At 64.4% G+C, this 54077-nt stretch carries 61 protein-coding genes and 2 pseudogenes (2 of these 63 running past the window's edge); 40 read left to right on the top strand and 23 right to left on the bottom strand.

Annotation, left to right across the window (positions count from 1 at the left end):
• Positions 1-71: the final stretch of a TonB-dependent receptor gene (locus AC07Y0_RS16205; protein ID WP_498678763.1), read on the top strand. 1999 nt of this gene lie to the left of the window's left edge; 71 of the gene's 2070 nt are visible here — the last part of the coding sequence; its start codon lies beyond the left edge, outside the window; its stop codon occupies positions 69-71.
• 78 nt (positions 72-149) lie between these two features.
• Here the strand turns inward: AC07Y0_RS16205 and AC07Y0_RS16200 are convergent, their stop codons facing one another.
• From AC07Y0_RS16200 to AC07Y0_RS16185, 4 genes are read right to left on the bottom strand one after another with little or no spacing between them, the layout of a single operon-like run.
• Positions 150-1097 (bottom strand): ABC transporter substrate-binding protein, encoded by a 948-nt coding sequence (locus tag AC07Y0_RS16200; protein WP_498678762.1) that lies wholly within the window; start codon positions 1095-1097, stop codon positions 150-152.
• Between the two features lie 12 nt (positions 1098-1109).
• Positions 1110-2174, bottom strand: a complete 1065-nt coding sequence (locus AC07Y0_RS16195) for a FecCD family ABC transporter permease (protein WP_498678761.1) — start codon at positions 2172-2174, stop codon at positions 1110-1112.
• Positions 2171-3184, bottom strand: coding sequence for a FecCD family ABC transporter permease (locus tag AC07Y0_RS16190; protein WP_498678760.1), 1014 nt, complete (start codon positions 3182-3184; stop codon positions 2171-2173). Before AC07Y0_RS16190 ends, AC07Y0_RS16195 begins: the two co-directional genes overlap by 4 nt.
• Positions 3181-3969, bottom strand: coding sequence for an ABC transporter ATP-binding protein (locus tag AC07Y0_RS16185; protein WP_498678759.1), 789 nt, complete (start codon positions 3967-3969; stop codon positions 3181-3183). The genes AC07Y0_RS16190 and AC07Y0_RS16185 overlap by 4 nt, the downstream gene beginning before the upstream one ends.
• Before the next feature lie 122 nt (positions 3970-4091).
• On the opposite strand from AC07Y0_RS16185, the gene AC07Y0_RS16180 reads away from it, so the two are divergent.
• The gene (locus AC07Y0_RS16180; RefSeq protein WP_498678758.1) at positions 4092-5396 is read left to right on the top strand and encodes an NtaA/DmoA family FMN-dependent monooxygenase; all 1305 of its coding nucleotides are present in this window, start codon (positions 4092-4094) and stop codon (positions 5394-5396) included.
• Positions 5397-5525: 129 nt separating this feature from the next.
• Here the strand turns inward: AC07Y0_RS16180 and AC07Y0_RS16175 are convergent, their stop codons facing one another.
• Positions 5526-6281, bottom strand: a complete 756-nt coding sequence (locus tag AC07Y0_RS16175; protein WP_498678757.1) for a DeoR/GlpR family DNA-binding transcription regulator — start codon at positions 6279-6281, stop codon at positions 5526-5528.
• A gap of 234 nt (positions 6282-6515) precedes the next feature.
• On the opposite strand from AC07Y0_RS16175, the gene AC07Y0_RS16170 reads away from it, so the two are divergent.
• The 5 genes and pseudogenes from AC07Y0_RS16170 to AC07Y0_RS16150 all read left to right on the top strand — a co-directional run.
• Entirely contained in the window at positions 6516-6818 is a 303-nt protein-coding gene (locus AC07Y0_RS16170; protein ID WP_498678756.1) for a glycine betaine ABC transporter substrate-binding protein, read from the top strand.
• On the top strand, positions 6815-7717 hold the full coding sequence (locus AC07Y0_RS16165) for a phosphotransferase (RefSeq protein ID WP_498678755.1): 903 nt from the start codon (positions 6815-6817) through the stop codon (positions 7715-7717). Before AC07Y0_RS16170 ends, AC07Y0_RS16165 begins: the two co-directional genes overlap by 4 nt.
• Entirely contained in the window at positions 7714-10155 is a 2442-nt protein-coding gene (locus AC07Y0_RS16160) for a GcvT family protein (RefSeq protein WP_498678754.1), read from the top strand. Before AC07Y0_RS16165 ends, AC07Y0_RS16160 begins: the two co-directional genes overlap by 4 nt.
• A gap of 32 nt (positions 10156-10187) precedes the next feature.
• On the top strand, positions 10188-10292 hold the full coding sequence (locus AC07Y0_RS16155; RefSeq protein WP_498678753.1) for an FAD-dependent oxidoreductase: 105 nt from the start codon (positions 10188-10190) through the stop codon (positions 10290-10292).
• Between the two features lie 33 nt (positions 10293-10325).
• A pseudogene (locus tag AC07Y0_RS16150) lies at positions 10326-10514 on the top strand (hypothetical protein); the annotation flags it as partial.
• A 10-nt stretch (positions 10515-10524) separates the two neighbouring features.
• Here the strand turns inward: AC07Y0_RS16150 and AC07Y0_RS16145 are convergent.
• Positions 10525-11442, bottom strand: coding sequence for a helix-turn-helix domain-containing protein (locus AC07Y0_RS16145; RefSeq protein WP_498678752.1), 918 nt, complete (start codon positions 11440-11442; stop codon positions 10525-10527).
• A 203-nt stretch (positions 11443-11645) separates the two neighbouring features.
• Here AC07Y0_RS16145 and AC07Y0_RS16140 point away from each other — a divergent pair, with 203 nt between their 5' ends.
• Genes AC07Y0_RS16140 through AC07Y0_RS16115 form a run of 6 tightly spaced genes read left to right on the top strand, consistent with a single transcriptional unit; the run spans position 11646 to position 15430 of the window.
• Entirely contained in the window at positions 11646-12794 is a 1149-nt protein-coding gene (locus AC07Y0_RS16140) for an amine dehydrogenase large subunit (protein WP_498678751.1), read from the top strand.
• Positions 12791-13324, top strand: a complete 534-nt coding sequence (locus AC07Y0_RS16135) for a MauE/DoxX family redox-associated membrane protein (RefSeq protein WP_498678750.1) — start codon at positions 12791-12793, stop codon at positions 13322-13324. The genes AC07Y0_RS16140 and AC07Y0_RS16135 overlap by 4 nt, the downstream gene beginning before the upstream one ends.
• Positions 13325-13371: 47 nt before the next feature.
• The gene (locus AC07Y0_RS16130; protein WP_498678749.1) at positions 13372-13971 is read left to right on the top strand and encodes a redoxin domain-containing protein; all 600 of its coding nucleotides are present in this window, start codon (positions 13372-13374) and stop codon (positions 13969-13971) included.
• Positions 13972-13997: 26 nt separating this feature from the next.
• On the top strand, positions 13998-14531 hold the full coding sequence (locus AC07Y0_RS16125; protein ID WP_498678748.1) for a methylamine dehydrogenase light chain: 534 nt from the start codon (positions 13998-14000) through the stop codon (positions 14529-14531).
• Positions 14524-14976, top strand: coding sequence for a c-type cytochrome (locus tag AC07Y0_RS16120; protein WP_498678747.1), 453 nt, complete (start codon positions 14524-14526; stop codon positions 14974-14976). Before AC07Y0_RS16125 ends, AC07Y0_RS16120 begins: the two co-directional genes overlap by 8 nt.
• Position 14977: 1 nt before the next feature.
• Complete coding sequence (locus AC07Y0_RS16115) at positions 14978-15430, top strand: c-type cytochrome (RefSeq protein ID WP_498678746.1); 453 nt, start codon at positions 14978-14980, stop codon at positions 15428-15430.
• Between the two features lie 113 nt (positions 15431-15543).
• Here AC07Y0_RS16115 and AC07Y0_RS16110 read toward each other — a convergent pair whose 3' ends face one another.
• Entirely contained in the window at positions 15544-16545 is a 1002-nt protein-coding gene (locus AC07Y0_RS16110) for a flavin-nucleotide-binding protein (protein ID WP_498678745.1), read from the bottom strand.
• 51 nt (positions 16546-16596) lie between these two features.
• A complete protein-coding gene (locus tag AC07Y0_RS16105; protein WP_498678744.1) occupies positions 16597-17208 on the bottom strand; it encodes a glutathione S-transferase family protein in 612 nt (203 codons plus the stop codon).
• Positions 17209-17330: 122 nt separating this feature from the next.
• On the opposite strand from AC07Y0_RS16105, the gene AC07Y0_RS16100 reads away from it, so the two are divergent.
• On the top strand, positions 17331-18227 hold the full coding sequence (locus AC07Y0_RS16100) for a LysR family transcriptional regulator (protein WP_498678743.1): 897 nt from the start codon (positions 17331-17333) through the stop codon (positions 18225-18227).
• Positions 18228-18350: 123 nt separating this feature from the next.
• Complete coding sequence (locus AC07Y0_RS16095) at positions 18351-18602, top strand: hypothetical protein (protein WP_498678742.1); 252 nt, start codon at positions 18351-18353, stop codon at positions 18600-18602.
• A gap of 107 nt (positions 18603-18709) precedes the next feature.
• On the opposite strand, the gene AC07Y0_RS16090 is transcribed toward AC07Y0_RS16095, so the two are convergent.
• Positions 18710-18976, bottom strand: coding sequence for a BON domain-containing protein (locus tag AC07Y0_RS16090; protein WP_498678741.1), 267 nt, complete (start codon positions 18974-18976; stop codon positions 18710-18712).
• Positions 18977-19376: 400 nt separating this feature from the next.
• Between AC07Y0_RS16090 and AC07Y0_RS16085 the strand changes: the two genes are divergently transcribed.
• Positions 19377-21065, top strand: a complete 1689-nt coding sequence (locus AC07Y0_RS16085) for a sensor histidine kinase (RefSeq protein ID WP_498678740.1) — start codon at positions 19377-19379, stop codon at positions 21063-21065.
• A gap of 122 nt (positions 21066-21187) precedes the next feature.
• Positions 21188-21421 carry a hypothetical protein gene (locus AC07Y0_RS16080; RefSeq protein WP_498678739.1) on the top strand — a complete coding sequence of 78 codons (234 nt, stop codon included), beginning with the start codon at positions 21188-21190 and terminating at the stop codon, positions 21419-21421.
• A gap of 4 nt (positions 21422-21425) precedes the next feature.
• Here the strand turns inward: AC07Y0_RS16080 and AC07Y0_RS16075 are convergent, their stop codons facing one another.
• Positions 21426-21725 carry a hypothetical protein gene (locus AC07Y0_RS16075; RefSeq protein ID WP_498678738.1) on the bottom strand — a complete coding sequence of 100 codons (300 nt, stop codon included), beginning with the start codon at positions 21723-21725 and terminating at the stop codon, positions 21426-21428.
• Positions 21726-21844: 119 nt separating this feature from the next.
• Between AC07Y0_RS16075 and AC07Y0_RS16070 the strand changes: the two are divergent.
• Together AC07Y0_RS16070 and AC07Y0_RS16065 are read left to right on the top strand one after the other, a co-directional pair.
• Positions 21845-22119, top strand: a pseudogene (locus AC07Y0_RS16070) (hypothetical protein).
• Entirely contained in the window at positions 22116-22313 is a 198-nt protein-coding gene (locus AC07Y0_RS16065) for a hypothetical protein (RefSeq protein WP_498678737.1), read from the top strand. Before AC07Y0_RS16070 ends, AC07Y0_RS16065 begins: the two are co-directional and overlap by 4 nt.
• 84 nt (positions 22314-22397) lie before the next feature.
• Here the strand turns inward: AC07Y0_RS16065 and glgA are convergent, their stop codons facing one another.
• Both glgA and AC07Y0_RS16055 read right to left on the bottom strand, forming a co-directional pair.
• A complete protein-coding gene (gene glgA / locus AC07Y0_RS16060) occupies positions 22398-23966 on the bottom strand; it encodes a glycogen synthase GlgA (RefSeq protein ID WP_498678736.1) in 1569 nt (522 codons plus the stop codon).
• 5 nt (positions 23967-23971) lie between these two features.
• Positions 23972-24229: a DUF2934 domain-containing protein gene (locus tag AC07Y0_RS16055; protein ID WP_498678735.1), complete on the bottom strand. Its 258-nt coding sequence runs from the start codon at positions 24227-24229 to the stop codon at positions 23972-23974.
• Positions 24230-24395: 166 nt separating this feature from the next.
• On the opposite strand from AC07Y0_RS16055, the gene ku (AC07Y0_RS16050) reads away from it, so the two are divergent.
• A complete protein-coding gene (gene ku / locus AC07Y0_RS16050; protein WP_498678734.1) occupies positions 24396-25205 on the top strand; it encodes a non-homologous end joining protein Ku in 810 nt (269 codons plus the stop codon).
• Here the strand turns inward: ku (AC07Y0_RS16050) and ligD are convergent.
• The 4 genes from ligD to AC07Y0_RS16030 form a co-directional block, all read right to left on the bottom strand.
• Positions 25202-27736 (bottom strand): DNA ligase D, encoded by a 2535-nt coding sequence (gene ligD / locus AC07Y0_RS16045; protein ID WP_498678733.1) that lies wholly within the window; start codon positions 27734-27736, stop codon positions 25202-25204. The two genes, ku (AC07Y0_RS16050) and ligD, sit on opposite strands and share 4 nt — an antisense overlap.
• Before the next feature lie 3 nt (positions 27737-27739).
• Entirely contained in the window at positions 27740-28606 is an 867-nt protein-coding gene (ku, locus tag AC07Y0_RS16040) for a non-homologous end joining protein Ku (RefSeq protein WP_498678732.1), read from the bottom strand.
• An 84-nt stretch (positions 28607-28690) separates the two neighbouring features.
• A complete protein-coding gene (locus AC07Y0_RS16035; RefSeq protein ID WP_498678731.1) occupies positions 28691-28960 on the bottom strand; it encodes a cysteine rich repeat-containing protein in 270 nt (89 codons plus the stop codon).
• 105 nt (positions 28961-29065) lie between these two features.
• A complete protein-coding gene (locus tag AC07Y0_RS16030; protein ID WP_498678730.1) occupies positions 29066-29215 on the bottom strand; it encodes a hypothetical protein in 150 nt (49 codons plus the stop codon).
• A 188-nt stretch (positions 29216-29403) separates the two neighbouring features.
• Between AC07Y0_RS16030 and AC07Y0_RS16025 the strand changes: the two genes are divergently transcribed.
• The 15 genes from AC07Y0_RS16025 (at position 29404) to visR (ending at position 44040) form a co-directional block, all read left to right on the top strand.
• Complete coding sequence (locus AC07Y0_RS16025; RefSeq protein WP_498678729.1) at positions 29404-30132, top strand: response regulator; 729 nt, start codon at positions 29404-29406, stop codon at positions 30130-30132.
• Positions 30129-31499: a sensor histidine kinase gene (locus tag AC07Y0_RS16020; RefSeq protein WP_498678728.1), complete on the top strand. Its 1371-nt coding sequence runs from the start codon at positions 30129-30131 to the stop codon at positions 31497-31499. Before AC07Y0_RS16025 ends, AC07Y0_RS16020 begins: the two co-directional genes overlap by 4 nt.
• A gap of 381 nt (positions 31500-31880) precedes the next feature.
• Positions 31881-33521, top strand: a complete 1641-nt coding sequence (locus AC07Y0_RS16015; RefSeq protein WP_498678727.1) for a globin-coupled sensor protein — start codon at positions 31881-31883, stop codon at positions 33519-33521.
• A gap of 136 nt (positions 33522-33657) precedes the next feature.
• Positions 33658-33957 carry an STAS domain-containing protein gene (locus AC07Y0_RS16010; protein ID WP_498678726.1) on the top strand — a complete coding sequence of 100 codons (300 nt, stop codon included), beginning with the start codon at positions 33658-33660 and terminating at the stop codon, positions 33955-33957.
• Positions 33954-34319 (top strand): chemotaxis response regulator CheY1, encoded by a 366-nt coding sequence (gene cheY1 / locus AC07Y0_RS16005; RefSeq protein ID WP_006726298.1) that lies wholly within the window; start codon positions 33954-33956, stop codon positions 34317-34319. Before AC07Y0_RS16010 ends, cheY1 begins: the two co-directional genes overlap by 4 nt.
• 16 nt (positions 34320-34335) lie before the next feature.
• Positions 34336-36567 carry a chemotaxis protein CheA gene (locus tag AC07Y0_RS16000; protein ID WP_498678725.1) on the top strand — a complete coding sequence of 744 codons (2232 nt, stop codon included), beginning with the start codon at positions 34336-34338 and terminating at the stop codon, positions 36565-36567.
• A 4-nt stretch (positions 36568-36571) separates the two neighbouring features.
• Positions 36572-37039: a chemotaxis protein CheW gene (locus AC07Y0_RS15995; RefSeq protein ID WP_498678724.1), complete on the top strand. Its 468-nt coding sequence runs from the start codon at positions 36572-36574 to the stop codon at positions 37037-37039.
• Positions 37036-37944, top strand: a complete 909-nt coding sequence (gene cheR, locus AC07Y0_RS15990) for a protein-glutamate O-methyltransferase CheR (RefSeq protein WP_498678723.1) — start codon at positions 37036-37038, stop codon at positions 37942-37944. The genes AC07Y0_RS15995 and cheR overlap by 4 nt, the downstream gene beginning before the upstream one ends.
• Positions 37941-38987 (top strand): protein-glutamate O-methylesterase CheB, encoded by a 1047-nt coding sequence (gene cheB / locus AC07Y0_RS15985; RefSeq protein WP_498678722.1) that lies wholly within the window; start codon positions 37941-37943, stop codon positions 38985-38987. Before cheR ends, cheB begins: the two co-directional genes overlap by 4 nt.
• Complete coding sequence (locus AC07Y0_RS15980) at positions 38988-39377, top strand: response regulator (protein WP_115668464.1); 390 nt, start codon at positions 38988-38990, stop codon at positions 39375-39377.
• Positions 39374-39928, top strand: a complete 555-nt coding sequence (gene cheD, locus AC07Y0_RS15975; RefSeq protein WP_498678721.1) for a chemoreceptor glutamine deamidase CheD — start codon at positions 39374-39376, stop codon at positions 39926-39928. Before AC07Y0_RS15980 ends, cheD begins: the two co-directional genes overlap by 4 nt.
• Before the next feature lie 14 nt (positions 39929-39942).
• Complete coding sequence (gene cheT / locus AC07Y0_RS15970) at positions 39943-40332, top strand: chemotaxis protein CheT (protein WP_498678720.1); 390 nt, start codon at positions 39943-39945, stop codon at positions 40330-40332.
• A gap of 161 nt (positions 40333-40493) precedes the next feature.
• Positions 40494-42185 (top strand): flagellar basal-body MS-ring/collar protein FliF, encoded by a 1692-nt coding sequence (gene fliF, locus AC07Y0_RS15965; protein WP_498678719.1) that lies wholly within the window; start codon positions 40494-40496, stop codon positions 42183-42185.
• Between the two features lie 338 nt (positions 42186-42523).
• Positions 42524-43270, top strand: coding sequence for a transcriptional regulator VisN (gene visN / locus AC07Y0_RS15960; RefSeq protein WP_498678718.1), 747 nt, complete (start codon positions 42524-42526; stop codon positions 43268-43270).
• A 20-nt stretch (positions 43271-43290) separates the two neighbouring features.
• Positions 43291-44040: a transcriptional regulator VisR gene (gene visR, locus AC07Y0_RS15955; RefSeq protein WP_498678717.1), complete on the top strand. Its 750-nt coding sequence runs from the start codon at positions 43291-43293 to the stop codon at positions 44038-44040.
• 15 nt (positions 44041-44055) lie between these two features.
• On the opposite strand, the gene AC07Y0_RS15950 is transcribed toward visR, so the two are convergent.
• From AC07Y0_RS15950 to motA, 6 genes are all read right to left on the bottom strand, one after another.
• Positions 44056-44496, bottom strand: a complete 441-nt coding sequence (locus tag AC07Y0_RS15950) for a BspJ family T4SS effector nucleomodulin (RefSeq protein ID WP_028738997.1) — start codon at positions 44494-44496, stop codon at positions 44056-44058.
• 5 nt (positions 44497-44501) lie between these two features.
• On the bottom strand, positions 44502-45584 hold the full coding sequence (gene flhB / locus AC07Y0_RS15945) for a flagellar biosynthesis protein FlhB (protein WP_498678716.1): 1083 nt from the start codon (positions 45582-45584) through the stop codon (positions 44502-44504).
• A 209-nt stretch (positions 45585-45793) separates the two neighbouring features.
• On the bottom strand, positions 45794-46831 hold the full coding sequence (gene fliG, locus AC07Y0_RS15940) for a flagellar motor switch protein FliG (protein WP_498678715.1): 1038 nt from the start codon (positions 46829-46831) through the stop codon (positions 45794-45796).
• 28 nt (positions 46832-46859) lie between these two features.
• Entirely contained in the window at positions 46860-47477 is a 618-nt protein-coding gene (fliN, locus tag AC07Y0_RS15935; protein ID WP_498678714.1) for a flagellar motor switch protein FliN, read from the bottom strand.
• A 64-nt stretch (positions 47478-47541) separates the two neighbouring features.
• Positions 47542-48495 carry a FliM/FliN family flagellar motor switch protein gene (locus AC07Y0_RS15930; protein ID WP_498678713.1) on the bottom strand — a complete coding sequence of 318 codons (954 nt, stop codon included), beginning with the start codon at positions 48493-48495 and terminating at the stop codon, positions 47542-47544.
• On the bottom strand, positions 48492-49364 hold the full coding sequence (gene motA, locus AC07Y0_RS15925) for a flagellar motor stator protein MotA (protein WP_498678712.1): 873 nt from the start codon (positions 49362-49364) through the stop codon (positions 48492-48494). The genes AC07Y0_RS15930 and motA overlap by 4 nt, the downstream gene beginning before the upstream one ends.
• A 182-nt stretch (positions 49365-49546) precedes the next feature.
• On the opposite strand from motA, the gene AC07Y0_RS15920 reads away from it, so the two are divergent.
• The 4 genes from AC07Y0_RS15920 to AC07Y0_RS15905 are packed head-to-tail and all read left to right on the top strand — an operon-like array spanning position 49547 to position 53046.
• Entirely contained in the window at positions 49547-50326 is a 780-nt protein-coding gene (locus AC07Y0_RS15920) for a DUF1217 domain-containing protein (RefSeq protein WP_498678711.1), read from the top strand.
• Positions 50327-51061, top strand: coding sequence for a flagellar basal-body rod protein FlgF (flgF, locus tag AC07Y0_RS15915; protein ID WP_498678710.1), 735 nt, complete (start codon positions 50327-50329; stop codon positions 51059-51061). It begins immediately after the preceding gene.
• 39 nt (positions 51062-51100) lie between these two features.
• Positions 51101-52480, top strand: coding sequence for a flagellar protein export ATPase FliI (fliI, locus tag AC07Y0_RS15910; protein WP_498678709.1), 1380 nt, complete (start codon positions 51101-51103; stop codon positions 52478-52480).
• Positions 52481-52482: 2 nt separating this feature from the next.
• A complete protein-coding gene (locus AC07Y0_RS15905; RefSeq protein ID WP_498678708.1) occupies positions 52483-53046 on the top strand; it encodes a flagellar protein in 564 nt (187 codons plus the stop codon).
• 27 nt (positions 53047-53073) lie between these two features.
• On the opposite strand, the gene AC07Y0_RS15900 is transcribed toward AC07Y0_RS15905, so the two are convergent.
• Positions 53074-53730: a phosphoribosyltransferase gene (locus tag AC07Y0_RS15900; RefSeq protein ID WP_498678707.1), complete on the bottom strand. Its 657-nt coding sequence runs from the start codon at positions 53728-53730 to the stop codon at positions 53074-53076.
• A 116-nt stretch (positions 53731-53846) separates the two neighbouring features.
• Here AC07Y0_RS15900 and flgB point away from each other — a divergent pair, with 116 nt between their 5' ends.
• Positions 53847-54077 carry the 5' portion of a flagellar basal body rod protein FlgB gene (flgB, locus tag AC07Y0_RS15895; protein ID WP_498678706.1) on the top strand. 162 nt of this gene lie beyond the right edge of the window, so 231 of the gene's 393 nt are visible here — the first part of the coding sequence; the start codon lies at positions 53847-53849; the stop codon falls past the right edge of the window.

Raw genomic sequence — 54077 nt, 5'->3', positions numbered from 1 at the left:
GCACCGGCGGCATCGAGGCGAGCATCACGACGCCGCGCATGTTCGGTGTCGGCGTGAAGGGGACCTTCTGAGGTTTCTGCCATAGTCCGGAACGAAGGCTGCGGACCGGTCGGTCCGCAGCCTCTTCCTTGTTCAACCTCGTCGGCGCGTCAGCGTTTCGTTTGGGCCTCGAACGCGTCGAGCGTGTGCTCGGCACTTGCCACGGTCGGCGTCGCCACCGCGCCGGAATCGAGAAAGAGCACCCGGCCGTCGCGGACAGGCTTCAGGAAGCGGTCCCAACCCGGCAGCAGCTTGTCGAGACGGGCGCGGGTCGCCGCTTCCGAGCGATCCTTGCCGGCATAGCTGTTCATGATGACGAGAATGTCGGGGTCGAGCCGGCCGAAGCTCTCGGCATTGAGGGGCAAGGAGAAGGTCGAGCCGAGGCCCGCTCCGGGCGAAAGTCCGTCGAGGGGGAGGCGTCTGTAGCCGATGTCCTCGATGGCCTGGATAGCGCCCGACATGTCGCCAACCAGGTTGATCTGGTCGTGCACGATCAGCGCCAGATAGGTGGCGCCCTCCTTTGGCGCGGCAGTCTTGCGCAAGGTCGCGACCCGGCCGAGATAGGCTTGTCTGCGTTCCGCGAAGGCCTGCTCGGCGCCCACCACTTCGGCAAGCTCGGCCTCGACGCTGAAGCCGCGGGCCTTGCCGGTGCTGACCTTCTGAAGATAGACGGGGGCGAGCGCGGCGAGTTGCTCGACCTTGTCGATATCCCGTTCCGTGCCGATGATAAGGTCGGGGTCGAGCGCACGCAGCCTTTCCAGATCGATCTGCCCCACGGCGCCAATGCCCTTCGGCTTTTCGCGGCCCTCGCCGAGCACCGTGTCGATGAAATCGACGGCTGTCAGCGTCCGGCCGCGCTCGTCCCGGCCATAGCTGCCGACGGGCGACAGGCCGAGATCCATGAGGGGCAGGCCGAGCAGCGGTTCGTGCATCACGACGATCCGGTCGATCGTTTCCGGGATGGTGATCTTGCGCCCCGCATCGTCGGTCAGGACGCGCGCGCCGGCAAGACTGGTGCCGGCCGCGAGCAGGGCCGAGAAGAGGATCGTCAAACGCATGGTGTTTCCCTTTCAGTGTGACTGCATCTTGCGGAGCGCCTGCAGGCGGAGCGCGATGATGAAAAGGGGCACGCCGACCAGCGTCAGCGCCAGCCCGATCGGCATGGGGATGTCCGCGCCGATACCGCGGGTGAGGGCGTCTGCGGCAACAACCAGTATTCCGCCCATGGCCGCGGAGAGGAACAGGCGGGCGCGCCCGACCGCGGGTGAAACATAGCCGGCGAGATGCGGCGCGAGCACGCCGAGGAAGGTCAGGGGACCGACGGCGGTCACGGCAGCCGAACTCAGCACGACGGCAAAGCCGAGGATGAGCGGACGCGAGCGTCCGACGGGTTCGCCGAGCGCCATCGCCATTTCATTGCCCAGGTCATAGACGGAAAGCGCTCGGCCCATGAAGAAGATGCCGACCGGCGTGAGCAGGAAGAGCGGCGCGAAGGCAAGGATGCCGGGCCAGTCTGCATGGAAGAGCGATCCGGCCAGCCAGTCGGACAGGGCGTAGGAAGTTTCCGCCGGCGTGTAGAGCAGCAGGACCGAACTCAATGCGGAGAGCACCGTTTCGATCGCTATGCCCATCAGCAGGATCGCCAGCCCGCTCGATCGTTCGCTGCCGACGAGGCCGATGAGCAGAGTGGCGACCGCGAGGCCGCCGCCGATGGCGGAAAGCGCCACCAGGGCCTTGGGCGCGGCCGGAAACAGGACGAGAAGCACCATGATCGTGGTGATTGAGCCCTGGCTCAACCCGAACAGGCCGGGATCGGCAAGCGGATTGCGGGCGATGGATTGCAGCATGGCGCCGGCAAGCGCGACGCTCCAGCCGGCCATGAAGCCAAGAACGATGCGCGGCAACCGGACGCTCCACAGCGCATAGGCCTGGTCGTCGGCGAGCGGGTTGCCGGCCAGTGCGCCAAGAAGGTCGAGCATGCCGGCATCCGCGGTGCCGAGCCCCGTCGACAGGGCCGCGAGCAGAGCCGTGAAAAGGACGAGGCCAAGCCCGGCCCGGAGATTGCCCTCGCGCATCTGCAGGCCGCCGGAGAAGCGCAGGATCCGTCTGCCGTCGGTCGCCCGGTCGCGTCTCATGAAGGGCTCCTGCTCGAGGATGACAGATAGAAGCGCTTGACGATCCCCACGAAGACCAGTCCGCCGAACAGATCCATCAGGAGGCCGGTGTGCAGCGCATAGGGCTGAAAAGCCTCGCGGGCAGCGAGATCGGCCATCAGGCAGAGGCCGGCGCCGATCAGCGCCGAGGTGGGCAGGAGCACCGCGAAGCCGTTGCCGACGAGGGGCCGCAGCATATGCGGCACGACCAGTCCGACGAAGCCGATCGGGCCGCAAATCGCCACCGCCGATCCGCTGGCCAGCATGGCGGCGCCAAGCGCCAGCCGGGAGACCCATGTCACATGGACCCCGGCGGAGGCCGCCTTCTCGGTGCCGAGCAGGATCAGCGTCAGCGGCCGTGCAAGGACGAGGAGGACAAGCAGTGCCAGAGCGCCGATCCACCAGAAGGCGAAGAGACGCTCGGCATAGACGTGATTGATATTGCCGCTGACCCAACCAAGAAAATCGCCGCGGCGGGCCGGGTCGGAGAGAAGGAAGGCGTTGGTCAGCCCGAGGAACAGCATCGACACCAGCGCTCCGGACAATATCAGCGCGAGTCCGCGCGGGTCGCTGGTGCGGCCGGCGATGCGGGCGACGAAAACGCAGGCGAGGAAACCGGCAAAGGCACCGGCCAGCGCGGCGACGCCCTGGGCCTCCATGCCAAGGTCGAAGAGATAGGCACCGGCCACGACGAAGAGGGTCGAGCCGGCATTGACGCCGAGCGTCGAGGGCGAGGCCAGGGGATTGCGGGTCAGGCCCTGCAGGACCACTCCAGCCACGGCGGTCATCGCGCCGACATAGATCGCGATCAGCGCTCGCGGCAGGCGCTGGAAGAGGATGACCGACTGTTCATACGTTTCCGCCTGCGCATGAAGCAGCGCATGGACCGCTTCCTCCAGCGGTATTGCGGCTGCGCCGATCGTCAGATTGGCCAGCAGGGCGGCCAGCAGCACCAAGGGTGCGCCGGCAAGAGAAAGCTGGCGCCGGTTCATGCCGTAACGGTCCCTGTGGTCCTCATCCGCGGCAGGCAGATCAGCCTGCCGTCGCGGGTGAAGACCTCCGCCTCGAGATCGAAGACGCGTGCGACGGTGGACGCGGTGACGGTGGTCGCCACCGGTCCGGCGGCAACCACCTTGCCGGCCCGCAGCATGACGACATTGTCGGCGAAGGTGGCTGTCAGGTTGAGGTCGTGCAGCACGATGACGATCGTCTTGCCATGGCGCACCGACAGGTCGCGGACCAGGCCAAGCACGGCATACTGGTACTTCATGTCGAGATGGTTGACCGGCTCGTCCATCAGGATCACGTCGGTGTCCTGGGCCAGCACCATGGCGATCCAGGCGCGCTGGCGCTGGCCGCCGGACAGTGCGTTGACCTGGCAGCCGGCCCGGTCGGCTAGGCCGACGATCTCCAGGGCCTGGCGAAACAGCATGCGGTCACGCTCCGACGGACCGCCGGCGAGCGTGTATCGGGAATGGCCGGCAAGTTCGATGAGTTCACCGAGCGTCATGTAGTCCGGGCATTGGGATTCCTGCGGCAGATAAGCGATCCTGCGGGCCAGCGCGCGCCGGCCGATGGCTCGAACCGGTTCCCGCTCAAGCCGGATTTCCCCTGACGAAACGGGCACAAACCCCATGATCGCCTTCAGCAGCGTCGACTTGCCGCAGCCGTTTGGGCCCACCAGCGCGGTGACACGCCCCTTGGCAAACGCGGCCGACAAACCCTGCAAGACAGGCACTTCGCCATAGCTCGCGGCGATGTCACTGGCTTCGAGCACGAAAATGCAACTCCTGTTCGATCCTCTTGCGGTGACAGTAAACTATAGTAAAAAACTCCACAATTCGAAACTGGCACCTCCGCAGCGGTGTGCCGCAGATTTCCGAAAGGTGGATTTTCAACATGGGTATTTCCAGAAGGCTTCATATCGGCATGTCTCTGGCTCCCACATGGCTCAGCGGCGAGGGGTGGCGCCGGCCGGACAGCGATGTGGAACATCTCTTTTCCAGCGGGTTCTATCTCGACATCGCCAGGCGCGCCGAAGCGGCCCATCTCGATTTCGTCTTTCGGCCGGATACGCTTTTCCTGACTCGGGACGTCCTGGACAAGGGGCCGGGCTTTTCTAGCTTGGATCCGACGGTCCTCCTCGCCTCGATCGCGCGCGAGACGTCGCACATCGGCCTGTTGTCGACCGTCTCGACCACGTTTCTGCCGCCCTACGTGGTGGCCCGGCAGATCCAGACGCTGAACTGGCTCAGCAATGGCCGCGCCGGATGGAACATCGTCACGGCCCTGGAAGGGCACGAAAACTTCGGGCTCCAGGCCATGCCGACAGCCGAGGAGCGCTATGCGCGGGCGGCGGAATTCACCGCTGTTGTGCGGGAACTCTGGCAGAGCTATCCGCATGACGCTCTGGAAATGGACAAGGCGTCGGGCCGCTTCGCCGATCCTGCGCTCGTCCAGCCGATCGATCATGCCGGCCGGCATCTGAATGTCAAAGGACCGCTCAACATCCCGGCCTTCGGCAAGGGACGGATCCCGCTGGTGCAGGCCGGAGCCTCGCCGACAGGGCGCGATTTCGCCGCCTCGGTCGCCGACGCAGTCTTCGCCTCGACCCCAGACAAAGCCATGGCAATCGATCTCCGGCTCGACCTTCAGCGTCGCGCCGAAGGACACGGACGCCGGGCGGATGCAGTCAAGCTGATCCCCGGCCTCAGCCTCTATCTTGCCGACAGTCGAGCCGAGGCCAAGGAACTCTTTGCCGAAACCCATGCGCGTGCCGACAGGTCGCGCCGCCTGGCGGCGATTGGCGAGATGACCGGGCTCGAGCTTTCCGGCTGGCCCGAGGAGCGGCGCGTGACGGCAGGCGACCTGCCGGCGGCGCCCGAAAATCCGCGCAGCCGCACCCATGCCGAACTGCTGCGCCGGCTGATCGCGCGGGACGAGCCGACTGTCGGCGAACTCCTGCTGCGCCCAGAAGTGATCGGTTCGGCCCATTGGCAGGTGATCGGCACGGTCGACGATGCCTTCGCGGCGATCCGTGACTGGAGCGAAAGCGGTGCGATCGACGGCTTCATCGCAGTGCCGGGCGGCTCGGTCGCCTCGATGCGATTGATGTTTGACGGGCTGATGCCGCGCCTTGTCGATGCAGGCATGTTCCGCGAAGCCTATCGCGGAACGACCTTCGCCGAGCACTTGGCAGATTGATCCAGGAACCGGGTGTCATCGCGGAACGCACGTCCTGCGATGACGGCAGACAGATCCGCTTCAGGGGGAAGCGTCCTGATTGCAGAGGCGACGCCACCGGACCGGCCCGCCGACGGACGCCGCTGCGGTTCAGGCGAGCAGGAGGTCGGTGCCGGCGGCGTCCAGGGCTTCGGCAATGTCGCCCGGGGGCGGCTTGTCGGTTGCGATTTCGGTGACGGCGGCAAAGCCGCTGACAAGCACCAGGCCGTCGCGGCCGAACTTCGAGGAATCGGTCACGACGATGGCCCGCTTGCCCCGGCTCAGTACCATGCGGGCGAATTCGGCTTCCTCGAGATCGAAGTCCATGACGCCGCGGGTGTTGACGGCGCCGGCCGAAATTATCGCATGGGTCACGGAAAAACGGCTGGCGAATTCGATCGCCGTCGTTCCGAATGCCGCGCCATTATCGCTGCGCAGCTCGCCGCCGGCCATGTAGACCCTGTTGTCGTTGACGGTCGCGAGCGTCCGGGCGATGTCGGAGGAATTGGTCACGACGGTCAGCCGGCGGCGCGCCAGAAGCTCGCGGGCGAGAAAACTCGTCGTCGTGCCTGTGTCCATCATGAGGGAATCGCCGTCGCGGATCGTCGCGGCCACGACCGCGGCAATCGCTTTCTTGGCATTGCTGTTTTCCCGCATCCGTTTCTCGAAAGGGGCTTCTCCCGCCACAGACGGAAGACTGACCGCACCATGCATCTTGATGACAGAGCCGTTCCCGGCCAGCGGCTTCAGGTCGCGGCGTACGGTCTCGAGCGAGACGCCGAGCTTGCTTGCCAGTTCGGCGACGGTGATTGTCCCGTCCCGCTGGAGCAACCGGAAGATGTCGCGGTGTCGTCTCGATGGTGTCATGGTCCAGCCCCTCCATATGGCAAAGCTGATAGCGGAGGCGGTCGCATCCGGCAATCGCGGCATATTCGGTCATAAAAGCACAAAATACCACAAAGCAACATTGACATATGCCGGTGACTGACATGAGATTGCCGTGCGCACCGCCGTCACTAGATACGAAAAGTACAGGGAACGACGACCGGGTGCCCAGCCGGTTCCAATCATGTTTCAACCGGCTCTACTGGGAGAACTCGCATGCTCGATCCAACTCGCCTGCCGAGAATCGCCGCCATATGCCTCATGCTCGCGGGCGCCGGCCTGGCCGTGCCGGCAATCGCACAGGAATCCACAGATCCCATCAAGCTGCCCTTGCACGACTGGACCGGCCAGCTGATTACCACGCAGCTGATGGGCGAAGTGCTGAAGAAGGCCGGATATTCGGTGGAATATGTCCAGGCCGCCTACCTCACCCGGTTCGCCGGTCTCGAATCCGGTGATCGGCACGGCGCCATGGAAATCTGGGAGACGATCGACCGCGAGGCGCTGGACGCTGCATGACGCGCATGGACGCCAAGACAGAGGATCGTATTCACCGGCTGCCCTGCTGGAACGGCTCGATCTCGATCGAGCCGCTGCATGGCGGCTTGAGCAACGAAAGCTTCCTGGTCGCGGATGCCGCCGGTCGCCACGTGGTTCGCCTCGGCATCGACTATCCGTTTCACCATGTCTTTCGTGAACGCGAAGCGATGACGGCGCAGGCGGCCCATGCGGCGGGCTTCGCCCCGCGGGTCGAATTCGTGGCACCCGGCATCATGGTCACGCAGTTCCTGACGGCAAAGACATTGTCCGGCGAGGGTGTCGCCTCCCGACGCCGGGAGATCGCACGGCTGCTCAGGCGCTTCCACAGCGAGATGCCGCGCCACGTCTCCGGCCCGGGCTTCATGTTCTGGGCCTTCCACGTCATCCGCGACTATGCGCGCACGCTGGCGGCCGGCGGTAGCCGCATGACGGCGGAACTGCCCCGCTACCTGGCGCTGGCGCAGGAACTGGAGGCAGCGCAGATCCCGCTGCCGATCGTCTTCGGCCACAATGACCTTCTGCCGTCCAACATCCTCGACGACGGCGACCGTCTCTGGCTGATCGACTTCGAATATGCGGGTTTTTCCACCGCGATGTTCGATCTCGCCGGCGCCACCTCCAATGCGGGGCTGACGCCGGAGCAATCGGAAGAATTCCTCGAGAGCTATCTCAATGGCCCGCCATCGCCCGGCATGCGCCGCTCCATGGCCGCCATGCAGTGCGCCTCGCTGCTGCGTGAGGCCATGTGGAGCATGGTCTCCGAACTCTATCTCGATGCGCCCGGGGCCGACTATGTCGGATACACGGCGGACAATCTGAAGCGCCTTGAAGAAGCGCTCGATCACTATCACACGATCTATGGGAAACACGCATCATGACCCTGCCCACCCACGCCCAAATCGTTGTCATCGGCGGTGGCATCATCGGCTGCTCCACCGCCTATCATCTGGCTCGCGACCACAAGGCAGACGTGATCCTGCTGGAGCAGGGAGGCCTGACATCCGGCTCGACCTGGCATGCGGCGGGGCTGGTTGGCCAGTTGCGCTCGTCCGCCTCGATCACCCGCGTGCTCAAATATTCGGTCGACCTCTACAAGGGGCTGGAAGCGGAGACCGGGCTTGCCACCGGCTGGAAGATGACGGGGTGCCTGAGACTTGCGACCAACCAGGACCGCTGGACCGAATTCAAGCGGCTGGCCACCACCGCCGGCAGCTTCGGCATGGACATGCATCTCGTCTCGCCGGAAGAGGTGAAACGCATGTGGCCGCTGATGAATGTCGACGATCTGGTCGGCGCCAGCTGGCTGCCGACCGACGGCCAGGCGAGCCCCTCGGATATCACCCAGTCGCTCGCCCGCGGCGCCCGCATGCACGGGGCGAAGATCGTCGAGAATGTCCGCGTCACCGGCTTCGAGATGAAGGACGGGCGCATCCTCAAGGTGAAGACCACGCTCGGCGATATCGCCTGCGAAAAGGTGGTCAACTGCGCCGGCCAGTGGGCGCGGCAGGTGGGCGACATGGCCGGCATCAACGTGCCGTTGCAGCCGGTCAAGCATCAGTACATCATCACCGAGAAGATCGACGGCCTGTCGACCGACGCCCCGACGATCCGCGACCCGGACCGGCGGACCTATTTCAAGGAGGAGGTCGGTGGCCTGGTGATGGGCGGCTACGAGCCCAATCCTCAGCCCTGGACGACGGGTGACGTGCCGAACGAATGGGCGTTCCGGCTGTTCGACGACGATTTCGACCATTTCGAACAGCACATGATGCAGGCGATCGAGCGCATACCGGCGCTGGAAAAGGCCGGCGTCAAGCAGATGATCAACGGGCCGGAGAGCTTTACCCCCGACGGCAACTTCATCCTCGGCGTGGCGCCGGAATGCAAGAACATGTTCGTCGGCGCCGGCTTCAACGCCTTCGGCATCGCGTCGGGCGGTGGCGCCGGCTGGGTGCTGGCGCAATGGGTCGTCGACGGCGAGGCGCCGCTCGATCTCTGGGTGGTCGACATCCGCCGCTTCGCCGGCATGCACCGCGACCGTCAGTGGGTGCTGGACCGCACGCTGGAAGCCTATGGCAAGCACTACACGATCGGCTTCCCGCATGAGGAGTATGAAAGCGGCCGGCCGCGCCTCGTCTCGCCGCTCTATGAGCGGCTGAAGAGCCGTGGTGCCGTGTTCGGCTCGAAGCTGGGCTGGGAGCGTCCCAACTGGTTCGCCCCGGCCGGCACCGAGGCGAAGGACGTCTATTCGATGGGTCGCCAGAACTGGTTCGGCCCGGTCGGCGAGGAGCACGCCCATGTCCGTGAGGCCGTCGGCGTCTTCGACCAGTCCTCCTTCTCGAAATACGAGCTTTCCGGTCCCGATGCCCTCAAGGCCCTCGACTGGATCTGCGCCAACGATGTATCGAAGCCCGTCGGCCGGCTGACCTACACCCAGCTTCTCAACACCCGCGGCGGCATCGAGGCGGATCTGACCGTGGCGCGCATCGCCGAGGACCGATTCTACATTGTCACCGGCACCGGCTTCCGCACCCATGATTTCGGCTGGATCGTCGACCACATTCCCGCCGGCCTCGATTGCAGCTTTGTCGACATCACCGAGGACTGGGGCACGCTGTCGCTGATGGGCCCCAAGGCCCGTGCGGTGCTGGCCGCCGTCACCACCGGCGACGTGTCGAACGAGGCCTTCCCCTTCGGCCATGTGCGGGAGATCGAAATTGCCGGCACGACGGTGCGGGCGCTGCGCGTCACCTATGTCGGCGAACTCGGCTGGGAATTGCACATTCCGATCGCCGCTCTCGGCGAAGTCTTCGATGCGCTGATGGAAGCGGGCAAGGCGCATGACATCCGTCCGATCGGCTACCGCGCGCTGGAATCGCTGCGGCTGGAGAAGGGCTACCGCGCCTGGGGTTCCGACATCACGCCCAACGACACGCCCTTCGAGGCGGGCCTCGGCTGGGCGGTGAAGCTGCGCAAGAACACCGATTTCCTCGGCCGCCGCACGCTCGAAACGCTCCAGGGACAGGCGCTGACGAAGCGTCTGATGGGCTTCACCGTCGACGATCCCGAGATCGTCCTGGTCGGCCGCGAGACCATCCTGCGGAATGGAGAACCCGTCGGTTACCTGACCAGCGGCGGCTTCGGCTACACGCTCGGCCAGAACATCGGCTACGGCTATGTCCGCAATCCCGCCGGCGTGACGGACGACTATCTGAAAAGCGGAACCTACGAACTGGTCGTGGCGGCCGAAAAGACGCCGGCGATCCTTCACTTCGGACCGATGTTCGACCCGGCCATGGACAAGATCAAGGCCTGAGGACTTGAAGATGACATTCCGCGCGGATCGCCGTGCATATTCTGATCATCGGCGGCGGGGCCATCGGCACCTCCGTCGCCTACCATCTTGCCAGTGACGGGGCAAAGGACGCGCTGCTGGTGGAGAAGGTCTGCTGACCCTGGTTGCACCTGGCATGCCGCGGGTCTGGTCGGGCGATGTGCGATCTCCTGTGGACGCTGTGGGGCCTCATCCAGCTCGCCAACGGCAATCCGGCCGACGATTTCCGCGCCTATGCGGACGGACGGTTCGCGCGATGCCGCGCGCTGATGCGGACCGCGGCATTCGTCAAAGCAGTCGAGGCTGTCGCTTCGGGACCTGGCATCCGGGGAGCGACATAACGCAATTCGGTCAGTTGCGAACCCGCATGGTCTGCGACGGCGTTTCTCCGAACAGGGCGTGATAGCGGGTCGAGAAGCGGCCCCAGTGGAAAAAACCCCAGTCGAGGGCGATGTCCGATACGCGGCGGGGTGCGCCGCGTGCGGCGATCAGATCGCGTCGGGCATGGTTGAGCCTGCGGATCAGCAGCACGTCGTCCAGGCGGTAGCCGATGACGGTCTGGCAGGCGGCGCGCAATGTGCGGCTTGACTGCCTCAGCTGCCGGGCGAGGTCGGTGACGGTGATCGCCTCGCGCGCATTCTCCTCGAGCCATTGCTCCATTTCGCGGTAGATCGCGAATTCCGACGGCTCCTTGTCCGTGGACGGCTCTTCTTCCGGCGTGCAGCTCTCCTGCAGCAGGCCCAACCGGTCGCGGATCATGTCGGGAAGCAGGCTGCGCAACTGCTTCGGCAGGCCCGCGGGGTCGCTCATATGGACTTCCAGCAGCGAGTTCAGCCATTGATAGAGGCTTTCCGCCTGGACGGCGGCCGGGCCTTGCAGAATGCCGGTCTTGATCGGCGCGTCGACCGGCAGGTCATCGAGCTTCACCACCGCCAGCAGGTAGTCGCTCATCGGCGCGCTCACGGAGAGTCTTTCGCGCCAGTGGTGGCCGAAGCCGATCGTGTTACCGCCGAAGAATCGCCCGTCGATGCGAACGCCCCCGGACTCGGCCGACTGGGCAAAGAAGATCAGGCTGTCGTCGGGTGCTGAATAATGCTGCTCGACGGCGGCGTTCATGCGCTCGCGGATGATGGTCAATCCGGGAAACTGCAGCATCGCCACTCTGCCCTGAAACGGCCCCGGCGACAGCTGTCGATATTCCTGGCTCCAGCCGGGAAGCGATTTTTCCTGTTCCGATACGTCTTCGAACGCGGTCTCGCTGAACATCATCGTCGATTTTCCAGATAGGCGCGCGCTGGCGGCATGCCGCCTTCGCAGCGCAGCATAGTAAAACCGCGGAAGGCGCGTTGCAATCAAAAAAGGCAAATACGGGGAAGCTCAAAAATTAGGCATATGCCAATGCGCGGGTGGATAGATCGGGCTCGACGGAGTCGCTAGGACTGTTGCGACGGCAATCGAATGGAGACTAAACGATGCGGTTTCTGAGAACATGTCTGGCCGCTGCGGTCAGTACCCTCGCCATGGGCCAGGCTTTCGCCGAAGAGGAATTCGTTCCCGAGAAGATCACCGTCGAGGCGCGGATCAAGCCCGGCCCGAACGTCTTTACCGTCGACCAGAGCTGGACCGGCGCGAGCCGGATCAACGTCGTCGGCGCCGGCGAACTGGACCGCAAGGGCAATCTGAGCGTCGGCCTGGTGACGCAGTTCGTCCTGACCAAGGACAAGAAGACCGCCTACACCGCCTCGGCCTATGCCAAGCGCATCACCTATGGCCCGACCGAAGCCGTGTTGCAGGAGTTCGACGTCGATACCATGTCGGTGAAGCGCGAGATCATCGTGTCGCCGAAGATGGCGCAGGTCGCACCGCAGAAGAGCCTGCTGGCGCTCTCGGCCGACGAAAAATACGCCTTCGTCCAGAACGCCACCCCGGCGACCTCGGTGAGCGTCGTCGACCTGGCCGCAGGCAAGGAGATCGCCGAAGTGCCGACGCCGGGCTGCTGGTCGATCCATCCGGCGCTTTCCGGCCTCCAGTTCTCGACGCTCTGCGGCGACGGCACGCTGCAGACCTTCACGGTTGGCGCCGACGGAAAGTTCGCGGCGCCCCTGAAGAGCGAGAAGATTTTCGATGCCGACACCGACCCGCTCTATGTCGTCGGCGAACGCGCCGGCGACAAGCTGATCTTCGTCTCCTTCAACGGCAATATCTACACCATCGCCGACAAGGACGGTACGGCCGAGCTCGTCGACAAGTTCTCCATCACCGAGGGCGTCGAGGGGGCCTGGGCGCCGGGCGGCGTCGAGGTCATCGCCTACAACGAACCGAACGACGTGCTGTTCGTCACCATGCATCCGGACGCCAAGGAAGGCAGCCACAAGGATGCCGCGACCGAGATCTGGCCGGTCGACATGAAGGCCAAGAAGGTGCTCTACCGCTCGGCGGTCGAGGGCGTGAAGTCGATCGCCGTCACCCAGGGCAAGACCCCGACGCTCTTTGCGCTCAACGACGACGAGGGCATCCTCACCCGCTATGCCGTCGATCCGGAGGCGAAGTTCGCCGCCAAGCTGAGCGGCAAGCTGGAGGACATGGGTTCCTTCGCGCCACTCGTCTACGCGGGTGAATGATGGACGGCTGGTTCACCTCCATGGCGGCAGCGGCGGCGACGACCTTCACGGTTCTCGTCCTCCTGCGCGCGGCCTGGCACAAGGTCGCCGATCTCGGCACCTTCACCGGCTACGTGGCTGACTACCGGCTTCTGCCGGAGGCCCTCGTCGAGCCGGCGGCAAGGGGGCTCGCTGCCGTCGAGTTCCTGGCTGTGGTCCTGCTGGTCTACCCGGCGACGGTGCGGGCCGGAGCGCTGCTCGCGGTCGCCCTGTTGGGCCTCTACTGGGTCGCCATCGCGGTCAACATCTCCCGGGGGCGCACGCGGATTGAATGCGGTTGCGGCGGTCCGGCGCAGCGCCTGTCGCCTGTGCTGCTGGCACGCAATGCCCTGCTGGCGGCCATCGCGATCCTGCCGGCGGTCTTCGCCGCCAACCCACTCGGCTTTGCCGAGGCCGCGGTTGCGGTCACCGCCGGCCTGCTGACCTGGTTCGTCCACAACGTGATCGAGCAATTGCTGGCCAATGACGGCCATATGCGCCTCTCGCTCTAAGGATCTGGCGCAGAGGCCAGAAAAATAGCAGAAAGCCGAGTATACCCATGAATGCACTCATCTTCGCCGTCGTCGTCCTGTTCGTCCTGGTGCTCGTGCTGATAGGCGTGGTCTTCGCGCTCGCCCGCCAGATCGGCATTCTGTTCGAACGCATCTCGCCGGTCGGCGCGCTGGTCAACGAGTCCGGCCCCAAGATCGGCGAGGCGACGCCGAACTTCACGCTCGCCAGCCTCAACGGCGGAGCGATCTATATCGGCCCGCGCGGCCAGCGCAGCACGCTGGTGTTCTTCCTGTCGACCACCTGCCCGATCTGCAAGAAGATGCTGCCGGTGCTGCAATCAATGCGCGCGAGCGAGGGCAAGTGGCTGGACGTCGTTCTGGCCAGCGACGGCGACATGGACAAGCACAAGGCCTTCATCAGGAAGGCCGGGCTCGAGGACTTCCCCTATGCCTTGTCGCCCGAGCTGGGCATCACCTACCGCGTCTCGCGCCTGCCGTTCGCCGTGCTGATCGACGGCGAGGGCATCGTTCGCGCCAAGGGACTGATCAACAGCCGGGAGCAGCTCGAAAGCCTGTTCAATGCCGCGGAGATGGGCGTCAGCTCGATCCAGAACTTCCTCAACGCGCCGGTTGCGGCACATTCCTGATCTTCTAGCCCCACTGGAGAGAACCGATGATCAACCTCATTGATGGCCTGCTTCGCATGATCGACAAGGTTGCCGAACAAGGCACCCGTCAGGCTGCCCGTCAATATGGCCGCCGCAGCCTGCTGGCCAAGACCGGCGCCGCCCTGATCGGCGGGGCGCTGCTGCCGATCCTCCCCTTCGACCGCACCTCCGGCAGCGCTTTCGCCGCGGAAGGCGAAGACGAGACGGCCTGCGAATACTGGCGCTATTGCGCGCTCGACGGCAATCTCTGCAACACGTCCGGCGGCACCACCACGTCCTGCCCGCCCGGTTCGTCGGCCTCAAAGGTCTCGTGGGTCGGCACCTGCCTCAACCCCAATGACGGCAAGGACTACCTCGTGTCCTACAACGACTGCTGCGGCAAGGCGCAGGTCACCGGCGCGACCTTCTGCTTCACCTCGGAGCGCGAGCGCCCCGGCTATCGCATGGGCCTCTACAACGACATCAACTGGTGCATGGCCAATGACGACAAGGGCTATCACTGCACGGTCGCCGTTCTAGTCGGGCTTGCCGATGAATAGACTGCATGGCTGGGCGGCCACCATGGCCGCTCTTCTCCTGATCGCCTCGCCGTCCGTCTCGCATGCCGGCGCGGCGGGCGAGGCGACCTTCGCATCGGTCTGCGCCGCCTGTCACGGCGACAAGGGCGTCGGCACCGAAGGTCTGGCTCCTCCGCTCGTCGACCCCGCCCTCTGGCAGGCGCTCGGCGACAAGGCGCCGCGCTACATCGCCGGCGTCATGGCCGGCGGCATGAGCGGCAAGATCACGGCGAACGGCATTGACTATGTCGGCCTGGTGATGCCGCCCCAGGCCGAGTTGGGGGCCGACGATCTGGTGGCCGTGGCCGCCTATGTGCTCAAGGAGCTGAACGGGCTGCCCGCCGGCCCCGACAAAGCTGACGTCGAGGCGGCGCTTGCCGCGCCGCCGAGCCACAAGGAACTGCGTGCACTGCGCAAGGGGGAATGAAATGCGCCGCCCGATGTTCTGGAAAAGCCTGATCCTCGCCTGCTGCCTCTCGGCATCGGTCGTTCCCGCGGTGGCCGACGGCCATTCCGCCAAGTTCAACTATCTCCTGCGCTGTTCCGGTTGCCACGACCGGGACGGCACGGGCCTGCCGCGCGCCGGCATTCCGGCGCTGCCCGGCTATATCGACGCCTTTGCCGGGGACGATGAGGGGCGGACCTACATCACACACGTGCCGGGCGTCGTGGCGACCGGCCTGAACGATGCCGAGATCGCCGCGGTCCTCAACTACGTCATCGACGAATGGGGTGACCCGTCGCGCATCGAACCGTTCACCGAAGCCGAGGTGACGCGGCGCAAGGCCATCCCCGTGAGCGACGTGGTCGCCTATCGGCGCCAGATCGTGCAGCGGCTGAAGACTGGCGGCGTGGCCATCGCCGACTATCCCTGGCCCTGAGCATGTGGCAGCCGCGCATGGTCGGCCAGCCAATTTCTCGTTGGGCGTGCAACCGCGCGGAACCGCTCGCTGGAACCGTCGATAGCCCGCTCGACCTCATGCTGCCGCCGCCTCTACGCCTTGGAAGCCCCGCGAAGCCTGCGTTCGGCCTCGGGCCAGCTGCCGGTCGCCAGGCTGCTCGGGGAAAAACCGCCCTGGGCGAACGTCCAGCGGAGCGGCAGCGCATCCGGGCGCCAGACGATCTTTTCCGGCATCACCTTCCAAAGCCGCTCCGCCCCTTCGAAGGCCGCAATCTCCGGCGAATCGAGAATGACCTCGACCTTACCCGTCACCTGCAGCATCCCGCCCGTCTCGTGATCGACGAACAGCAGCCCGGCCCGCGGATTGACCATGAAATTGCCGAGCGTGTTGAAGAACCGGTTGCCGTCGAAGTCCGGCACGGTGAGGCTCCCGTCGGGTGCGATGCGGACGAAACCCGGCTTGCCGCCGCGATGCGAGACGTCGACCTGCCGCCCGGCATCGTCGCGATCCGCATAGGAGGCGACGAAGAAGGTATCGGCGGCCGCGATGATCCGGCGGGCGCCGTCGTCCAGCCGATCCGACAGGACCGCGGTCGCCGGGGACGGAGCCGCGGGATCGCGGACCCAGCTGACGTGGCGGTTCTGGATGTAGCGCGGGCAGTTGCCGAAGCTCTGGCCGACACTGACGGCGAAGCGATCGTCCGAACTCCGGCTGATCGTGCCGTTCAGCCGGTTGCGCCGGCGGGTGACGAGATCGACGCCGACGAGGCCGACCGCATCGCCGTCCTCCATGCCGCGTTCGGCTGGATCCGCCGGCTCGCGCCGGGCCTCGACGGCGAGCGTCAGGGGATCGGGCGACTGGAGGAAGCCCGGCGCGCCTGCGCGGATCGTCGCCCAGGGCGCGCCCTCCGGATCGATGGCGCCGATGACGATGAAGGGCAGCAGAGGATAGAACTCGCGGTGCTGGTCAAGCAGGAAGGGACGCAGCACCTTGCGGCCGATCGGTTCCATCTGCAGGGCAACGCCGACCGCGCGCTGCAGCTCCAGTTCGCCCTGATGCCAGGGCGAAGCCGGTCTTTCGATGTCATCAACCATGGTCGCCTCCTGTGGGAAAGGCGGCCGGGGAATCCCGGCCGCAGATTGCCCCTAGGCCGAAAGGCCGACGGGCGTCTTGGGGAAGCCGACGAAGCCAGGAAGAGCCTCGATCCGCGCCAGCCAGTGGCGCACCGCGCCATAGGACCCGAGGTCCACATTGCCTTCCGGCGCGTTGACGATATAGCTGTAGAGGGCGACATCGGCGATCGTCGGCCGGTCGCCGGCAATGAAGCGGTGGGCGGTCAGCTCCGCCTCGATCAGCGTGAGAATGCGGTGAGCGCGCGCAATGACTTCGTCCGCGCGGAAATTCGCCCCGAAGAGAGTGATCAGACGCGCCGCCGCCGGACCATAGGCGATCTCGCCGGCCGCCACCGACAGCCATTTCTGCACCTTCGCGACCGTCGCGAGATCGTCGCCCAGCCAGTCCTTGCGACCGAGCTTGGTGGCCACATAGACGAGGATGGCATTGGAATCGTTGACCACCACGCCCTCGTCTTCGAGAACCGGAACCTGGCCGAACGAGTTGAGCTTCAGGTAGTCCGGCGACTTGTGTTCGCCGTTCGGCAGGTCGACCTCGACGAGGTCAGCCTTCACGCCGAGCAGCGATAGAAAGAGCACGGCGCGGTGGGCATGGCCCGAGAGCGGATAGTGATAGAGTTTCATGACGGTTTCCTTGGCTGGGCGTTGCAGGCGCGGTTTCAAGACGTGCCAAGGACTAGCGGGTTCCAGTTTCCTGTAGTAGATAGCGGTTTCGGAAGTTATCCTCTCGATTATCGGAATGGACGATGGATCGGCTTGATGCCATGCGGGTTCTTCTGGCAGTTGTCGAAGGCGGCAGCCTGTCGGCCGCCTCGCGTGCCCTGCATTCGCCGCTGCCGACCGTCAGCCGCAAGATTTCCGAACTCGAAGCGCATCTCGGCGTTCGCCTCGTCACCCGCACCAGCCGCAGGATCCTGCTGACCGAGGCCGGCGAAGGCTATGTCGGCGCGGCCCGTGAGATCCTCGGCCGGGTCGAGGAGGCCGAGCGGCGGGCTGCCGGCGAATATCTGGCGCCGAAGGGTGACCTGACCATGACGGCCCCGATCGTCTTTGGTCGGCTGCATGTGTTGCCGGTGATTACCGAATTCCTCAAGTCCTTCCCGGACATCAACATGCGGCTGACGATGAGCGACAGGAATGTCAGCCTCGCCGACGAGCATATCGACGTGGCGCTGCGGATCAGCCCGCTGTCGGAAGGCAATCTGATCGCCAGCCGGGTCGGTTCGATCCGCCGCACCGTGTATGCGAGCCCCGACTACCTGGCGCGCCATCCGGCGCCGCTGCATCCGCGCGACCTTGCCACCCACGACTGCATCGCCTTCGAGGGCATCCTGTCGGCCCAGTCCTGGACCTTCGAGGAAGACAAGCAGGAATTCTCCGTGCCGGTGCGGCCGCGATTGTCCGTCAATACGGCTGAGGCGGCGGTGGATGCGGCCGTCGCGGGCCTCGGCATCACGCGGGTCATGTCCTATCAGGCCCGGCATGCGGTGGAGAGCGGCCTGCTCGTGCCCCTGCTCGAGGCCTTCGAACAGCCGGCCACCCCCGTTCACCTCGTATACCTGTCGCAGGGGCTGATCCCGCTGAAGCTCAGGGCCTTCCTCGATTTCGCCGCGCCGCGGCTGCGGGCCGCCCTGTTGCGGTGAGCGCCGAAATCCTGTTGGCGGTTGCGGCCGCAAGGCGACTTCTAAGGCCAAGGCGTAAAAAACTCCCGGCTGCGGGAACCATGCGCCTTTCCCGTCGTTTGTAGCGATGAGGAGGAGTTTGTCATGGCTGGAATCTACTGCGATGTTGTTCCACACGCGAACGGATGGGTATTTCTCTCGGATGGAGGCCAGTCCCCGGCCTATCCAAGCTATCGACTGGCCGTCGAGGCGGCGCACCGCCATATGCAGAGCGTCGGAAAGCGGCGCGCCATGATCCTGCGCGAGCAGGGTCTCAACGGGCGCATGCAGAGAATTGGAGAGGTTTCGATCTATTGTCTGCCCCGCCAGGTCCCGGGTGTGACCGAGGCTCGCTAAAGGCAATGCCACGCAGGTGGCGACCACTCAAAAACGCACCCCAGTCATCCGCGCGGATGGCTGGAGTCAATTCGTTTGGGTCGTTCGACGACAGGGCGCGTTCGCCTTCAGCCGACCTGGAGATCGTGGGTGACCTTTTCGACCCCGGGCACGGCCAGCACGATTTCGAGCGCGCGGTCGATTTCCGCCTCGTCCGTCATAGTGCCGGACAGAAAGATGGTGGAACCCGATGCGGTCACCGTCAGGCGGGACGCGTCCATGCCTTGCGATATCGCCAGCTGTCCGGCGACCGCAGTCTCCAGCGGTTCTTCGTTTTGGTGCTCGAGTTCCACGACCGGCTTTTCGTCGTGAAAGCGTTGCGGCTTGAATACCATGGTGTCCTCCTTGGGTGGCGTATGCGCCCTAACGCGCGAGGCGCCGTTTGGTTCGCCGGCGCGGCCGAGGTTTTTGGTTCGAAAGCGGCGGCCGCCACGTATCGTCCTCCCGCGGATCTTGCGCAACGGGGAAGAGAAGCATGGCCGGTAAAGGCCACGGCGCACTGTCCGATCCGCCTTTCTTGCGGCAGGCCTTTCGGGCGTAGCTGCGCGCGCCGATTGTCCGTGAGAGGGCGAGAGCGGCAGGATATTATTGTCGCAGCCGCGGTGGTCGGTTGGCATCGTCCGAAACCTGCTATATTACTCAATGAGATAGAAGTCTTGCGAGTGGGAGGGCGGACGATGGCGCGTGACGAAGGCCGGCCCGCAACGGGATACCGGGCAAGGATCTGGCGCACGCATGGGTAGGCTGGTGCGCCTGTTCCCAACGGCATCGATCGGGGCTTATCTCGTCGCGATGGCCATCCTCGCGACTTTGCCCCTGCTCGCCTTCGTGATCTTTCTTCTGTCCGAACTGGAACGCAGCGAATATGAGGCCCTTCGCCACGAAGCGGCCCAGGATGCGCAGACCATCAGCCGCAATTTCGAGCGCAAGCTCGAGGACATGTCGACGACGCTGCGTCTCCTGTCGGGCGCGGCAGAACTGACCTCGGGAAACCTCGGCGCCTTCCACCAGCGCACCGCCTCGAGCCTCGGCGCCGGCTCGCTCTACGTGCTGCTGGTCGATGCCGAGGGCAACCAGCTGCTCAATACCCGCGTGCCCTACGGCGCGCCGCTCAAGCCCATGTCGAATTTCCCCACGCTCAAGGCGGCGCTCGCTTCCGGCAAGATCGAAGCGTCAGGCGTCTTCTTCGGCACGACCGGCCAGCAATGGGTGTTCAATCTGATCATGCCCCTCGCGTCACCCGGGCCGAGCCCCCCCGGGGCGGCGCTGGTGCTGACCCAGAACGCCGGCGATATGGTCAGCATGACGTCGACCGACATCCTGCCTCCCGGCTGGTCGGCCGCGGTGATCGATGCCGAGGACAAGGTCATCGTCTCGAACGGGCCGGACAATATTCCCTCCGGAGGCGCCTTTCCCGCGGATCTGACCCGGCTGATCACCGGCTCCAACAACGCCGTCGCCACCACGATCGACGGCGAACGGGTGATGATGGGCTATGCGCGGGTTGCGGAATGGCCGTGGCGCGTGGCCCTTTGGGGTCCGGTGTCGAGCGCGCAGGCCTCGCTCGCCAGCACCTGGAAGAGCCTCTTTTACGGCAGCGTCACCCTGCTCGCTCTCAGCCTCGGCATCGTGTTGCTCGCGGCCCACCAGCTGCGCCGGTCGATCCGCCAGATCGCCCGCATGGCGGAACGCATCGGCCGCGGCGAGATCGTCTCGCCGGAAATGACCAAGGTGACCGAGGCCAATCAGGTGGCGATCGCGCTGTCCAACGCCTCCTTCGATCGCGCCGAGGCGGAAGAGCGCGTGCATTTCATCCTCCAGGAACTGGTCCACCGGACCAAGAACATTCTCTCCCTCGTGCAGGCGATGCTGCGCCAGCTGGCGCGCGGCACCGACAGCGTCGACGAGTTGCAGAGGGCCGTCGGCGGCCGGTTGGCGGGCCTGGCGCAGTCGATCGAAGGGCTCGCCCGACAGCAATGGGGCGGTATCCCGCTGTCGACCGTGATCGAGTTGCAGCTGTCTGCGGTGACGGGTTCCATGGGCCGGATCGAGACGCGCGGCGAGGATCTGCTGGCCAATGCCAATGCCGTGCAGAACCTCGGTATGGTCTTCTATGAGCTGGCCACGAATTCGGTGAAATACGGCGCCCTGTCCGTGCCGGAGGGACGCGTGCTGATCGAATGGGACGTCGGCGCCGGCGAAGACGGTTCCAAGGAACTCGTCCTGTGCTGGCTGGAAACCGGCGGCCCCGCGGTGGTGAAACCGTCGCGCCAGGGTTTTGGCTCCACCGTGATCGAGCGCCACGCTGCCGCGGCCTTCGGCGGCAAGGTGGTTATCGATTTCGACGAAAGCGGCCTGCGCTGGTCGCTGACCGCCCCGCTCTCCGCCATCGAGAACCCGCTCGCCCACGGCGACCACGCATAGGGCGTCACGGGGACCCGCCTCTACCCGGAACCTTTGCCATCGCTTGCGTGTTTGACCTCATGCGCCGGTGCAGGCGCACCCGTCAAAACAGGATGCGATCTGCGGATCGATGCGAGGTTCCCATGCGAAAGAAACCCTATGCCTATGATGCGGCCGGCGACATCCGCAAGGATGCGGCGCCGCAATTTGTCGGCACCCAGCACGGCGGCGACAACAACGGTGTAGCGAGCGCCAAGCCGACCGTCATCACCAGTTCCGAGGATGCGACCGTCAACAAATGGCCGCCGGGAAAGAAGAATCCGCCCAAGGACTGGGATCTGAACTACGATCCCACCGATCATTCCGGCCACGAATGAGCGGTCAGGAAGACGAACCGCCAGCGTTCTCGCCGCGAAGGCGCTTGATCGCCGTGGCCCGTTCTCGCGCCGCGGCCAGGATGGCGCGAATCTCATCGGATTTCTCCGCGCCCGAGGCATAGCCTGCAGACGGGGTGAGGCCGGGATCCTCCGCTCCGTCGGTCGGGAACACATCCTGTTCCAAGTTCTGCACGATACCGGCGACCGTGTCCGGTCCCATCATCACTGCAGCCAGCAGGGAAACGAGAATCTCCCGGTGGGCGTTCAGCTTGCCTTCGATTTCCTGCCTTGGAAGATCGGTCATCTCTCGCTCCTTTTGGATATTGCCGTCATTGTGGGTCCTACACCCGCCTAAGGGAACAATGAAGCGGCGGAAAAGTTTCTACTCCAGGACAGACAAAATTCCATCCAGGAGACAACACCGTGACCCAAACCGTCCGGCCGCCGCGCTGGCGGCGGCATCCCGATCCCCGCGATCGGCTGATCATCGCGCTCTATGCCCAGCTGGAAGCCGAGCGGCAGACGCGCGAGACGCTGCGCTGGGCCATCCGCCACGGCGCGCTGAAGGCCGAGTGCTTGAGGCGATTGCCGGAGATCCGGTGCCCGCCGACGGCGAGGATCTGGTCGCGCTCGAGCGCAGCATCGCGATCCGCGATGCCAGCGACGCAGACATTCCAACCAAGGAGATGTGGAGATGAAGAAGGCCCTGTTTCTCGTGCTGCTGGCGGGCGTCCTGACGGCGTGCGGCGAAGATCAAACGTCGAACCAGCGCGATTCCGCGCCGGCGACGACGGAGAGCGCTCCGGCAACGACGACCGATCGCGACCCGACTCCCGATACCGGCACCGGTGGCGAAAGCCAGGTCAAGGGTAACGGCACGACCACCAACTGACCGCAATCGTACGACGAATATCCATCATAGAAAAAGGCCCGGCATTCAGCCGGGCCCTTTTTTCCTCGGAGCTTGATCCGTCGGTCAGTTGACCGCGCCTTCCGGCATTGCGACCAGACGCTCGTAGACGGCCGCATAGGCGCCCGCGCTGCGGTCCCAGGAATAGTCGGCGCGCATCGCACGCAATTGCAGCCGGGACCAATGCTTCGGATTCCGGTGGGCGTTGCAGGCCCGGCGGATGGCGTGGCGCAGCCCCTCGGCCGTCACCGGGTGGAACTGGAAGCCGGTCGCAACCCGGGCGGAGATAGCGGCATCATTGGCATCGATGATCGTTTCCGACAGGCCACCCGTGCGCGACACCACCGGCACGCAGCCGTAGCGAAGCGCGTAGAGCTGAGTCAGGCCGCAGGGCTCGAAGCGCGACGGCTGGATGATGGCGTCGGAGCCGCCATGGATCAGATGCGCCGTCTCTTCGTCATAGCCGATCGATACGGCCATGCGCCTGGGATAGCGCTCCGCGGTCCGACGAAGGGCCGCCTCGATCTCGTGGTCGCCCTGGCCAAGCACGATCAGCCGGCCGTCGGCATGGAAGATCTCGTCTGCCACCTCCGCCAGCATGTCCATGCCCTTCTGCCAGGTCATGCGGCTGACGGCGGAAAAGAGCGGGCCGTCGCCCGGCTCCAGCCCGAAGCGCTCGAGCAGCGCGGGCGTGTTCTTCTTCTTGTTGCGGAGCGTCTTGGCATCATACGGCACGGGCAGGTAGGCGTCCGCGGCCGGGTTCCACACATCCTGGTCGATGCCGTTGACAATGCCCTGCAGCCGGTCGATGCGCTTGCGCAGCACGCCGTGCAGTCCCATGCCGAAGGTCGGGGTGAGGATTTCCCGCGCATAGGTGGGGCTTACCACGGTGATGTGGTCGGCGGTCATCAGGCCGCCCTTGAGGTAGCTGATGTCGCCGAAATATTCCATGCAGTCGACGCCGTAGGTGCTGGGCGGCAAGCCGATGGCGCCGAGCAGGTCGGCCGAGAACTGCCCCTGGAAGGCCAGGTTGTGGATGGTCAGCACGACCGGGACGACGCAGCCCATCGTGCGCATGTAGACCGAGGTCAGCGCCGTCTGCCAGTCGTGGGTGTGGACGAGATCCGGCTTCCAGCCGGGCAGGACGCCGGCGGCGATCTCAGCCGCGGCCAGCGAAAGCACGGCGAAGCGCTTCCAGTTGTCGCCGTGGTCCGTTCCATGCTGATCGACATAGGGGCCGCCGTCGCGGTCGTAGAGCTGGGGCGCGTCGAGCACGAACAGGCTGAGACCATGCATCTCGACGTGGCGCAGCGTCGCCCGTTCGCCGAGCAGGTTGTCGAACTCCATCAGCGGCGGGCAGCGGCGGGCCATGGCCAGCAGTGCCGGATAGCCGGGGACGAGGCTGTGGGTATCGATGCGGAAGGCGGACAGAGCCTTGGGCAATGCGCCGGTTACGTCCGCCAGGCCGCCGGTCTTCACCAGTGGATAGATTTCCGAGGCGACCGCCAGAACCTTGAGGCGCGGCCGCACAGTTGCCGAGGGGAGCGCTTCTGCTTCGACGGGTCGGATGGTGTCCCTCAGCCGCCGGATGAGCTGCGAACCGGGAAGGGTTGAGGCGATGTTGATCGTTCCCATGGCGGCTATCCCTTGCGAGCGCCGCGCGACGACGGCGTCTGGGCAGCGGCGGCTGTATCGGGCGTGCTGCTCGGCGTGGTCTCGCGTGCTTTCCTGATGCGGCGCTGTGCGTTCGACGTCGTGGCGTTGGCACTCGCCCGGAGCGTTTCATAGGCCTCGACCGCCTGCTGCCAATGATGGTCATGGCGGCCGTCGGGCCGGCCTTCCTCTTCCCAAAGCGTGTAGGCTCGTCTTGCTATCCACTCGGTGTCGTAGTCGTCCATGATCTGGTCTCCCTCATCGCCATGTGTCGAACGCGGTGCACCGGCAAACGGTTCCGGCCGCAACCGACGAAATTATTGCACTGCACGGAACCCCTTGGTTCATGGGGCGTTGACCGGCGAAGCGGATGAGAATTTGTGCAGCCGGCAGGCAAGGGAGATGGCATTGATGGCGCAGCGCGTGTTCTGGAAGGGCTATCTGAAGCTGTCGCTCGTCACCTGCCGCGTCTCCATGACGCCGGCCGTCACCGAAAGTTCCAAGCTTCGATTCCACAACATCAACAGCCAGACCGGCAACCGCGTCGTCAGCCGCTATGTCGATGCGGTCACGGGCAAGCCCGTGGACGACGAGGACCAGATGCGGGGCTATCCCCGGGGCGAGGACGATTACGTCCTGTTCGACGACGAGGAACTGGACGAGGTCGCGCTGGAGAGTACCCGGACCATCGACATCGAACGTTTCGTCCCGGCTTCGTCGATCGACTGGATCTGGTACGACTCGCCGCATTATCTCGCCCCGGCCGACAAGGTGAGCGAAGAGGCCTTTGCAGTCATCCGCGAAGCGATGGCGAAGAGCGAGACCGCCGGCATTTCCCGCGTCGTGCTCTACCGGCGCGAACATGCCGTGCTGCTCCTGCCGCGCGACCGCGGCATGCTCGCCTGGACGCTGCGCTACGGCGACGAGGTACGCGGCGGCGAGGAGTTCTTCGGCGACGCCGGCAAGGAGGAACCCTCGGCCCGCGCCCTGACGATGATGAAGAAGCTGATCGACGAGCGGATCGAAAAATGGTCGCCAAGCCTGGTCGAGGATCCGGTCGAGGACCGGCTGCACGCGATCATCAAGGCCCGCAAGAAGTCGACCAAGGCGAAAGCGCCGCCGAAAAAGTCCGAGCCGCCCCGCAGCGACAACGTGATCGACATCATGACGGCGCTGCGCAAGAGCCTTGCTTCGGAGAAGAACCCGTCGGGCAAGCGCTAGCGGGACTTTCGCTTCGCCGCCGTCGCCGGCGGCAGGACCGCCTCGGCCGCACGGAAATCGGCCCAGGGATCCTGCGCGAGCCCGGAAAGCCGCGCGATCGCATTGCCGATGGTGAAATGCGCCGGTCCGATCTCGGGACCGAGTTCCTCCCAGGACAGCGGCATCGAAACGGGCGCACCGTCGCGGGCGCGCGGTGAATAGGGTGCAACAGCCGTGGCGCCACGACCGTTGCGCAGATAGTCGATGAGGATCTTGCCCTTGCGCTTCGCCTTGCTGACGGTCGAGACATAGTCCGACGGGCTGTCCTTCGCCATGCCGTCGGCCAGCGCCTTCATGGCCGCCTTCACCTCGGGCCATTCGGTCTTCGGCTTCACAGGCGCCACGACATGCAGGCCCTTGCCGCCGGAGGTCTTGACGAAGGCGGCAAGGCCCATGGCCTCGAACCGCTCCCTGACCTCGAAGGCTGCGGCGATCACCCGTTCCCAGCTCACGCCCGGACCCGGGTCGAGATCGATATTGACCATGTCCGGCTTTTCCAGCGCGTCGAGCGTCGCACCCCAGGGATGGATTTCGAGCACGCCGCCCTGTACCAGGCCGAGCAGGCCGTCCAGATCGCGGATGACGACATTGGGTTCCTCGCCCGGCTGTGTCGGGTCGGGCGCGACCAGGATATCCTTGCGCATGCCGCGCCAGGCATGTTTCTGGAAGAAGCAGCTACCGCCGACGCCTTCCGGGCACCGCAGCAGCGCCAGCGGTCGGTTGACGACGAAGGGCGCCATTCTCGGCCAGACTTCGACGTAATAGTCGGCAAGCCCTGCCTTGGTCACCCCGGCATCCGGCCAGTAGACCCGGTCCGGATGCGTCAGGTTCACGGTCCGCTTCGGCTCGGCCGGCGTGGTCTTCATCTCGCTCTCCCGCACCACGTCCTGCGCGGCCTTGTCCTCGCGCAGGCCGCGGAACGAAGCGTGCCTCAGATGGGCATCCGCCGTCCAGCCACGGAATTCGATCTCGGCCACCGTCTCCGGGCGAACGAAGACGACATCCTTCTTCTGAAGTCCGGTGAGTTTGCCGGAAAACGGGCTCTTCTCCTGGCGCAACGGCTCGAGCGTGCACATCAGCCGGCGCGCCACGTCTTCGGTATAGCCGGTGCCGACGCGGCCGATATGGACGAGCTTGCCTTCGTCATGGGTTCCCATGACCAGCGAGCCGATCGCTCCCCTGGAGACGGTGGAGGGCACGTAGCCGCCGATCACCACTTCCTGCCGCGCCGAACACTTCGACTTCACCCAGTCGCGGCCGCGCCCGGAGCGATAGGGGGCGTCGGCGACCTTGGAGACGATGCCCTCCAGGCTCAGCCGGCACGCATGCTTCAACACCAGGTCGCCGCTTTCGTCGAAATGATCGCTGAATCTCAGCGGAGGATCGGCCTTTTCCATCAGGCCCTTGAGCGCCGCCTTGCGCGCACTGAGCGCTGCCGGGCGCAGATCGAAACCGTCGAGATAGAGGAGGTCGAAGCCGTAGAAGACGAAGCGCTCGGTCCGGCCATCGCTCAGGTCTGCCTGCAGCAGGGAAAAGTCGCTGGTGCCCGCGCCGTTCTCGACCACCACCTCGCCATCAATGATCGCCTCGCTTGCGGGCAGGGCGGCAAGGGCCACGCCGATCGCCTTGCCGAAGCGCTCGGTCCAGTCGAGCCCGGTGCGGGTCAGCAGCGTCACCTTGCCCTTCGCCAGATGCGCCTGCATGCGGTAACCGTCCAGCTTGATCTCGTGCAGCCAGCGCTTGCCCTTCGGTACGGTCTTGACGGCGGTCGCCAGCGCCGGCTCGACGAAATCCGGCTTTTCGGCGGAAACGGCGCCCTTGATCTGGCCGGCGGCGACATCCTGGGACGACGGGGTGTCAGTCTGTTCGACGGTCGCGCGCTTTGCCGCTGCCGGCTTGCGGGCGGAGCGTTTGGCTTTCGCCGGCGCATCCTCGCCGATCTCCTCGATCTGCAAGCCGGTCTTCACCGATTCCGGCCGCTCCTCGAGAATGTCGGGATCGTCCTCGCCGCGCGCCGCCTCGTCCTCGCCCTTGATCAGCAGCCAGTTCTCGCGGCTTTCGTCTTGCCGGCTGGCCATGCGCACCAGATGCCAGCGGCCGGAGAGCTTCTCGCCCTCCAGCTCGAATTCCAGGTGTCCCTTGCGATAGGCCTTCTTCACATCCCCGATCGGCGTCCACCGGCCGCGATCCCAGACGATCACGCTTCCCGCACCGTAATGGCCCTTGGGGATGGTGCCCTCGAAGTCGCCATAGTCGAGCGGATGATCCTCGACATGAACGGCAAGCCGCTTCTCGCCGGGCACGAGGCTCGGGCCGCGGGTCACCGCCCAGCTCTTCAACACCCCGTCCATCTCCAGCCGGAAATCGTAGTGCAGGCGGCGGGCGGCATGTTTCTGGATGACGAAGCTGTCTCCCCGGGCGCGCGACGCCTTGCCCTTCGGCTCCGGCGTTGCCTGGAAATCGCGCTTGCGGCGGTAGAGATCGAGCGACATGGATCAGCCGGCCTTTCGCTTGGGGGCGCTCTTGGCCTTCGCTCCTGCGGTGCTGGCGCGCTTGGCCGGGGCCTTGCGCTTGCCCTCGTCTTTGCCGCTGACGCCCGCGCTCTTGCGCAGCGCCTCCATCAGGTCGGTGACGTTGGACGCCTTGCGCTTCGGCAGGCGCTTCGGCTTGCGGCCGGCGATCTTGGCCTTCACCAGTTCGATCACCGCCTCCTCGTAGCGGTCCTCGAACTCGGCCGGGTCGAATTCGCCCTGCTTGGTCTCGATGATATGCTGCGCAAGATCGAGCATCTCGCCCTCGATCTTGACCGCCGAGATCCCGCCGAAGGTCTCCTTGGCGGGGCGCACTTCATAGTCGAAGTTGAGCGTGGTGGCGATCATGCCCTTGCCATACGGGCGGATCAACAGGGAACGGACGCGGCGGAAGAGAACGGTCTGCACCAGCGCCGCGACGCCCTTCGCCGCCATCGCCTCGCGCACCAGATCATAGACTTCCAGCGCCTGCCTGCTGCCGGGCGCCAGATAATAGGGGCGCTCGAGAAAGACGGTGTCGATGGCGTCACAGGCGATGAAGCTCGCCATCTCCAGCGTCTTGTCGCTGTCCGGCACTGCGTCGCGGATCTCGTCCGGCGTCAGAATGATCGCCTGGCCTTCGCTCGTTTCATAGCCCTTGACCAGATCGTCATTGTCGACGCCCTGGTCGGTGTCGGCATCGAAATATTCGCGGCGGACCCGGTGGCCGGTGTCGCGGTTAATGATGTGGAATGAGACGCGCTCCTGCGCCGTGACGGCCGAAAAGAGCGCCACCGGACACGTGAGTTCGCCGATGACGAGATCGCCTCTCCAGATCGCTCGCGCCGCCAATGTTCCATCTCCCTGGTTGGCGGGGAAACGGGCGGCGCAAGCCTTTGTTCCGAAGCGCCTCCGGTGGGCCCCCGGACTGCGGGATCAGTTGGTCATCGCCTCGCTGAGCGCCGTGCGGCAATCCGGCTTGACCGAGGCCTCGTGCTGCTGCAGGCACTGGGCGACGCGGCCGCCGCCATATTCGATGCCCTTGCAGAACTGCTGGATGTCGGCCTTGCACACGCGGATCACCTTGTAGGCCTTGGCGCGCATTTCGGGCGTGGGCTGGGTCTGCGCATGGGCGGGCAGGGCGCAAACGGTGAGGATGGCACCAAGCGCAAGGGCGGGCAGGCGGCGGGTCAGGGATTTCGGCATGGGTCGGTTCCTTCTGTTCGTGGGTGGGTTCGGATGAGGCGGACCCGGCGGCGGGTTCAGTGGAGAGAGCGCCCCGCCGCCGGGCATCATGAAGGCGGGTGGGGGTCACCAGCGGACTGCGCCTTCACGATAGGGTGCCCCGCCGTTCGGCCGCGTGTCTATGCGGTGGACCTGGCGGGAATGGGGGAACGGATCGCGGGTGAGGGAGCCGGTGCGATTTGCTTCCTTCGGTCTCGTGGCAAACTGCCTGATCATGGTGCGATCCTCGTCTTGTGCGCCGAAGAGCCTCGGCAAGTGATGACAATCCGATACTGACGCTCGAATGTACCGTCCGGTTTTCGTTCAGGTGTCCGTTCGTAGCGAAGCGCAGCCGCCATGTTGCAATTTGTATCAACGGTCTCGAACCTCTTGATCGGGAACGGCCTTCCCCGCATTCTGGCCCCATGACGAGCCACCCGATCAGCCAGCCGCAGACCATCCTGATTGTCGACGACGACGCCGATATTCGCCGGCTCGTGGCCGATCTACTGCGCCGCGAAGGCTATCGCGTCGAGCTGGCGGAGGACGGGGCGGAGCTCGACGTCGTGCTGCGCCGGACGCCGGTCGACCTGTTCGTCCTCGACCTCATGCTGCCGGGCGAAGATGGGCTGAGCCTCTGCCGCCGTATCCGCGCCGACCAGGACACGCCGATCCTCATGCTGACCGCCAAGGGGGAAGAAACCGACCGGGTGGTCGGTCTCGAACTCGGCGCGGACGACTATCTCGTCAAGCCCTTCGGCACGCGGGAACTGCTCGCGCGCACCCGCGCCCTGCTGCGCCGCGCCGGACAGAAGCCGCGCGCCGCGGCCACCCGACGCTTCGCCTTCGATCGTTTCCTCGTCGATCTCGACGCGCGCCTTTTGACCCTGGACGACGGCGCGCCGGTTCCACTCACCAGCAGCGAGTTCGACCTGCTCGCCTGCTTCGTCACGCGCCCGCGCCGGGTTTTGTCGCGCGACCAGATTCTCGACTGGACCCACGGGCGCCTGTCCGACCCCTTCGACAGGACGGTCGACATCCTCGTCTCGCGGCTTCGCAAGAAGCTGGACGCGGCGAGCCCCGGCACCGGGCTGATCACCACGGTGCGCAACAACGGTTACCTGCTGACCGCGATGGTCCGGCAGGTGCCATGATGGCGAGGTTCAGCCTCTCCGCTCGGCTCGTCGCCATCCTCGCCACTTCACTGCTGGCGATCTGGGTCCTGTTCCTGTCGTCCGTCTACCTGGCGAACGGCCTGCGCAGCGCCGCCGCCCTGCCGGCGCCGGAACAGGTCGCGGCGATCGTCGACATCGTCCGGCGGACCGAACCCGCACAACGCCCGAGGTTGATCCAGGCTTTCAACTCGGCGATTCTCGAACTGAGGCTGGAGGACGACCTGGCGGAGTCCAAGGCCGGTATCGATGTCGACGTGATGTCGGACGTGCGCTTCGAACCCTATCGCAAGGCCCTGGGCGAGAACCTGCTGGCCGTGACCATGCTGGCGCGGAACGGCGAGCGGTCGCGCATGCCGCGCCTGTTCGGGGGCGACGACAATCCGATCGAATTCGCCGTGGCGCTCGAGGGCGCCACCGTGCTCATTCTCGAAACCCGCACGCCCTTTCTCGTCGCCTGGTTCGGCCTGCCTGTCGGCATGGGCGCCGGCCTGCTCGGTTCGCTCTTCGCGCTGATCGCCGTGCTGGTCCTGCATCGCGAACTGCGGCCCTTGCGACGGCTGGCGGCCGCCGTCGACCAGATGGATCCGGCAGCAGGGCCCGTACCGGTGCCGGATGTCCGCTTCAGCGCACCCGAGACGCGCACCCTGGTCCAGGCCTTCGCGCGGCTGCAGGCGCGGCTCCATGCGATGATCGCCGCGCGGCTGGCGCTGATCGGCGGCATCCAGCACGACGTGCGCACCTTTGCCACGCGGCTGCGGCTGCGGGCCGAACAGATCCCCGACGAGGCCGAGCGCGACCGCGCCATCGCCGACATCGGCGACATGATCCAGTTGCTCGACAATGCGTTGCTCGCCGGCCGGGCAGGGGTCGGATCGCTCGACGAGGAATTGCTGGAGATCGCCCCGATCGTCGAGGGCGAGATCTTCGAAAGCGACATTCCGGTCGAGGACCGTACGCTCGCGATCCGGCCGGCGGCGGCTTCGGCCATGCTGATCGGAGATCGGCTGGCCCTGCGGCGCATCGTCTCCAACCTCGTCGGCAATGCCATCAAATACGGCCGCGCCGCCCATGTCGCGCTCGACGTCGAGGGCCGATGGATCGTGCTGACGGTCGATGACGACGGGTCCGGCATTCCTGCGGCGGACCGCGAACTGCTGTTCGAACCCTTCGTCCGGCTGGAGGCCTCGCGGGCCCGCAAGACGGGCGGCGCCGGGCTGGGCCTCGCGGTGGTGCGCAGCCTGGTCGAAGCACAAGGGGGCGACATCGCGGTCGGCGACGCACCCGGTGGCGGCGCGCGTTTTATCGTGCGATTGCCGCTGTTCTCCGGCCTTCAGGGAGCGCAGTGAGGACCAACTACACTCAGGCGCGCAGCAATCCGTGCCTGCAACCCCGATCGGCGCGGTTTTCCCTTGCGTTTCCGGGGTTTGTGCCAGTTGTTGAAGATTTATTAACCTTCGCGCAAGAAATTAGCCATACAGAATAAAGCATACGTCGGAGTGGGGCCTGCGCAATGCAGGTTTCCGTCGGGCATGACGCCGTACCGTCGTACCGGTTTCGATCCGGTATGAAGCATTCATTGAAGTGGTTCCTGGAACAATCTTCGGTGAAAGCGGATCTGGTTGTCTCGCCGCCTTCGGCACGCTTCATTTCCGCAATCTCGTCGACATGCCTGGGGAAGTTTAACTGGCCGCCTTCGAAGACGAAGGGGCCGTGTGCGGGGATTGGCAGTGGGGCAGGTTTCGCCGGCAGATCGGGCGGCAAGCGCACAGGCGGGTAGCCTGCGCGACCGGCTGCGCTTTGCCGGCCTTGGCGAAGCGGATTGCGATCTGCTGCGCCGTTACCGCCACCTTCTCGAGCCGAACCTCAAGACCGGCATCCGCGATCTCTTCCAGCGCCTGCAGACCCTTCCCGACGCGGCGCGCAATTTTGCCAGCGAGCGGCAGTTCGATCGCCTGCACGACCTGCTGGCCTCCCATTGGGACGTGCTGACCGATGCGCGCTTCGATGCGCTCTACGCCGAACGCGTCAAGGTCCTCTCCGACACCGAAAGCCGCATGGGTCTCGATCCGCGCTGGCATATCGCCGGCCATGCGGTGGTCATGGAGCATCTGCTGCAGGCTGTGATGGGCGATCTCGCCGGCCGTGGCCTGCTGCCCGGCAACCGCAAGCGCCAGCGCGAAATCGCCGATCTTGTCGGCGCCATTGTCCGGCTGGTCATGGTGGATGTCGAGATCGCCGTATCGCTGCGATTCAACGAATTGCGCGTCAAGCACCACCGCGATCTCGCCGCCCAGCGCGAGCGCGACCGCCTGGAGGTCGAGGAGATCTTCGGCCCGGTCTTCCGCGCGCTTGCCGGCCGTGACCTCACCGCCCGGGTCGCCGCCGATGTGCCCGAACACCATGGCGAGCTTGCCGCCTCGCTCAACACGGCGATCGAGCAGATGCAGTCGGCATTGCTCGACACGGAAGAAAAGCTGAAGACGGCCCTGACCGGAACGCAGGCTATTGCCGGCGCGGCCAACGACTATGCCGGCCGCGCGGAGAGCCAGTCCACCCGCCTCGACGATGCCTCCCGTTCGCTCGAAGCCCTGACCGGCGGCGTGCGCGACAGCGCGGCAAAGACGCGCCGGGCCGAGGAACGGGTTTCGGTGACGCAGAAGGCGGTCGAGGCGAGCGGAACGGTCGCGGGCCAGGCGATCACCGCCATGTCCGACATCGAGGCATCGGCCGAACAGATCGGCCAGATCATCGGTTCGATCGACGAGATCGCCTTCCAGACCAATCTCCTGGCGCTCAATGCCGGCATCGAGGCCGCCCGCGCCGGCGACAGCGGTCGCGGTTTTGCCGTCGTCGCCCAGGAAGTGCGGGCGTTGGCCCAGCGGTCGGCCGAGGCCGCCCGCGAGATCAAGGCGCTCGTCGCCACCACCAAGTCGCAGGTCGACACCGGCGTTGACATCGTCGGACGCACCCAGAAGGCGATCGGCGACATCGTCGTCCAGGTCGGCGGCATCAGCGAGACGGTTTCTGACATCGTCCAGGCGACCGACAGCCAGGCGAGGGAACTCGCCTCGGTGGCGGGCATCGTCTCGGGCCTCGGCGGCGAAGTTGCCGAAAGCGCCGATTTTGCCCGCCGGTCGTCCGACGGGTCGGACGATCTTCACACGGTCATCGTCGAGCTCGGTCGCACGGTCCGGGAATTCCATTTCGCGCGGCGGTCGGGGGCGCCGATGCCGGCCAGCCCGCAACACCGCGTTTCGCCGGCGACGATGCGGGCGCCTTCCGCCGCTGCCCCGCTGTCTGAACCGGAAAACAGCGCGTTCGACGAGGGTTTTGGCTTCCCGGTCCATATCGCCGGACTTGGAGGTTGAGGGGATTGTTTACCAACTTCAGATACACAGGAAGTATTGGGGCGGGCAATGCGACCATCGCGAAGGCGGACAAGGGTTCCGCCGCCCGAGCACGACGGTCGGATTGCGGCGGGCCCGCAAGACAAGGAAAGAACTGATGGCAGCTAAGAAAGGCGAACAGAAGAGCTTGAAACTGTCCGCTGTGCTCGACCTGAACGAGGCCTCGAATCTCAAGGCCAATCTCATGTCCATGCGCGGCGGCGGACTGGCGATCGACGCTTCCGGCGTCGAGCGTATCGGCGCCCAGTGCGCACAGATCCTGGTGGCCGGAGCCAAGGCTTGGGAAGAGGACAAGAAGCCCTTCTCCTACGCAAAGGCCTCCGATGCCTTCCTCAAGACACTTCAACTGATAGGCGTGAACATAGATCATCTGCTCGCCAAGGAGATCCGGCAATGAAGAAAAAAGTGCTTACCGTGGATGATTCCAGGACCATCCGGAACATGCTGCTGGTCACCCTCAACAATGCGGGTTTCGAGACCATTCAGGCCGAAGACGGCGTCGAGGGCCTGGAAGTCCTCGAAGAGTGCAATCCCGATGTGATCGTCACCGACATCAACATGCCGCGCCTCGACGGTTTCGGCTTCATCGAAGGTGTCCGGCGCAACGAGAAATATCGCGCCGTGCCGATCCTGGTGCTGACGACGGAAAGCGACGCCGAAAAGAAGAACCGCGCCCGCCAGGCTGGCGCGACCGGTTGGATCGTCAAGCCTTTCGATCCGACCAAACTGATCGATGCCATCGAGCGTGTAACCGCCTAAGCCGGGAATTTCTCCTATGGATATGAACGAAATCAAAGAGATCTTTTTCCAGGAGTGCGAGGAGCAGCTCGCCGAACTGGAATCCGGTCTTCTGAAAATGAATGACGGGGATCACGATCCGGAAACGATCAATGCCGTTTTCCGGGCCGTGCACTCGATCAAGGGCGGCGCTGGTGCCTTCGGTCTGGATGACCTGGTGGCCTTCGCGCACGTCTTCGAGACGACTCTCGATTGCGTTCGATCCAACAAGCTCGAGCCTGGCCCGGAAGTAATGAAGGTCATGCTCAAGTCGGCCGACGTCCTGGCCGACCTGACCAATGCCGCCCGCGACGGCGGCAGCGTCGATCCGTCCCGCTCCAGCGGCCTGGTGAAGGAACTCGAGGCGCTGGCGAATGGCGAAGTGCCGCAGGCCAGCGCTCCCGCACCGGCAGCGGCCCCGAAACCCGTCGCCAAGGCTGCCCCGGCGCCGAGCGACGACAGCGGTTTCCAGCCGATCCCGTTCTCGTTCGACGACGACTTCGGCGGAGAGCCGCCGGTCTCCGGACAGACCTTCGACGTGTCTTTCAAGCCCCGTCGCGAACTCTACGCCAAGGGCAACGAGGCCGCTCTGCTGCTGCGCGACCTGTCCCGCATCGGCGAGATGAGCATCCACTGCGATACGGACAGCCTGCCGCCGCTCGACGACTTGGACCCGGAAGCCGCCTACTTCTCCTGGAAGATCCAGATCACCACCGAAAAGGGCGAGGAGGGCATCCGCTCGGTCTTCGAATTCGCCGAGTGGGACTGCGATCTCGAAATCAAGCCGCATGAGGAAACCAAGGACGCGTCGGCCGGCGAGGAGCTGCCGATGATCCCGGTTCCCTTCGATCTGTCGATCCTCGACGGTGCGGGTGATGATGCCGTTGCAGGGGCCGTCGAAGCTGCCGAAACCGCCAGCAACGTGGTGAAGCTCGCAGCCGGCGCCGCCAGGCACGAGAAGAAGGAAACGCCCGCAGCTGCCGCCGCCGCTGCCGCGGCCGCCGCCCAGAACAACGCCGCAGCCGGCCAGACGATCCGCGTCGACCTCGATCGCGTCGACCGCCTGATCAACCTCGTCGGCGAGCTGGTCATCAACCAGGCGATGCTCTCCCAGAGTGTCATCGAGAACGACAACAACGGCACCTCGTCCATCAACATGGGCCTCGAGGAACTGCAGCAGCTGACGCGCGAAATCCAGGACTCGGTCATGGCCATCCGCGCGCAGCCGGTGAAGCCGGTCTTCCAGCGCATGTCGCGTATCGTCCGCGAAGTGGCCGACATGGTCGGCAAGTCGATCCGTCTCGTCACCGAAGGTGAAAACACCGAAGTCGACAAGACCGTCATCGACAAGCTTGCCGAACCGCTCACCCACATGATCCGCAATGCCGTCGACCACGGCATCGAAAGCCCCGAAAAGCGCGCGGCCGCCGGTAAGGATCCGGAAGGTACGATCAAGCTGACGGCGAAGCATCGTTCGGGCCGTATCGTCATCGAACTGGTCGACGACGGCGCCGGTATCAACCGCGAGCGCGTCAAGCAGAAGGCCATCGACAACGAACTGATCGCCGCCGATGCCAACCTGACCGACGAAGAAATCGACAACCTGATCTTCGCGCCCGGTTTCTCGACCGCCGACAAGATCTCCGACATTTCCGGCCGTGGCGTCGGCATGGACGTGGTCAAGCGCTCGATCCAGGCGCTCGGCGGTCGTATCTCGATCACGTCGCGCCCGGGTCACGGTTCGACCTTCACCATGAGCCTTCCGCTGACGCTCGCCGTTCTCGACGGCATGGTGGTCACCGTTGCCGGCCAGACGCTCGTCGTTCCGCTCACCGCGATCGTCGAAACGCTCCAGCCGGAAGCGCAGAACATCCATTCCTTCGGCGCCAACCAGCGCCTCATCTCGATCCGCAACAGCTTCTGCCCGCTGGTCGATGTCGGTCGGATCCTGAACTTCCGCAACACCCAGGCCAACCCGATCGACGGTGTCGCCTTGCTGGTCGAATCCGAAGGCGGTGGCCAGCGCGCCCTCATGGTCGATGCCATCCAGGGTCAGCGTCAGGTCGTCATTAAGAGTCTTGAGGCGAACTATACCCACGTGCCCGGCATCGCTGCAGCAACGATCCTCGGAGATGGCCGCGTCGCGCTCATCCTCGACGTCGACGCCGTCGTCTCTGCCTCGCGCGGCCAGTCGCTCAAACAGGAAATGTCTTTAGCTGTCGCAGGTTAGTACTATGTCGTATGCGGTGAAAAACTTGGTCGAGGGAGCGCGAGAACTCATTGCCTTTCGTATCGGCGATCAGGAGTTCTGCGTGAACATCATGTCGGTGCGCGAGATCCGTGGCTGGACTCCCGCGACGCCGCTGCCGCATTCGCCACCCTACGTCCTGGGCGTCATCAACCTGCGCGGCGTCGTGCTGCCGATCGTCAACCTCTCGATCCGTCTCGGCATGAAGCCGGTCGAACCGGAAGCGCGGCATGTCATCATCGTCGCTCAGGTCGGCGCGAAGGTCGTGGGCCTGCTGGTCGAGGCCGTCTCCGACATCCTGACCGTGAGCGACGACAACATACAGCCGACGCCGGAGGTGACCTCCGACCTCGAGAAGCAATATGCCCGCGGCATTCTCGCGATCGACAAGCGGATGATCTGCCTCATCGAGCTTGGTGCACTGTTCCCTGACGCCGAAAGCGAGGCCGCATGACGCTTGCCATCAATACATCTTCCCGCCATTCGGACGACGAGGTCCTGGCCAGCGGCGAGTATCCGCTGTCGCGCCGGGATCTCAACGAGATCGCGGCGATGATCTATTCGGATGCCGGGATCGCGCTGAATGAATCCAAGGCCTCGCTGGTGTATTCGCGTCTGTCGAAGCACATCCGCAATCTGGGTCTGTCGGGATTTCGCGCCTATTGCAGCCTGGTCGCCTCGCCCGAGGGGGCCCAGGAGCGGCGCGAAATGCTGTCGCACCTGACCACCAACTTCACCCGCTTCTTCCGCGAGAACCATCATTTCGAACATCTGCGTGACGAGGTCCTGCCGGGCCTGATCGCCCGCGCCAAGGCGGGCGGCCGGGTCCGCATCTGGTCGGCTGCGAGTTCGGACGGGCAGGAGCCCTATTCGATCGCGCTCACGGTGTTCCAGGCTTTCCCGAACGTGCTCGACTACGACTTCAAGATCCTCGCGACCGACATCGATCCGAAGATCCTGGCGATCGCCCGTCAGGGCGCCTATGACGAGCAGGCTCTGGAAACCGTCTCGCCGGCCATGCGCAAGCAGTGGTTCAAGGAAGTCGAAATCGGCGGGCGCCGCAAGTTCCAGGTGGACGACCGCCTGAAGCGGCTGATCACCTACAACGAACTGAACCTGATGGCCCAGTGGCCTTTCAAGGGCAAGTTCGACGTCATCTTCTGCCGCAACGTCGTGATCTATTTCGACGAGCCGACGCAGCAGCGTATCTGGGCGCGCTTTGCCGGTTTGCTGCCGGAAGGCGGCTACCTGTACATCGGCCATTCCGAACGCGTTTCGGGCGATGCGAAGAACCATTTCGACAATATCGGTATCACGACCTACCGCTATACCGGCAAATATGTGGGGGCGCGCGCATGAGCGGTCCAGCCCGCGTCCTCGTCGTCGATGACAGCGCAACCATGCGCGGCCTCATTACGGCCGTGCTCAACGCCGATCCGGAAGTCAACGTCGTCGGTCAGGCCGGCGATGCGATGGAGGCCCGCGCCGCCATCAAACAGCTCAATCCCGATGTTGTGACCCTCGACATCGAGATGCCTAACATGAACGGCCTGGAATTCCTCGACAAGATCATGAAGCTGAGGCCGATGCCGGTGATCATGGTGTCGACCATGACGCATCGCGGCGCCGAGGCAACGCTGGCGGCGCTGGAGATCGGCGCTTTCGATTGCGTCGGCAAGCCGGTTCCGGGCGATTCCCGTCCGTTCGGCGATCTCGCCGAGAAGGTCAAGGCGGCCGCGCGCTCGCAACACCGCTATCAGGCGGCGGCGAAGGCCGCCCCGGCGGCCCCGGCGCCTGCGAACGACTTCAGGGTCGGCCGCAAGATCGTCGCCATCGGTTCGTCCACCGGCGGCGTGGAGGCGCTGATCACGGTCCTGCAGAAATTCCCGCGCAATTGCCCGCCGACGGTAATTACGCAGCACATGCCGCCGACGTTTACCAAAAGTTTCGCAGAACGGCTTAATCGTCTCTGCGCCCCGGTCGTGGAGGAAGCGACCGACGGAGCCAGACTTGAGATTGGCAAGATCTATCTCGCCCCAGGCGGCGACCGCCATTTGCAGGTGGTCAACGCCTCCGCACCGAGCTGCCGGCTGGTCGATCGACCGCCGGTGAACGGGCACCGTCCTTCGGTGGACGTCCTGTTCGATTCGGTCGCGGAGCTGGCGGGTCGAAATGCTGTGGGGGTCATCCTGACCGGCATGGGCCGCGACGGGGCTTCCGGACTGCTGAAGATGCGCCACGCCGGTGCGCGCACCCTCGGTCAGAACGAGAAGACCTGCGTTGTCTATGGGATGCCCCGCGTCGCCCATGAACTAGGCGCCGTCGAGCAGCAATTGCCGCTTGGTTCCATTGGGGAGGAAATCCTCAAACTTACTGCCGCCCGAAAAGAAGGTATCGATTAAATGTCTCTAGCCGAAAAAATCAAAGTTCTGATCGTCGACGATCAGGTGACGAGCCGCCTGCTGTTGAGTGACGCCTTGACCCAGCTCGGCTTCAAGCAGATCACCGCCGCCGGTGATGGCGAGCAGGGGATGAAGATCATGGAGCAGCAGCCCCATCATCTGGTCATTTCCGACTTCAACATGCCGAAGATGGACGGTCTGGTCTTCCTGCAGCACGTCCGTACCAACCCGAACACCAAGAAGGCCGCCTTCATCATTCTGACGGCCCAGGGTGACCGGGCGCTGGTGCAGAAGGCAGCCCAGCTCGGCGCGAACAACGTTCTCGCCAAGCCGTTCACGATCGAAAAGATGAAGGCCGCCATCGAGGCGGTATTCGGAGCGCTGAAATGACAGAGGACAGTGCAGTCAGGCGCGTGCATATTATCCAGGGTGAGTTCAAGGTCCTCAGCGATCCGAACGCGGTGTTGTCCACCATCCTGGGCTCGTGCGTGGCTGCCTGTTTGCGGGACCCGATAGCGGGTGTCGGCGGGATGAACCACTTCCTGCTGCCCGGCTCGGCCAACCCTGGATCCGGGGGCGGGGATGCCACCCGCTACGGGGTCCATCTGATGGAACTCCTGATCAACGGTCTGCTCAAACAGGGTGCCCGGCGCGAACGGCTCGAGGCCAAAGTGTTCGGCGGCGCCAAGACGATCGCCACGTTCTCGAATGTGGGCGAACAGAATGCCGCCTTTGCCATGCAGTTCCTGCGCGACGAAGGCATCAAGGTGGTCGGCTCGTCGACGGGCGGAGAGCATGGCCGCAAACTGGAATTCTGGCCGGTCAGCGGTCGGGCAAGGCAATATCCGCTGACGGGTGCGGAGACCCAGAAGACCGTGGCGCTCGAACAGCGTCCCGTGCCGGTGTCGAAGCCCGTCGAGAGTTCAATCGAATTTTTCTAAGTATCGGAATCCGGATGCCAAAAGAGAACAAAGCGGAGAAGGCTATCGTGGAAGAGGCATTGCCGGAAATCATGATGCGGGTCGTGTCGGAATTGCACGATGTCGCCTATCTGATCGAGCGCATCGAGCCTCAACTCCTCGAGCTTGGTGGTACCAACGTTCTGGAGCATCCGGACAGCATCAAGGTGCTGCAAGGCATCGACCTTGCGGTGCAGAAGGCGCGCGGCCTGGCCGAATTCATCGACACCATCACCGGCTCGATCCCGTCGGACTGGATGGTCGACATGAGCACGGCCCTCAGCCTGGTGAAACTTGCCGAAATGCAGAAGGCGCTCGGCGCCGGTCTGCGCCACGGACACTCCCAGCCGCTCAGCAAGGCGGCGGGCGACTTCGACTTCTTCTGACCGCCGGGCGCCGGCGCCTACGATTCCCAGGGGTTCGGGACGATTTGCCGCAATGACGACGGCATTTCGCCCTCCACGAAACGTTCGCACAAGTTTCGATTTCTAATGTCTCGCCAAGGGCAAATGCCCCAAGACCCTTCTTGTTGATGGTGCGAGACAGAATGAATCTGTTAAATCAATTACTTCAAGTCTTTAAGAACTTGGCGTCGCTGGGCCAGACCCGGCTCCTGGCAATGGCCGGTGTCGCCGTCGTTTCTTTCGCGCTCGTCATCGCCGCTGCGATTTTCGTCAACAAGCCCGCCTACGAAACCCTCTATGTCGGTCTCGAGACGACCGATCTCAACCAGGTTAGCATCGCCCTTGCCGAGGCCGGCATCGATTTTGAGGTCGGCACCGACGGCAAGAGCGTCCAGGTTCCCGTCGGCATGACCGGCAAGGCCCGCCTGCTGCTCGCCGAGCGCGGCCTGCCGAACAGCGCCAATGCCGGCTACGAACTGTTCGACAATGTCGGTTCGCTGGGCCTCACCTCGTTCATGCAGGAAGTCACCCGGGTCCGCGCCCTCGAAGGCGAAGTCGCCCGCACCATCCAGCAGATCAGCGGCATTGCCGCCGCCCGCGTTCACATCGTCATGCCCGACGTCGGCAATTTCCGCCGCGGCGACCAGAAGCCGACCGCGTCCGTCATGGTCCGCGCCTCGACCGAAACCGGCCGCAAGGCGGCCGCGTCGATCCGCCACCTGGTTGCCTCCTCCGTCCCGGGCCTGGACGTCGAGGACGTGACGATTCTCGATTCGACCGGCCAGCTCCTCGCCTCGGGCGACGAAAGCGGTGGCGCCGCCAACCGTTCGCTCGGCGTGGTGCAGTCGGTGCAGCAGGAGATCGAATCCAATATCGACAAGGCGCTTGCGCCTTTCCTTGGCATGGACAACTTCCGCTCGTCGGTCACGGCCCAGTTGAACACCGACACGCAGCAGATCCAGGAAACCATCTACGATCCGGAATCGCGCGTCGAGCGCTCGGTGCGCGTCACCAAGGAAAACCAGAAGTCGCAGAGCAAGCAGGCCGATTCGGCGGCGACGGTCGAACAGAACATTCCGCAGGGCGACGTCCAGGGCGCGACCGGTGGTCCGCAGTCTTCCGACGAGCAGGACAAGAAGGAGGAGCAGACCAACTACGAGATCAACAGCAAGACGGTTGCGACTGTGAAGAACAGCTACACCGTCGAGAAGATCTCCGTCGCCGTCGTCGTCAACAAGGGCCGCATCGCCACCATGGTCGGCGAGCCGGCCGACCAGGCCAAGATCGACGCCTATCTGGCCGAGATGCAGAAGATCGTCTCGACCGCCGCCGGCCTCGATACCGCCCGCGGCGACCTGGTCACCCTGACCGCCATGGACTTCCTCGAGAACCAGCTGCTGCAGGAGTCGGCCTCCGGCCCCAGCCTGATGGAAACGCTGAACCGCAATCTCGGCGGCATCATCAACTCGCTCGCCTTCGTCGCCGTGTCCTTCCTGATCGTCTGGATGGGTATCCGTCCGATGGTCCGTGCCGCAGGTGGCGCGTCCGCAACGGCGATTGCCGGCGGCGTCGAAGAGGTTGCCGGCCTGGAACTGCCGGACTTCTCGCCGGCCCTCGGCGGCGCATCGGGCGGCAGCTCGCTGATGGAAGGTTTCGGCGCCGACTTCGGCTTCGACAGCACCGACGACCTGTTGACCATGGACGACGATGCCAATGGCGGCTTCAATCGCCGGGTCAAGGAAGGGCCGGAACGCCGGTTGTCGCGGATGGTGGAAATCTCGGAAGAGCGTGCCGCCAAGATCCTCCGCAAGTGGGCCATCGACAAGGCGGCCTGAGAAAGATCCGAGACATGAAAAGACCGCGTCGGTTCCCCCCGGCGCGGTTTTGCTTTGCGCGTCGCTCGACGCCCCGTCCGGCTAAGGCGATGGCGCGCATGGAGCGCCGGTTGGTCGGACTGATCGCGCTATCGCGGCCCTTTGCCATAAGACTGCCGAATTCGACAAGTTTGGGGTGCAACGATTCGAGGCTGTGATCTTTGGCTCTTTATCTTCTACTATGACTGTGATTCGTTAGCTGACAAGAACGAGCGAAGCGGCGTTCGGAGGACCGCGGTATTCCGGGTGTATGTCGCGAACCACGCGATCGAACGTTTCGTCCTTGAGGGGGCAACAGAATGGACGTGGAGCTATCCGAGGATAAGGTCGGGAGCAGAAAGGCGCCTGCGGTGGCGGCCGATGCTCCTCCTCGGCTTTCGTCGCGCGATCAGCTGATCCGCAAGCTGGCGATCGCTTCGCAGGCCGGCCATATGAGCGCCAGCCTCGCCGTCCTCAGCGACTATGTCGGCGCTTCCCACTTCCTGCTGGCACGATACGACCTGGTGCAGGAGCACGGGCTCGATTTCGTCGTATCGTCCAACTGGCCCTTCGACCTCGTCCGGCGGCTGGAAAGCGAGATCGCGGCGACCTATTCGCGCTCGACGGAACTCGACAAGTGTATTTCCGTGCTGCAGCCGAAGTTCGGCCTGCTGCCCGACGATGCCGCCGTGCCGGCGGGCATCAGCCGGCAGTACTGTTCGTTGACGGTCAGCGTCGGCCGAACCCGTCTGGCGCTGATGCTGCTGTTCGAGGAAAATTTCGTCCTGTCGCCGGAGCTGTTGCGCGAAGTCGGTCTCCTCACCGGCTACTGCATCAGCCTGTCGACCCGCAAGGCGCAGAAGAGTGATCGCGATTTCGAGCTGACCGAACGGGAACTCGAATGCCTGTTCTGGATCGCCGAGGGCAAGACCAGCGACGAGATCGCCACCATTCTCGGCATCTCGAAAAACACGATCAACAACTACATCACCAGCGTTATGCGCAAGACGGCGACCAAGACTCGTTCCGAGGCGATCGCCTACGCGGTCCGCAACAATCTCGTCTAGAATACAGGGGAACTGCAGGCATGGCGTATCCGGAAGGGCCGTTCGAAACCGTACGGGAGGATCTGAAGGCTTCGACCTCCCGCCAGGTGACGTCCCGCTCCGACATCTACCCGAAGCTTGTTTCGCTGCAGCGCGCTCTTCATGCGCGCGGCTTCGCAGTGCTGCGGATAACGGGCACAGGCATGCTGTCGAAGCGTCGCCTGACAGCCGAATACGAGAACTGGCCTGCCGCGCATGGAATGAGTGCGGAGCCTTTTGTCGCCGCCTATGGCGAAACACTGCTCAGCCACATCGAGAGCTCGCTCCTGCCGGTCCTGTGGAGCGCCGCGGAGAGCGACAGTTTCGCCGAGGCGTCCGACTTCGTGCCTTTCGTCGTGCATTTGGAGCCGCGCGTGCTGTCCTATTCGGGAATCGCCTTTCCGGTACGGCTCGGCGCGGTCGGCAATGGCTATGTGATGTTCCCGACAACCGGCACGGTCGACCTCCCGGGCGAAGTGATCCTCGACGTGCACGGGCGATGCTGCAAGCTCATGACGGAGATTCTGCAGCTCGACGAACGCCGGACCATGCCGTCGGAGGCCTTGAGCGAGCGGGAAATCGCCTGCCTGCAATTGGCGGGTGACGGCCGGGTCAGTGAAGAGATCGCCGCTCACCTCAAGCTTTCGGTGCACACGGTCAATGCGTATCTGGGATCGGCGACGATCAAGCTCGATTCGGTCAACCGCATCCAGGCGATCGCCAAGGCTATTCGCCTTGGCTACATCACGTAGGCACGGTCACCCAGTTCACGAATAGAGCGAATCGGATCGCGACTTGACGAAGCGCGCCTCGCGCAACCGGCGTTCCAGCATGCGGGTGTTCTCGTCGGGATCGCCCGACGGCTGCTGGAAAGCGATGTGGTTGATCTCGATGCCGGCATGCTCGTTGGCAAGCTTCAGCTGCGCGTAGATCGTCACGTCCTTCGGCTTGATCTCCAGGTCGAGAACGACCTCCGGCACGCCGCCCCATTCGAGACGGTATTCGCCGCCGGCGCCGAAATTGACGGTTCCCGGGTGGAAGTACAGCTCGGCCGCCGAGGAGACCAGATCCGCGATGTTCCCGTAGAGCTCGAAGCGCAGCAGGGAAATCAGGTCCGCCGCATCGAGCAGGCGCAATTCGGTGGCCACAGGGCTGATCGCTTCGGCGACGATGCGTTCACGCTGGGTGGTGTAGGGGCATTTTTTCATCGCAGTTACCGCACCCGTCTCTTCTGCGCCTTCGCGGCGTATACCCGATGAACGAGTTCCGCGACGGCTTTGTAAAATATCGACGGGATGACACTATCCACCGAGACTTGCGCAAACATGGAGCGCGCGAGGGGCGGGTCCTCAAAAATGGGGATATCGTTTTCGCGGGCAAGCTCGCGGATCTTCAGCGCAACGAGGTCCTGGCCCTTGGCGATGACCACCGGCGCCTCGTTCTCCTCCCGCACATAGCGCAGGGCCACGGCGTAGTGAGTCGGGTTGGTGATGACGAGCGTCGCGCGCGGCACGTTGTTGATCATGCGGCGGCGCGCGCGGTCGCGCGCGATGGAGCGCTGGCGGGCCTTGATGATCGGGTCGCCCTGCGACTGCTTGTGTTCGTCCTTGATCTCCTGCTTGGTCATGCGCAGCTGGGTGTACCAGTGGTGGCGCGTCCAGAAGAAGTCGACCACCGCCAGCACGAAGGTGGCCAGCAGGATGACGACCATGATCTTTTTCATGATCGTCGCGAACTTGACGAAGATGACCTGAGGGTCGGAGAACATCGCGTTGAGCGTGCCGAAATATTCCGATTTCAGGGCGAAGACCATGATGGTCGAGACGATGATGATCTTGAACAGCGATTTCCCGAATTCGACCAGCCCCGTGACGCTGAACAGGCGCTCCCAGCCCTTGGAGAGCGACACGCGAGAGAATTGCGGTCTGATCCGCTCGAGCACGAAACTCGGCATGTGCTGCAGGACGTTCGATCCCACCCCGAACATCATGATGAGGGCGATTGCCGGCAGGAGCAGGGCGCCCGCCTCCCAGGCGAGATGGGTGAACAGCGACACCACGTCGGTTGCCGAGTTGATTGTCCACTGATCGGGCTGCTCGAACAGATCGCGCAGGGTCTCGGCCATGCGCGCCATGCCGGACGGGAGGAAGAAGACGAGGTACAGATAGAAGGCGAGCGCGGAGGCGAAGATCGGGACCTCGCGGGATATAGGGGTATTCCCCTTCTCCGCCGCGTCCCGCATCTTCTTCTCTGTCGGGTCTTCTGTTTTACTGTCTTTGTCCTGATCGTCGGACACGCCTTTTCCCTCGTTTGCCAGGAATGGGGACAAAGGGCGGAAGCCGTCGTCCGCCCACGGCCTGGTCCGGCCGGTTTGATGCACGCTCCGTTTCGCCGGTGGCCGGCGATCGGAAACCGCGTCAATTGCTTCTCGACGCTAAACGCCCGCCGATTGGCATACAATCGGCGGGCGCTGCAAGTCTTCGGTTTTCAACAGTCGCTCGGGCCTCAGGCTGCCTGCTGGTCGCCTTCGGTCTCCTTGAGCAGGATCTGGCCGGCATTGGCCAGGCGAATGGCCTCCTGGGCGACCGCGCGGCGGGCAATCGCGATTTCGCGCGGATTGATGCCGGTGGCTCCCGCCTGCAGGTCCGATTCGATCATGCGGCGCGAGCGCGGGCTGATGGCCGAGAGCACGCATTCCTTGATCTCGGCGCTGGCACCACGCAGCGCCATGGTGAGGATGTCGCCGGAGATGTCGTTGAGCAGCATGACGCGGCTGCGCTGCGGCATGGCCAGCAGGTCTTCGAACAGGAAGATCTTCGGACGGACCTTGTTGACGGCTTCCTTGCTGATCGATTCGAGCGAATTGAGCAGCGTGTCGACGTCGGGCTTTTCCAGTTCGTTCATGAGCTCGGCGACCTTTGCCGAACCGGTCGAGTTGCGCTCGGCGTCGATCTCGGCGATCAGGTCGTGGACCCGGTTCTCGATGATCTGTGCCGCCTTCGGGCTGACGCCCTTCAGGTTGACGGTTCGGTTCATGATGTCGGCGCGCCGGCTTTCCGGAAGCTTGAGCAGCACCTTGGCGCCGAAGGACGACGGCAGCATCGAAAGGATGTAGGCAACCGTCTGCGGATGCTCGCGCATGAGGAACTTGGCGATGAAATCGGGGTCGGCGTCCTGCAGGCGGTCCCAGATGGACGATTCATAGGCCTGGAAGGCGGTGCGGCGACCGAGCAGGCCGTCGACTTCCTCCGGAGTGAGGCCTTCCTCGAGAATGCTCTCGATCGCCTTGGCATTGTCCATGAGGCCTGTGCCTTCGGTGAACAGGTCCTCGAATTCGTTGACGAGCCCCTGCAACTCATCCGGGGGGATGGTCCGCAGCGTCTGCGCAGACGCGATGATCGTCTGCAGTTCCGCCTGGGTGAAGTATTTCAGCAGCTTTCCGGCCACACCCTTGCCCATGGCCAGCAGCACGGCGGCTGCCTTGTCTGCCTGGGACAGAGGTTTGCCCGTCATTGGGCCGCCGAAATCGTCAAAGTCCATCATGGTCTTTCCTCTCTGGCCCTGGGAGGGGTCAGGACATCTTGCTACCCATCACTTCGATCAGTTTGACGCCGAAACGCGTATCGTCGTTCTCCAGAACGGTGATTTCGCCACGCGCGATGCGGCGGCCGTTCACCATGATCTCGACAGGTTCGCCGATCTTCTTGTCGAGCGCGATGATGGCGCCCTCTTCGAGATTCATCAAGCCGGAGACCTGCATGCGGCTCGACCCGAGCACGATCTGGACGTCGATCGGAATGTCCATGATGAGGTCGAGATTGGCGGTGAGCGCACTGCCGGGTTCGGCCTGGGCACCGGGTGCGGCGCCAAAGGACGTGTCGCCGAACGACGTCTCGCCGAAGGCGCTGCCGCCGAACGCATCGCCACCGCCGAAATCCGACGAGGGAGCGTTGAGCGCGCCGCCGCCGAAATCGCTCTCGAAGGCGGAAAGCGGGTCGGCCTTGCCGGCGCCCATGGCAAAGTCGTCACCGAGGCCGCCGCCGAAATCGGAGCCGATGTCGGGCAGTGTTCCCTCGGCATCGCTCTTCAGCACGCCGCGCAGGTCGTCGATCGCCTGGTCGAAATCGGTATCGCTGCCGGGCATTGCCAGCGCGTCGTCTTCGATAATAGGTGTCTTCTTCGTAGCCATGGATTGATTATTCCCGTTGAAACTTGCCTCAACCTGCCCTGTCGCCAGGGCGCGTCGAAATGGCTTAGCCCATCAAATGTTTCAATATCTCGTCTTCGCTGCTGATGTTGTCCTTGACCCGGACGGTATAGTGTTCCCCGGCGCGGCCGAATTCGCAGCGATACATATCCTTGCCGTTGGCACTGACGTCGACCGTGACGTCGCCCTTGTCACGGAAGGGGATGACGTCGCCGGCCGCAAGACGCGAAATGGTGTTGAGCGTCAGCTTCTGCAGGCGGATCTTCGCCTCCAGGGTAACCTGCGAACGGCGCACCTGCTCGGCGATCTGCTCGGCCCAGTCCTTCTTGTTGCGCGACATCTGGTTCTTCGACTTCGGCACCGTCACGACGGTCTTCAGCAGCGCCTTCTGCGGTACGACGAGATAGAATTCCGAGGACACCGTGCCGAGGTCGATGCGCATCTTGATGGTCGCGGCGAACTGGTCGACGTGATCGCTTTCCGGCTTCGGGCGATCTTCGGCATTGTGCGGCTTCTCGATCAGCGGTTCGAAGCCGCCGGCTGCGTTGACGCCCGAGCGCAGCACGTTGGCGATCTTGTCGAACACCATCGAGGAAAGATCGAGCTCGATGCGCGACAGCGGACGATGGATCGGCTCCTCGATCGTTTCGGGAAGCGCGCCCAGCAGGTTTTCCATCAGGGTGATGATGAAGCTGTTGCCGCAGGCGAGAACGAAATGCGGGCACCAGTTGCGCAATTGCGTATCGGCCAGGACGACGTTGTCGCCCAGGTCCGCGATGAGTTCGCTCATCAGTCCCGTTTCGTGGCCGGCATAGGCGACTTCCATCGTCAGGCCGGTCTCGCTGTGGAACATGTCAGGCAGGAACTCGGTGTAGAGATCGCCGAATTCCGAGCAGAGCTTCGCGAGCGTCGCTCGGTCGCCGAGCGCGCCGGTCAGGCGGGCCAGCAGGGCGTGGTCCATGGCCGGCGCGGGTTTGGTTTCGAGCTCGGTCATCGTCATGCCGCCTTGTTCTCGCCGCCCGGGTTCATCATTTCCTGCTCGACCGCGTCGATCGAAGGCCGTTCATAGGCCGAGATCGTCTTGCGGCCGTATTCGAGCGCCACCTGCGGAACGGAGCCGTTCATGTAGGCGAGCAGCGTCTGCTTGACGATGATGTAGAGGCGATGCTGCTTGGTGCGCACCACCTTGATCTGGGAGATGAGAGGGTTGCAGAGGCAGTAGGACAGGAAGATGCCGAGCATGGTGCCGACGAGTGCGGCCCCGATCAGGCCGCCGAGGATTTCCGGCGACTCGTTGATCTTGCTCATCGCCTTGATGACGCCGAGAACGGCCGCGACGATACCGATGGCCGGAAAGCTGTCACCCATGGCGGTGATCGCGTGGTACGGCTTCATCTTGTCGTAGAGGATGGTGTTGATTTCTTCGTCCATCAGGGCCTCGATCTCATGGCTGCGGGCATTGCCGATGATGATCAGGCGAACATAGTCGCAGATGAACGACGTCAGTTCCTTGTTCTTCAGGACCGACGGGGCGGCCTGGAAGATGGAGGATTCTTCCGGATTGTCGATGTGGGCTTCGATCTCGTTGCGCGACTTGGTGCGAAGGTCGCGCATCAGAGAATAGAGAACGCCGAGCACGTCGAGATAGGCACGTTCCTTGGGAACCGAGTGCTTGAAAGCTTCCGCCAGCGCCTTGCCCGAATCCTTCACCACCTTCATCGGGTTGGCCATGATGAAGCCGCCCACGCCGGCACCGCCGATGATCATCAGCTCGAACGGCTGTATGAGAACGTCGAGATGGCCGCCCATGGCCATGAAACCCCCGAGGACGCAGCCGACGGTTATGACAAATCCAATAATGATATTCATTTCGTGCCCGCATCTGAACGTTGCTTTTCAGGACAAGCGATACGGACCCTGCCTTGCGTGAGGCTGAACCCCGGGCGTTGACGGTTTGTGAACCTACAGACAGCTTCGCGCAAGCCTTTTGCCCCAAGAAGAGCGATAACGGACGCATTTTCCGATTGTCCATATCGAAAGGCGCAACGACCGTGACGACGACTTATACGAGCTACCAGCAGATTACGCAGAACATCGACAAATCGATCGAGCGCGTCGCCCAGGCACCGGACGTGGCGCGCGAGACCGAATACTATTTGTCGAACATCGGCGACATCAAGTCCGTCGACGAATTCATGGCCGATACCCGTCTCTACAATTACGCGCTCAAGGCGCACGGTCTGGAAGACATGGCCTATGCCAAGGCCTTCATCCGCAAGGTTCTGACGGAAGGTGTCACCAAGGACGATGCCTTCGCCAACCAGCTGACCGACAGCCGCTACGCCAACCTCGCCACCACGCTCAACTTCGAAGCGCACGGCACGGCCGCGACGTCGTTCGACAAGGCCCAGCAGGGCGTGGTCGACCTCTACATGCGTGAGACGCTGGAGCAGGAAGCGGGCAACGACAATACCGGCGTTCGCCTGGCGCTCTACTTCGAACGAAACGCCTCGAAGATCACCTCCGCCATGGACATCCTGGCGGACGACGCCCTGGCCCAGGTGGTGCGCACCACGCTGCAGCTGCCCGTCGAATTCGCCGCTGCGGACATCGACCAGCAGTCGGACTTTCTCGATCGCGTGCTCGACATCGAGGATTTCCAGGACCCGGAGAAGACCGGCAAGTTCCTGGAGCGCTTCACCGCGATGTGGGAAATGGAGAACCCTTCGGAAAGCTACGATCCGCTGGCGGTCTTCGGTTCCTCGTCCGGTTACGGCATTTCGCCGGACCTTCTCATATCCATCAATTCCCTGAAGCTCGGAGGCAGCTAAGTGCAATCCGGATTATACGTATCCCTTTCGTCGCAGATGGCGCTCGAACGCCGTCTGACGACGATCGCCGACAACATGGCCAACCTGAATACCGTTGGTTTCCGCTCCACCGAAGTCAAGTTCGACGAGGTGCTGAGCAACACGCAGAACGACATCAATGCCAAGGTCGCCTTCGTCAACCAGGGCAACGACTACCTGTCGACCAAGAACGGCGAACTGGCGCATACCGGCAATACGCTTGACTTTGCCGTCAAGGGCGACGCCTGGTTCGCCATCGATACGCCGGTCGGCCAGGTGCTGACGCGCGATGGCCGCTTCACCATGAAGGAAACCGGCGAACTGGTCTCGGTCCGCGGCTATCCGGTGCTCGACGCCGGCGGTGCGCCGATCCAGCTCAACCGCGCGGGCGGCCCGCCGACGGTCGGCGCCGACGGCAAGGTCATCCAGGACGACCGTCAGGTCGCGACCATCGGCCTCTTCACCGCCGACATCTCCAAGGGCTTCGTCCGCTACGAAAACAGTGGCGTCTCGATGGTGGACCAGCCGCAGCCGGTCGTGGACAATCCGGAAGTGTCCATCATGCAGGGCTATCTCGAGAATTCCAATGTCAACGGCATTGGCGAAATGACCCAGCTCATCCAGGTCAACCGCGCCTTCGAAAGCATCAGTTCGCTGATGCGCGACAGCGAGTCCTCGCTCAGCAACGCCATCAAGGTTCTCGGCGGATCGAGCTGAACCTGAAGTCTTCAATGTCTGGCGGAAGAGATGTCGCAGATGCCCGAGCTGTCCCCAAAACTCACCCAGATGGCCGGGCTCGCAGCCCGTTATGCCAATCCGGAATATTCCGTCACCCATGGCGGGCACGTCCGCACGATCGCTGCCGGCCATTACACGGTCTCGGGTCTGTCGCGCCACCTGCGGCTTGGCGAGTTCGTCGCCCACCGCAGCCGGACCGGCATCCATCTGGGCGAAGTCATCCGCGTCGAGCCGGACCTCGCCTATGTCTGCCCGATCGAGCCGGGGGAGCCGATCGGCATCCATGACGTGGTGATCCGCAAGGGCGCCTTCCGCATCGCTCCCGACGACAGCTGGTGCGGCCGCACCATCAACGCGCTCGGCGATCCGATCGACGGCGGTGCGCCGCTTTCGCCGGGCGCCGTTCGCCGCGCGATCTCCAACAGTGCCCCGCCGTCCATGACCCGCAGCCGCGTCGAGAAGGGCTTTCGCACCGGCGTCCGGGCGATCGATCTCTTCTCTCCGCTGTGCCTCGGCCAGCGTCTCGGCATCTTCGCCGGCTCCGGCGTCGGCAAGTCCACGCTTCTCTCGATGCTGGCGCGCGCCGATGCCTTCGACAAGGTGGTGATCTCGCTGGTCGGCGAACGTGGCCGTGAAGTGCGCGAATTCATCGAGGACACGCTCGGCCCGAACATGGCGAAATCCGTGGCCGTCGTCGCGACAAGCGACGAAAGCCCGATGCTGCGCAAGATGGCGCCGCTGACCGCGATCACCATTGCCGAGCATTTCCGCGACCAGGGCGAGAACGTGCTGTTCATCGTCGACAGCGTCACCCGTTTCGCCCACGCGATCCGCGAAGTGGCGACCGCCGCCGGCGAACCACCGATCGCGCGCGGCTATCCGGCCTCGGTCTTCACCGAGCTGCCGCGGCTTCTGGAGCGCGCCGGCCCCGGCGAGGAGGGGACCGGTACGATCACCGCGATCATCTCCATCCTGGTCGACGGCGACAATCACAACGATCCGATCGCCGACTCCACCCGCGGCATTCTCGACGGGCACATCGTGCTCGACCGCAGCCTGGCCGACGAGGGCCGCTATCCGCCGATCAATCCGCTCACCTCGATCTCGCGACTGGCGCGCAAGGCCTGGACGGGCGAGCAGGAAAAGCTCGTCTCGCGGCTGAAGGCGCTGATCCATCGCTTCGAGGAAACCCGCGACCTGCGCCTCATCGGTGGCTATCGCCCCGGCAGCGACGCCGACCTCGACATGGCGATCAAGCAGGTGCCGGTGATCTATGAAGTCCTGAAACAGACGCCCGGCGAAAGGCCGGCCGCCGATGCCTATGCCGATCTGGCAAATGCGTTGAAGGCCGCCCAGGGCGGCAACCAGCCCGCCGCGGCTGCAAGAACGAGAGGGTGACCGTGACCGATTTCGACGCCGACGAACCTATAGCGCCGCCGAAGCCTTCGGCACGCAACCGGACTTCGATGACCGATCGCGTGCTCGGCATAACCGGGGTGGCGCTCGCCTGCGCGGCGGCCTTTTTTCCCTGGTACGTGTTCTTCAACGAAGAGAAGTTCGGCATCCAGGTGGCCGACTGGAAGCACACCCGCGACCTTCCCGAAGGCCCCGGTCGCAACGTTTTCAGCGTTTCGCCGCTGGCGATGGTCGACAATGACGACGAGGGCGGCGGAGAGTCGACCGGCACGGCGGTCGATCCGCTGGTGACCGCCACGGTCTCGAAGCTCGGGGCGGAAAAGCTCGCGGGCGACGAAATGCCCGAAGCCCAGCCTTTCCCCGGCCGCAGCGGCTTCCGCCTGCTGCACGTCGCCAACGGGCGCGCGCTGATCGAGGACAATTCGGGCATGTACATGGTTCGCGTCGGCTCGATCCTGCCGGACAACAGCCGGGTGGCGACGCTCGAACAGCGTGACGGCAAGTGGGTGATCGTCACCTCGACCGGCGAAGTCTACCAGAACGACTGATCGGAAAGCCCGGCGAACATTCGCCGGTCAAGGCCTCTTTCGCGCCGTGTCCGCCTCGTTGAGCGCCGCGATCACGTCGGCATCGGTGAGTTGCGGAAAATCCTGGTAGCTGAACCCGATCGCACCGAGGGCGCTCAGGCCCTCGAGCACGACGACCTCGTCGACCTCGTCCCTCAGCATGTCCAGCGCCTCCTGCGAGGCGACCGGCACTGCGAGCACGATCCTGGCGGGGTTCCTGGCCTTCAGACCCTTGATGGCGGCCCTGACCGTCGCCCCCGTGGCAATGCCGTCATCGACGACGATCGCCACGCGTCCTTCAATGGGCACGGGATCCCGGCCACCGAAGTAGAGCTTGTTTCGCCGGTGGATCTCCATCAGTTCCCGGGCAGCAACCGCGTCGAACTCATCCTGACCGACGCCCGAAAAGCCGATCACGTTTTCGTTGCGGACGGTGACTGGTTTCTCGCCATCGACGATCGCTCCCATGGCGAGCTCCGGCTGTGCGGGCAGGCCGAGTTTGCGCACCAACAGCAGGGTCATCGGCGCCTTGAGGCGCCGGCAGATCGGTAGAGCCACCTCCACACCGCCCCTGGGCAGGGCGATGACCACCGTGTCTTCCTTGCGGAAGCGCTCCAGCGCGTTGGCGAGTTGCTCGCCGGCCTCTTTCCGGTTCGTGAACGACATGGGTTCCGCATGCCTCCTTGTCGGCCCGTGGCCGGAAATCCCCGATCTTCCCCTCCGTAAGTCCCACGCAAGTTTACCGCTCTAGGTTCGGGACAGAAAATGGCGGAGAACAGTCCATGCAACCCATCCAGCTTTTCGAACTGGCAGCCAGACAGGCCGACTGGCTATCTGTACGTCAGGAGGTTGTGGCGAGCAATATTGCCAACGCCAACACCCCGAAATACCTGGCCAAGGACATCACCCCCTTCAGCGCCGTCCTCGATACCACGACGACGGTGCAGATGGCGCGGACCAATCCCAATCACATGGCGCTGAGCGACCTCAGCGACGAAAATATCGAGGTCAAG

Source organism: Allorhizobium sp. GW101-3B10 (genome assembly GCF_059424725.1).
Note: the sequence above shows the minus strand (reverse complement) of the source record. Positions and strands in the feature narration are given on the sequence as shown.

What these genes read in the sequence shown, in the direction of transcription:
- fliN (WP_498678714.1), bottom strand. Translation starts at nt 47,477, where the DNA reads ATGGCTACGAAGAAGACACCTATTATCGAAGACGACGCGCTGGCAATG.
- visR (WP_498678717.1), top strand. Translation starts at nt 43,291, where the DNA reads ATGGCGTATCCGGAAGGGCCGTTCGAAACCGTACGGGAGGATCTGAAG.
- AC07Y0_RS15980 (WP_115668464.1), top strand. Translation starts at nt 38,988, where the DNA reads ATGTCTCTAGCCGAAAAAATCAAAGTTCTGATCGTCGACGATCAGGTG.
- AC07Y0_RS15995 (WP_498678724.1), top strand. Translation starts at nt 36,572, where the DNA reads ATGTCGTATGCGGTGAAAAACTTGGTCGAGGGAGCGCGAGAACTCATT.
- AC07Y0_RS16135 (WP_498678750.1), top strand. Translation starts at nt 12,791, where the DNA reads ATGATGGACGGCTGGTTCACCTCCATGGCGGCAGCGGCGGCGACGACC.
- AC07Y0_RS16090 (WP_498678741.1), bottom strand. Translation starts at nt 18,976, where the DNA reads ATGGTATTCAAGCCGCAACGCTTTCACGACGAAAAGCCGGTCGTGGAA.
- ligD (WP_498678733.1), bottom strand. Translation starts at nt 27,736, where the DNA reads ATGTCGCTCGATCTCTACCGCCGCAAGCGCGATTTCCAGGCAACGCCG.
- visN (WP_498678718.1), top strand. Translation starts at nt 42,524, where the DNA reads ATGGACGTGGAGCTATCCGAGGATAAGGTCGGGAGCAGAAAGGCGCCT.
- cheT (WP_498678720.1), top strand. Translation starts at nt 39,943, where the DNA reads ATGCCAAAAGAGAACAAAGCGGAGAAGGCTATCGTGGAAGAGGCATTG.
- AC07Y0_RS15950 (WP_028738997.1), bottom strand. Translation starts at nt 44,496, where the DNA reads ATGAAAAAATGCCCCTACACCACCCAGCGTGAACGCATCGTCGCCGAA.
- AC07Y0_RS16100 (WP_498678743.1), top strand. Translation starts at nt 17,331, where the DNA reads ATGGATCGGCTTGATGCCATGCGGGTTCTTCTGGCAGTTGTCGAAGGC.
- AC07Y0_RS16190 (WP_498678760.1), bottom strand. Translation starts at nt 3,184, where the DNA reads ATGAACCGGCGCCAGCTTTCTCTTGCCGGCGCACCCTTGGTGCTGCTG.
- AC07Y0_RS16140 (WP_498678751.1), top strand. Translation starts at nt 11,646, where the DNA reads ATGCGGTTTCTGAGAACATGTCTGGCCGCTGCGGTCAGTACCCTCGCC.
- fliF (WP_498678719.1), top strand. Translation starts at nt 40,494, where the DNA reads ATGAATCTGTTAAATCAATTACTTCAAGTCTTTAAGAACTTGGCGTCG.
- AC07Y0_RS16075 (WP_498678738.1), bottom strand. Translation starts at nt 21,725, where the DNA reads ATGACCGATCTTCCAAGGCAGGAAATCGAAGGCAAGCTGAACGCCCAC.
- AC07Y0_RS16020 (WP_498678728.1), top strand. Translation starts at nt 30,129, where the DNA reads ATGATGGCGAGGTTCAGCCTCTCCGCTCGGCTCGTCGCCATCCTCGCC.
- AC07Y0_RS16115 (WP_498678746.1), top strand. Translation starts at nt 14,978, where the DNA reads ATGCGCCGCCCGATGTTCTGGAAAAGCCTGATCCTCGCCTGCTGCCTC.
- AC07Y0_RS16125 (WP_498678748.1), top strand. Translation starts at nt 13,998, where the DNA reads ATGATCAACCTCATTGATGGCCTGCTTCGCATGATCGACAAGGTTGCC.
- fliG (WP_498678715.1), bottom strand. Translation starts at nt 46,831, where the DNA reads ATGATGGACTTTGACGATTTCGGCGGCCCAATGACGGGCAAACCTCTG.
- cheD (WP_498678721.1), top strand. Translation starts at nt 39,374, where the DNA reads ATGACAGAGGACAGTGCAGTCAGGCGCGTGCATATTATCCAGGGTGAG.
- AC07Y0_RS16010 (WP_498678726.1), top strand. Translation starts at nt 33,658, where the DNA reads ATGGCAGCTAAGAAAGGCGAACAGAAGAGCTTGAAACTGTCCGCTGTG.
- AC07Y0_RS16000 (WP_498678725.1), top strand. Translation starts at nt 34,336, where the DNA reads ATGGATATGAACGAAATCAAAGAGATCTTTTTCCAGGAGTGCGAGGAG.
- AC07Y0_RS16025 (WP_498678729.1), top strand. Translation starts at nt 29,404, where the DNA reads ATGACGAGCCACCCGATCAGCCAGCCGCAGACCATCCTGATTGTCGAC.
- AC07Y0_RS16145 (WP_498678752.1), bottom strand. Translation starts at nt 11,442, where the DNA reads ATGATGTTCAGCGAGACCGCGTTCGAAGACGTATCGGAACAGGAAAAA.
- AC07Y0_RS16195 (WP_498678761.1), bottom strand. Translation starts at nt 2,174, where the DNA reads ATGAGACGCGACCGGGCGACCGACGGCAGACGGATCCTGCGCTTCTCC.
- cheY1 (WP_006726298.1), top strand. Translation starts at nt 33,954, where the DNA reads ATGAAGAAAAAAGTGCTTACCGTGGATGATTCCAGGACCATCCGGAAC.
- AC07Y0_RS15930 (WP_498678713.1), bottom strand. Translation starts at nt 48,495, where the DNA reads ATGACGATGACCGAGCTCGAAACCAAACCCGCGCCGGCCATGGACCAC.
- AC07Y0_RS16065 (WP_498678737.1), top strand. Translation starts at nt 22,116, where the DNA reads ATGAAGAAGGCCCTGTTTCTCGTGCTGCTGGCGGGCGTCCTGACGGCG.
- glgA (WP_498678736.1), bottom strand. Translation starts at nt 23,966, where the DNA reads ATGGGAACGATCAACATCGCCTCAACCCTTCCCGGTTCGCAGCTCATC.
- AC07Y0_RS16085 (WP_498678740.1), top strand. Translation starts at nt 19,377, where the DNA reads ATGGGTAGGCTGGTGCGCCTGTTCCCAACGGCATCGATCGGGGCTTAT.
- AC07Y0_RS16055 (WP_498678735.1), bottom strand. Translation starts at nt 24,229, where the DNA reads ATGGACGACTACGACACCGAGTGGATAGCAAGACGAGCCTACACGCTT.
- AC07Y0_RS16170 (WP_498678756.1), top strand. Translation starts at nt 6,516, where the DNA reads ATGCTCGATCCAACTCGCCTGCCGAGAATCGCCGCCATATGCCTCATG.
- cheB (WP_498678722.1), top strand. Translation starts at nt 37,941, where the DNA reads ATGAGCGGTCCAGCCCGCGTCCTCGTCGTCGATGACAGCGCAACCATG.
- AC07Y0_RS16030 (WP_498678730.1), bottom strand. Translation starts at nt 29,215, where the DNA reads ATGATCAGGCAGTTTGCCACGAGACCGAAGGAAGCAAATCGCACCGGC.
- ku (WP_498678734.1), top strand. Translation starts at nt 24,396, where the DNA reads ATGGCGCAGCGCGTGTTCTGGAAGGGCTATCTGAAGCTGTCGCTCGTC.
- AC07Y0_RS16180 (WP_498678758.1), top strand. Translation starts at nt 4,092, where the DNA reads ATGGGTATTTCCAGAAGGCTTCATATCGGCATGTCTCTGGCTCCCACA.
- AC07Y0_RS16080 (WP_498678739.1), top strand. Translation starts at nt 21,188, where the DNA reads ATGCGAAAGAAACCCTATGCCTATGATGCGGCCGGCGACATCCGCAAG.
- AC07Y0_RS16120 (WP_498678747.1), top strand. Translation starts at nt 14,524, where the DNA reads ATGAATAGACTGCATGGCTGGGCGGCCACCATGGCCGCTCTTCTCCTG.
- AC07Y0_RS16160 (WP_498678754.1), top strand. Translation starts at nt 7,714, where the DNA reads ATGACCCTGCCCACCCACGCCCAAATCGTTGTCATCGGCGGTGGCATC.
- AC07Y0_RS16105 (WP_498678744.1), bottom strand. Translation starts at nt 17,208, where the DNA reads ATGAAACTCTATCACTATCCGCTCTCGGGCCATGCCCACCGCGCCGTG.
- AC07Y0_RS16130 (WP_498678749.1), top strand. Translation starts at nt 13,372, where the DNA reads ATGAATGCACTCATCTTCGCCGTCGTCGTCCTGTTCGTCCTGGTGCTC.
- AC07Y0_RS16035 (WP_498678731.1), bottom strand. Translation starts at nt 28,960, where the DNA reads ATGCCGAAATCCCTGACCCGCCGCCTGCCCGCCCTTGCGCTTGGTGCC.
- fliI (WP_498678709.1), top strand. Translation starts at nt 51,101, where the DNA reads ATGCCCGAGCTGTCCCCAAAACTCACCCAGATGGCCGGGCTCGCAGCC.
- AC07Y0_RS16110 (WP_498678745.1), bottom strand. Translation starts at nt 16,545, where the DNA reads ATGGTTGATGACATCGAAAGACCGGCTTCGCCCTGGCATCAGGGCGAA.
- AC07Y0_RS15900 (WP_498678707.1), bottom strand. Translation starts at nt 53,730, where the DNA reads ATGTCGTTCACGAACCGGAAAGAGGCCGGCGAGCAACTCGCCAACGCG.
- AC07Y0_RS16175 (WP_498678757.1), bottom strand. Translation starts at nt 6,281, where the DNA reads ATGACACCATCGAGACGACACCGCGACATCTTCCGGTTGCTCCAGCGG.
- AC07Y0_RS16200 (WP_498678762.1), bottom strand. Translation starts at nt 1,097, where the DNA reads ATGCGTTTGACGATCCTCTTCTCGGCCCTGCTCGCGGCCGGCACCAGT.
- motA (WP_498678712.1), bottom strand. Translation starts at nt 49,364, where the DNA reads ATGAATATCATTATTGGATTTGTCATAACCGTCGGCTGCGTCCTCGGG.
- cheR (WP_498678723.1), top strand. Translation starts at nt 37,036, where the DNA reads ATGACGCTTGCCATCAATACATCTTCCCGCCATTCGGACGACGAGGTC.
- AC07Y0_RS16095 (WP_498678742.1), top strand. Translation starts at nt 18,351, where the DNA reads ATGGCTGGAATCTACTGCGATGTTGTTCCACACGCGAACGGATGGGTA.
- AC07Y0_RS16165 (WP_498678755.1), top strand. Translation starts at nt 6,815, where the DNA reads ATGACGCGCATGGACGCCAAGACAGAGGATCGTATTCACCGGCTGCCC.